The organism is Pseudoalteromonas sp. LC2018020214 (genome assembly GCF_016598755.1).
Lineage (GTDB): Bacteria > Pseudomonadota > Gammaproteobacteria > Enterobacterales > Alteromonadaceae > Pseudoalteromonas > Pseudoalteromonas distincta.
This window is the reverse complement of record NZ_CP066805.1, coordinates 461,371-519,041: the sequence shown is the minus strand read 5'-3', so window position 1 is coordinate 519,041 and position 57,671 is coordinate 461,371. Positions and strand designations below refer to the sequence as shown.

Annotated in this window: 45 protein-coding genes and 1 pseudogene (1 of these 46 running past the window's edge); 27 read left to right on the top strand and 19 right to left on the bottom strand. The window is 40.0% G+C overall.

Annotated features, from left to right (window positions below; genetic code table 11):
* Positions 1-291: 291 nt before the first annotated feature.
* Positions 292-1,164, top strand: coding sequence for a trypsin-like serine protease (locus tag JG479_RS18700; RefSeq protein WP_200220399.1), 873 nt, complete (start codon positions 292-294; stop codon positions 1,162-1,164).
* A gap of 170 nt (positions 1,165-1,334) precedes the next feature.
* Positions 1,335-1,610, top strand: a pseudogene (locus tag JG479_RS18695) (S41 family peptidase); the annotation flags it as partial.
* A gap of 51 nt (positions 1,611-1,661) precedes the next feature.
* Here the strand turns inward: JG479_RS18695 and JG479_RS18690 are convergent.
* The 10 genes from JG479_RS18690 to JG479_RS18645 all read right to left on the bottom strand — a co-directional run bounded on the left by JG479_RS18690 (position 1,662) and on the right by JG479_RS18645 (position 18,205).
* On the bottom strand, positions 1,662-4,595 hold the full coding sequence (locus JG479_RS18690) for a TonB-dependent receptor (protein WP_200220398.1): 2,934 nt from the start codon (positions 4,593-4,595) through the stop codon (positions 1,662-1,664).
* Positions 4,596-4,660: 65 nt separating this feature from the next.
* Positions 4,661-7,321, bottom strand: coding sequence for a glycoside hydrolase family 16 protein (locus JG479_RS18685; protein WP_200220397.1), 2,661 nt, complete (start codon positions 7,319-7,321; stop codon positions 4,661-4,663).
* A 261-nt stretch (positions 7,322-7,582) separates the two neighbouring features.
* Positions 7,583-8,374 (bottom strand): sterol desaturase family protein, encoded by a 792-nt coding sequence (locus JG479_RS18680; RefSeq protein ID WP_197120570.1) that lies wholly within the window; start codon positions 8,372-8,374, stop codon positions 7,583-7,585.
* Positions 8,367-9,047 carry a CDP-alcohol phosphatidyltransferase family protein gene (locus tag JG479_RS18675; RefSeq protein ID WP_197120571.1) on the bottom strand — a complete coding sequence of 227 codons (681 nt, stop codon included), beginning with the start codon at positions 9,045-9,047 and terminating at the stop codon, positions 8,367-8,369. Before JG479_RS18675 ends, JG479_RS18680 begins: the two co-directional genes overlap by 8 nt.
* Before the next feature lie 32 nt (positions 9,048-9,079).
* The gene (locus JG479_RS18670; RefSeq protein WP_200220396.1) at positions 9,080-9,718 is read right to left on the bottom strand and encodes an ATP-binding cassette domain-containing protein; all 639 of its coding nucleotides are present in this window, start codon (positions 9,716-9,718) and stop codon (positions 9,080-9,082) included.
* A gap of 55 nt (positions 9,719-9,773) precedes the next feature.
* Complete coding sequence (locus JG479_RS18665) at positions 9,774-11,528, bottom strand: ABC transporter permease (RefSeq protein WP_149603539.1); 1,755 nt, start codon at positions 11,526-11,528, stop codon at positions 9,774-9,776.
* Positions 11,525-12,859, bottom strand: coding sequence for an ABC transporter substrate-binding protein (locus tag JG479_RS18660; RefSeq protein ID WP_200220395.1), 1,335 nt, complete (start codon positions 12,857-12,859; stop codon positions 11,525-11,527). The genes JG479_RS18665 and JG479_RS18660 overlap by 4 nt, the downstream gene beginning before the upstream one ends.
* Positions 12,846-13,664 (bottom strand): DUF547 domain-containing protein, encoded by an 819-nt coding sequence (locus tag JG479_RS18655; protein WP_200220394.1) that lies wholly within the window; start codon positions 13,662-13,664, stop codon positions 12,846-12,848. The genes JG479_RS18660 and JG479_RS18655 overlap by 14 nt, the downstream gene beginning before the upstream one ends.
* Positions 13,665-13,666: 2 nt before the next feature.
* The gene (locus JG479_RS18650) at positions 13,667-15,820 is read right to left on the bottom strand and encodes an FAD-dependent oxidoreductase (RefSeq protein WP_039488400.1); all 2,154 of its coding nucleotides are present in this window, start codon (positions 15,818-15,820) and stop codon (positions 13,667-13,669) included.
* 24 nt (positions 15,821-15,844) lie between these two features.
* Complete coding sequence (locus JG479_RS18645) at positions 15,845-18,205, bottom strand: TonB-dependent receptor (RefSeq protein WP_200220393.1); 2,361 nt, start codon at positions 18,203-18,205, stop codon at positions 15,845-15,847.
* Positions 18,206-18,634: 429 nt separating this feature from the next.
* On the opposite strand from JG479_RS18645, the gene JG479_RS18640 reads away from it, so the two are divergent.
* Positions 18,635-19,048, top strand: a complete 414-nt coding sequence (locus JG479_RS18640) for a hypothetical protein (protein ID WP_002960120.1) — start codon at positions 18,635-18,637, stop codon at positions 19,046-19,048.
* 287 nt (positions 19,049-19,335) lie between these two features.
* Positions 19,336-21,852, top strand: a complete 2,517-nt coding sequence (locus JG479_RS18635; RefSeq protein WP_200220392.1) for a plasma-membrane proton-efflux P-type ATPase — start codon at positions 19,336-19,338, stop codon at positions 21,850-21,852.
* 99 nt (positions 21,853-21,951) lie between these two features.
* On the opposite strand, the gene JG479_RS18630 is transcribed toward JG479_RS18635, so the two are convergent.
* Complete coding sequence (locus JG479_RS18630; RefSeq protein ID WP_002960122.1) at positions 21,952-22,377, bottom strand: hemerythrin domain-containing protein; 426 nt, start codon at positions 22,375-22,377, stop codon at positions 21,952-21,954.
* 331 nt (positions 22,378-22,708) lie between these two features.
* Here JG479_RS18630 and JG479_RS18625 point away from each other — a divergent pair, with 331 nt between their 5' ends.
* Genes JG479_RS18625 through JG479_RS18615 form a run of 3 tightly spaced genes read left to right on the top strand, consistent with a single transcriptional unit; the run spans position 22,709 to position 23,525 of the window.
* Positions 22,709-22,963, top strand: a complete 255-nt coding sequence (locus JG479_RS18625; protein ID WP_200220391.1) for a hypothetical protein — start codon at positions 22,709-22,711, stop codon at positions 22,961-22,963.
* A 59-nt stretch (positions 22,964-23,022) separates the two neighbouring features.
* Positions 23,023-23,277: a hypothetical protein gene (locus JG479_RS18620; protein WP_200220390.1), complete on the top strand. Its 255-nt coding sequence runs from the start codon at positions 23,023-23,025 to the stop codon at positions 23,275-23,277.
* 29 nt (positions 23,278-23,306) lie between these two features.
* Positions 23,307-23,525 (top strand): DUF6500 family protein, encoded by a 219-nt coding sequence (locus JG479_RS18615; protein WP_200220389.1) that lies wholly within the window; start codon positions 23,307-23,309, stop codon positions 23,523-23,525.
* A gap of 36 nt (positions 23,526-23,561) precedes the next feature.
* On the opposite strand, the gene JG479_RS18610 is transcribed toward JG479_RS18615, so the two are convergent.
* Positions 23,562-25,481 (bottom strand): tetratricopeptide repeat-containing diguanylate cyclase, encoded by a 1,920-nt coding sequence (locus tag JG479_RS18610; RefSeq protein WP_200220388.1) that lies wholly within the window; start codon positions 25,479-25,481, stop codon positions 23,562-23,564.
* Between the two features lie 178 nt (positions 25,482-25,659).
* Positions 25,660-27,315, bottom strand: a complete 1,656-nt coding sequence (locus JG479_RS18605; RefSeq protein ID WP_200220387.1) for an RluA family pseudouridine synthase — start codon at positions 27,313-27,315, stop codon at positions 25,660-25,662.
* 316 nt (positions 27,316-27,631) lie between these two features.
* Here JG479_RS18605 and poxB point away from each other — a divergent pair, with 316 nt between their 5' ends.
* Complete coding sequence (gene poxB, locus JG479_RS18600; RefSeq protein WP_200220386.1) at positions 27,632-29,356, top strand: ubiquinone-dependent pyruvate dehydrogenase; 1,725 nt, start codon at positions 27,632-27,634, stop codon at positions 29,354-29,356.
* Between the two features lie 350 nt (positions 29,357-29,706).
* Positions 29,707-29,961 carry a hypothetical protein gene (locus JG479_RS18595; RefSeq protein ID WP_234047904.1) on the top strand — a complete coding sequence of 85 codons (255 nt, stop codon included), beginning with the start codon at positions 29,707-29,709 and terminating at the stop codon, positions 29,959-29,961.
* Between the two features lie 369 nt (positions 29,962-30,330).
* Here the strand turns inward: JG479_RS18595 and JG479_RS18590 are convergent, their stop codons facing one another.
* The 3 genes from JG479_RS18590 to JG479_RS18580 all read right to left on the bottom strand — a co-directional run bounded on the left by JG479_RS18590 (position 30,331) and on the right by JG479_RS18580 (position 33,895).
* Complete coding sequence (locus JG479_RS18590; protein ID WP_002960134.1) at positions 30,331-31,557, bottom strand: threonine/serine ThrE exporter family protein; 1,227 nt, start codon at positions 31,555-31,557, stop codon at positions 30,331-30,333.
* 116 nt (positions 31,558-31,673) lie between these two features.
* Positions 31,674-32,903, bottom strand: coding sequence for a glycosyltransferase (locus JG479_RS18585; RefSeq protein ID WP_200220385.1), 1,230 nt, complete (start codon positions 32,901-32,903; stop codon positions 31,674-31,676).
* Entirely contained in the window at positions 32,900-33,895 is a 996-nt protein-coding gene (locus JG479_RS18580) for a LacI family DNA-binding transcriptional regulator (protein ID WP_200220384.1), read from the bottom strand. The genes JG479_RS18585 and JG479_RS18580 overlap by 4 nt, the downstream gene beginning before the upstream one ends.
* Positions 33,896-34,061: 166 nt before the next feature.
* On the opposite strand from JG479_RS18580, the gene JG479_RS18575 reads away from it, so the two are divergent.
* From JG479_RS18575 to JG479_RS18515, 13 genes are all read left to right on the top strand, one after another.
* Positions 34,062-36,524, top strand: a complete 2,463-nt coding sequence (locus tag JG479_RS18575; protein WP_200220383.1) for a S9 family peptidase — start codon at positions 34,062-34,064, stop codon at positions 36,522-36,524.
* Positions 36,525-36,587: 63 nt separating this feature from the next.
* Positions 36,588-36,800, top strand: coding sequence for an alpha/beta hydrolase family protein (locus JG479_RS18570; RefSeq protein ID WP_039488411.1), 213 nt, complete (start codon positions 36,588-36,590; stop codon positions 36,798-36,800).
* A 71-nt stretch (positions 36,801-36,871) separates the two neighbouring features.
* A complete protein-coding gene (locus tag JG479_RS18565) occupies positions 36,872-37,489 on the top strand; it encodes a LysE family translocator (protein ID WP_149603552.1) in 618 nt (205 codons plus the stop codon).
* A gap of 305 nt (positions 37,490-37,794) precedes the next feature.
* The gene (locus JG479_RS18560) at positions 37,795-38,517 is read left to right on the top strand and encodes a hypothetical protein (RefSeq protein ID WP_002960140.1); all 723 of its coding nucleotides are present in this window, start codon (positions 37,795-37,797) and stop codon (positions 38,515-38,517) included.
* Positions 38,517-39,419: an LPP20 family lipoprotein gene (locus JG479_RS18555; RefSeq protein WP_200220382.1), complete on the top strand. Its 903-nt coding sequence runs from the start codon at positions 38,517-38,519 to the stop codon at positions 39,417-39,419. Before JG479_RS18560 ends, JG479_RS18555 begins: the two co-directional genes overlap by 1 nt.
* Positions 39,420-39,427: 8 nt before the next feature.
* Entirely contained in the window at positions 39,428-40,558 is a 1,131-nt protein-coding gene (locus JG479_RS18550; protein WP_200220381.1) for a hypothetical protein, read from the top strand.
* A complete protein-coding gene (locus tag JG479_RS18545; RefSeq protein WP_149603554.1) occupies positions 40,555-41,922 on the top strand; it encodes a hypothetical protein in 1,368 nt (455 codons plus the stop codon). Before JG479_RS18550 ends, JG479_RS18545 begins: the two co-directional genes overlap by 4 nt.
* Before the next feature lie 9 nt (positions 41,923-41,931).
* Positions 41,932-43,227 carry a hypothetical protein gene (locus tag JG479_RS18540; protein WP_039488415.1) on the top strand — a complete coding sequence of 432 codons (1,296 nt, stop codon included), beginning with the start codon at positions 41,932-41,934 and terminating at the stop codon, positions 43,225-43,227.
* On the top strand, positions 43,227-43,940 hold the full coding sequence (locus JG479_RS18535) for a hypothetical protein (RefSeq protein ID WP_149603555.1): 714 nt from the start codon (positions 43,227-43,229) through the stop codon (positions 43,938-43,940). Before JG479_RS18540 ends, JG479_RS18535 begins: the two co-directional genes overlap by 1 nt.
* 18 nt (positions 43,941-43,958) lie before the next feature.
* On the top strand, positions 43,959-45,176 hold the full coding sequence (locus JG479_RS18530; RefSeq protein ID WP_002960150.1) for a murein transglycosylase domain-containing protein: 1,218 nt from the start codon (positions 43,959-43,961) through the stop codon (positions 45,174-45,176).
* 1 nt (position 45,177) lies between these two features.
* A complete protein-coding gene (locus tag JG479_RS18525; RefSeq protein WP_149603556.1) occupies positions 45,178-45,747 on the top strand; it encodes a hypothetical protein in 570 nt (189 codons plus the stop codon).
* Positions 45,748-45,824: 77 nt separating this feature from the next.
* A complete protein-coding gene (locus JG479_RS18520) occupies positions 45,825-46,073 on the top strand; it encodes a DUF4282 domain-containing protein (RefSeq protein WP_002960155.1) in 249 nt (82 codons plus the stop codon).
* A 149-nt stretch (positions 46,074-46,222) separates the two neighbouring features.
* Positions 46,223-46,714: a DUF2798 domain-containing protein gene (locus JG479_RS18515; protein ID WP_039488417.1), complete on the top strand. Its 492-nt coding sequence runs from the start codon at positions 46,223-46,225 to the stop codon at positions 46,712-46,714.
* A 52-nt stretch (positions 46,715-46,766) separates the two neighbouring features.
* Here JG479_RS18515 and uvrA read toward each other — a convergent pair whose 3' ends face one another.
* Positions 46,767-49,325: an excinuclease ABC subunit UvrA gene (gene uvrA, locus JG479_RS18510; protein WP_200220380.1), complete on the bottom strand. Its 2,559-nt coding sequence runs from the start codon at positions 49,323-49,325 to the stop codon at positions 46,767-46,769.
* 280 nt (positions 49,326-49,605) lie between these two features.
* Between uvrA and JG479_RS18505 the strand changes: the two genes are divergently transcribed.
* The 5 genes from JG479_RS18505 (at position 49,606) to JG479_RS18485 (ending at position 53,645) form a co-directional block, all read left to right on the top strand.
* Positions 49,606-50,010, top strand: coding sequence for a hypothetical protein (locus JG479_RS18505; RefSeq protein WP_200220379.1), 405 nt, complete (start codon positions 49,606-49,608; stop codon positions 50,008-50,010).
* A gap of 55 nt (positions 50,011-50,065) precedes the next feature.
* Positions 50,066-50,611 carry a DUF7010 family protein gene (locus tag JG479_RS18500; RefSeq protein WP_200220378.1) on the top strand — a complete coding sequence of 182 codons (546 nt, stop codon included), beginning with the start codon at positions 50,066-50,068 and terminating at the stop codon, positions 50,609-50,611.
* A 404-nt stretch (positions 50,612-51,015) separates the two neighbouring features.
* A complete protein-coding gene (locus tag JG479_RS18495) occupies positions 51,016-51,870 on the top strand; it encodes a hypothetical protein (protein WP_200220377.1) in 855 nt (284 codons plus the stop codon).
* Positions 51,871-52,069: 199 nt separating this feature from the next.
* The gene (locus JG479_RS18490) at positions 52,070-52,891 is read left to right on the top strand and encodes a hypothetical protein (protein WP_234047903.1); all 822 of its coding nucleotides are present in this window, start codon (positions 52,070-52,072) and stop codon (positions 52,889-52,891) included.
* Positions 52,892-53,213: 322 nt separating this feature from the next.
* Positions 53,214-53,645: a universal stress protein gene (locus JG479_RS18485; RefSeq protein ID WP_200220376.1), complete on the top strand. Its 432-nt coding sequence runs from the start codon at positions 53,214-53,216 to the stop codon at positions 53,643-53,645.
* 340 nt (positions 53,646-53,985) lie between these two features.
* On the opposite strand, the gene JG479_RS18480 is transcribed toward JG479_RS18485, so the two are convergent.
* Together JG479_RS18480 and JG479_RS18475 are read right to left on the bottom strand one after the other, a co-directional pair.
* On the bottom strand, positions 53,986-55,569 hold the full coding sequence (locus JG479_RS18480) for a tetratricopeptide repeat-containing sulfotransferase family protein (RefSeq protein ID WP_200220375.1): 1,584 nt from the start codon (positions 55,567-55,569) through the stop codon (positions 53,986-53,988).
* An 85-nt stretch (positions 55,570-55,654) separates the two neighbouring features.
* Positions 55,655-57,671: the 3' portion of a TonB-dependent receptor gene (locus JG479_RS18475; protein ID WP_200220374.1), read on the bottom strand. 401 nt of this gene lie beyond the right edge of the window; only the last 2,017 of its 2,418 coding nucleotides appear in the window; the start codon falls outside the window, past its right edge; the stop codon is at positions 55,655-55,657.

Genomic DNA, 57,671 nt, shown 5'->3' with positions numbered 1-57,671 from the left:
GGTGCTTTTTGAAAAGTATGTAAAGATGATTATATGAGCAAGTTTTTATAGTTTATTCGCTTTGTTCAAGAGGAAGTTCTGCTTATCTGGAATATTATTGCTCTTCTCCAATTTGGTGTGTTTTTACAATTAACATATCAATTTTATTTGATGGCTAAGATAAATGTATCGCAATATTTGGATATTTGTCGGTTTAGTAAAACGACAAATGTCGTAGATAAAATTGTCAGGTACGAATGTTAAGCTCAAGGGGTTGACGTTTTTTCTGTCACTTATGATAAGGATGTTTAAATGAAAAAATTTATTATTTTTGTGTTGATGATTGCTTTTAATTCGCAGGCAGTTGTTAAGCGCCATGATATTAAGCCTGAGCTGTACGAACTAAAAAATGCTCCAGAATACTATGTAGATATGCCCTTTGAAGGGACAGCTGTTTTAATAGATAAAAATTGGTTGTTAGCTCCCGCACATGTAATTTACACATTTTATTATGATTATCTTGGAAAACCTATAGAAGTAGGTGGTATCGAAAATAAAATCGATAAAATAATTTTTCACCCAGAATATGTCCAAGACCAAACTGACTGGGGGGATAGTGATCCTCAACCATTGATGGATTTTTTAAATAGCCATAGCGATATAGCATTAATTAAACTTACCGATTCAGTAGATCATATTAATCCAATTAAACGTTTTTCTGGAAAAACAGAATTAGGCCTCGAAGTTACTGTATACGGTAAGGGAGCGGTAGGTAATGGTTTAACTGGAGAATTAAGAGAGACAAAAAACGCCGGTTTTTTAGAAAAAGTTTACAACTGGTTTCGACAAAAATTTACAGACTTGGCACCGACTCAAGAATTTAGGCAGCTTAATTATTACAACAATGTTATCACTAAAGTTGATGAACGCTGGATTAGATTTAAATTTGACGCAGACGAAACTGCTCTACCTTTGGAGGGGACTATTGGCTCTGGGGATAGTGGAGGTCCTGCAGTCATATTTACCGAAGATAAGCCAATCTTAGTAGGTTTAGCCAGCTGGGTGGAAATAGACTCTGCGTTAAATCAATTCATTGCCGGAAAATATGATTCAGTCGCAGTTTTTGTCAGAGTGTCATCCTTTAATGAATGGATCGATAAAGTAATAATAGAAAATGGCCATTAAGGTACAGAGTTGCAATAACATTGCACCGGCAAGAAGATTAAAAGGAAAAATATAAATGGCTAATTTTACGTCGTTCCATATTATAACCGATCTTGTATTGCTCTGCGCTTTACTACTATCACTAATTATAAATGCTGCACAAGAACCCATTCTACCTACTACCCTGAGCAGTGCCGCCGCAATGTGCGAGTGCTTGTTTAGATGCACTTGATAAGTTTAAGCTTTTTGAAAATACAACGTTATTTGGTGCACCAAGTAGTGCTGATTCTATGTATATGGAGGTACGTTTAGCTGATTTACCTTCAGGCTTAGGCAAAGTGATTGTACCTAACAAAGTATACGTAAACAGAGCGCGAGGGGCAGGGGATTTTTACAAGCCAGATATTGCGTATAACGGCATTGATTGGACAACCAATGTTTTGCTTGAGCAAATAAAAACGCTATAAAAAAAGCCGCTTGTTGTAACAAGCGGCTTAACCTTCTAACTAGGAAATAGTTTAGAACGTGTAACGTGCACCAATTGAGTAACGCGGACCGTATTGATTAGCAAATAAGAATTGCTCTTCGTAACGTCCGTAACCTTCTTCGGTGGCATTATTTAAGTTTATGCCATCAAAAAATACCGTTACGTTTTCGTTTACATCGTAGTTAACGCTCATATCCCATTGGCCATACGCTTTAGCATATTGCGGTGGCGCATCGGCTGAGCCTTGTGCTTGGCCAACACCAATTAGGTATGAGTCGCGCCATGCGTAAGTAATTTTAACTGATAGGCCGTCTTTTTCGTAAAAGCCTTGGAAGTTAGCTGAGTCACTTAAGCCTGTAAGCGGTGCTTGTTGATCAAGGCTTTCGCTATCAAATTCAACGTCGCCATCTACAAACGTTGCGTTAACACCAACACCAAAACCGGTTTCACCAATTAAGTGCTGAACAGCTATTTCAAAACCATCTACCGATTTACTGTCGGTGTTTTGTGGTTGGCTAATATTCCATGTAATTAGCGGATCGTCGCTGTTTGGTTCAATAACGCCATTTGCATTGCCGTAACCGCTGGCAATCATTTGTGCAAAAATAGCGTCGGTTGTTGCTTGCTCACCACGTGATTCAATATCGCTTACGGCTTGTAAGTAACGAGGGCCGTTTAAAATATCGTGCAAGCCATCAATAGTAGTTTGCGTAATAGTGGTTTGAATAAAGTTATCAACGTCTTTTTTAAAGTAACCAACAGATGCGTAGCTGCCTTCTGCGTAGTAATACTCAAGTGATAAATCAAGGTTTGTTGATTCAAACGGTAATAAGTTTGTATTACCTTGGCTACCTGTGCGAGAACCTGGTTTTGGGCTGCCTGTTAAGCTGCGGCCACCGGCTAAATTACCTAGTGGTGCACGCGACATTGTTTTACCCCAAGATACGCGGGCTACTACGTCTTCAGTTAAATCAACACTTACGTCGATTGAAGGCAGTAAAACATCGTAATCACCTTGTTGCTCTAAGAAGTTATCATCGCCGCCAGCAGCGTATTGCATGATCCACTCAGAAGCGCTGATCCAATTAACTTGATCTTCAACGCGTTGACGTACAGTACTGGTTACATCTGTTTGCTCATAGCGTAGGCCTGCATTTACTTTTACGTAGTAGTTACTTACGTCAAATTCCCAGCTTGATTGAACATAAAAGCTATCAGTGATTTCTTCTACGTAGCTCTCGCTATCTATTCCGTCTGCGTATGCATTAGCAGCATATGCATCGCCACCTGTTACATCTGCTGTTAAGTAAGCAATTTGGCGTGCAACAGCTTCGTCAAAATCGTAGGTATAGTAGTAACCAGGTTGTAAGTTGCTGCCGCCCCCTTCAAATTGATCTAAAAGGCTCGATGTATCGTGGCGAGTAAACATGCTATCTGGGAATATTTCTGTATACGATGGGTTAAAGCCTGGACCACCTACTAAACCACTCCATGCGGTGTAACCACCGGTGTTTTGTTCTGTACGTGATGCGCCAAATTTTACTTTAACTAAACCAATGTCATAACTTTCGTTATACCATGTTGTATGTAGCTGTAATTGTTCAATGTTTGATTCACCTGGCGAGTGGGTAAACTGACTAAAGTTTGAATCAATTTCGCCAGGCGTTAATTCACTTGTGCCATTTAACCAATTAACTTGTGCACTGGGTACTTCGCCCGTGCGGTAATCATAAATTTTATTAGCTAGCTGATCAGAACCTAAAATTACTTGGCCGGCACTTCCCAGCCCATTGTCGGCGCCGTTATCAGTTTCGTTTTTAGAGTCGTGGTAATCAAGCTCTACGTGCCACGTGTCGCTAATTTCCCAATCTAGGTTTAAACCAAGTGAGCGTGCTTTTACTTCTGAAGTGCCTTTATTAGCTGTGAATGACGCATCGTTACCGCTAATATCAGCATAAACAGCTGTACCATTTTCATCTAGCTCGTAGCCATTAATATTGCTACCAAAGTCGTTCCAAATACCCCAACCAATGCTTTGAGAGCCAGTTACAGCTTTACTTGCAGTGTAATCAAGTGTTGCTACAAAGCCATCTACCGGTGCGTATTGAAAAGTAACTTGTCCGTTTGTACGTTCACGTTCTACATCTTCAATAGAGTAATTCATGTCTTTAGGGAAGTAGTAGTTACCTGCAGGGTCTGTGCGGTTATCAACGACGTTGCTGCTATCTAATTCAGGTAAGTCTACGTTTGCCTGCCAGCCTTGAATATTGGCACTTTGTTTTTGAAAGTCACGCTCTTGGTGCGAAAATGAAAAACCAAAACCAAAAGTGTCATCTACAAAAGTATTGCTGTAAACAGTAGAAAACTCTGGTGTTACGTCATCGCCAGCTTCGTTTGACGAGTCGTGGTTTGCTTTAACGGTAGCTGAAAAGTTTTGACCCGGCTTTTGAAAAGGGCGCGCAGTAGAAATATTAACTGTTGCACCTAAACCGCCGCTAGGCACGTCTGCACGTGCTGTTTTAAATACTTCAAGGGCACTTACGCCCTCTGAGGCAACGTTTTCAAGATTATACGAACGTGTATAACCTGTGCCCGGCATTTGGCGGCCATTTAAGGTTATTAAATTAAACTCAGGGCCAAAACCACGTACTGTAATTTGGCTACCTTCACCGTTTGCGCGGCTCACCGATACGCCGGTAATACGTTGTAATGATTCTGCTAAGTTGGTATCTGGGAATTTACCCATTTCTTCAGATGAAATGGCATCTACAATACCAGAAGAGTCGCGTTTCATATCCATAGAACGAATAAGTGAACCACGAATACCTTTTACTTCAATAACTTCTACATCAGATGAAACGCTGGTTTGTGCTTCTGCCGCAATAGCTGTGTTTAATGTGCTCGCAGCAATGATGAGAGACACAGAAGCCGCAAGTTGGCTCTTTTTAAAATTGAATGTGTTCATAATAGCTCTGCTTTATAAAATGTTGTTGTGTAGCAATAGGCGCTAAGCGCCTATTGGTGTGTGTTTTATGGATTTGCAATAATCACGTTGTCTATACGGTAAAGCGCGCCATCGCCCATGTCCCAGCTAGGAAAAACCATAATTACGTTTAATGCGCTAATGTCTAAGCCTGCATCAAATAATTGCTGAAGAGGGAAGGTGTATGTTTGCCATTCGCCCGTTACAGGTACTTGGCCTTCAACACTGCTAGATAAAGCAAGCTCTACGGCACTCGATGTACCAATTGATTCAATTTTAAATAGCCATTGTGCGTCAATATCTGAAGGCGCTGATACAACTTTCATATCAAATTGAACTACACCATTTTCAAGTATTGCAGAGGCATCAAACGATACGTCTTCATCAGCAATAAAGCCCATTACTGTAGCAGTAGAACCAATGCTAAATTGCGCTACTGCGCCATGCGCGTCATCATCGGTTTCTGTTGTTGGTGTAGAGCCACCACAACAATCCCAAATACTCCACTGCTCGGCCGCTGCATCTTTAAATAAAGTAAGCTCACCCGTTGCAGCTGGCGCTGCATTTGGATTATAAATTTTAACGTTATCTACACGGTAAACAGAGCCTTCACCTGCACCCCACGCTGGGAAAATCATTAATACATCTATAGTACTTACATCTAAGCCAGCAGCTGCAAGATCAGACAATTTAAATGTATATGTTTGCCACTCGCCTGTAACTGGCGCTACGCCTTCAACACTTGCCGTTAATTCAAGCTCTACTGCAGAGTCTCCGCCATTTGACTCAACTTTAAACAACCACGGTGTAGCTGGATCGCTAGGAGTAGAGGTTACTTTTAAATCAAATTGAATAACGCCTTCATCTAAAATGCTGCTAGCGTCAAACGATTCGCCTGCGCCACCTGACGATGTGCGGCTATTAAAGCCCATCACAGTAGGCTCTGCACCAATGCTAAACTCTGCAGTTAGACCATGTTCTTCATCATCCATAGCTTCAACAGGGGTTGAGCCACCACAACAATCCCACATTGGCCATGCTAGATTTTGCTCATCAGTAAAAATAGTAAGTTCAGGTGATACGCCTAAGTTATCTTGAGTAATCTCAACATCGTCAATTAAATAAACAGCGCCTTCACCTGCGCCCCATGTTGGAAACACCATGATCACATCAATTGCACTGATATCTAAATCTGCAGCATCTAAATCTTTTAGTAAAAATGTATAAGTTTGCCATTGGCCAACAACAGGGCTTACGCCTTCAACACTGTCTGTAATCGGCATTTCTACTGCGCTAGAACCTTCATTACTTTCAAGTTTTACAAGCCAAGCTGCATCAGCTGTGCTTGGTGCATTTGTTACTTTCATTTTAAAGCGAACGTAACCTTCATCCAGCATTGGAGATGCATCAAACGGGCTGGCTTTTCCTGCTTCGTCAGTAATAAAAATTTCACGGCTAATAAAGCCCATTACAGTGGGTTCTGCACCTACTACAAATTCAACTACATCACCTTGGGTTTCATCTGCAACAATAGCGGGAGTAGAACCACCACAACAATCCCATGCAGGCCAATTTGGATTAAATGATTCACCAAAAATAGTCAGTGGTGTTGCAATGCCTGTCGAAGGTGGGCTAGGAATTGGTGCATCGCCTTCAAGCAAAGCATCGTCTAAGCTATTGTAACCTGGGCGAATAGTTTCACAGCCTTTACCTGTTTCAGGGTTTGATGCACATTGATAAACACGTACGTAATCAATAGCAAAGGTTTGGCCGTTTTCAAATGCGCCAGCGTCTACACCTAAATCATTTACGTTTTCAGGCCAGTCACCGCCTACTGCTAGGTTTAGCAATAAGTGAAAGTCTTTATCAAATGGTGCGCTATCCCAATGCGTTGTAAGTTCGCCAGAACCTTGTTCAAAGTATTCTGCAAACCAACCACGATGTTTTAGGCCTACAGCCTCACCACTTGCATTAGTACGAACTTCTGATTGACGCTGAGTTGCATAAAGGTAACCGTCTACGTACCAGCGAATTTCACCTTCTTGCCATTCAACAGCATACGTGTGGAAATCATCTGCCGGGTTAGTATCTTCAGGGAATTTGTATTCTTGCCCTGTGTAGCTGTTATCTGGCCACGCACGTCCGTAATGAAGTGTGCCGTGGATACTAGACTCTATACCGCCATCTTCATCTGGTGTTTTAAGGTTTACTGATTCTAAAACATCTATTTCGCCAGAACGAGGCCAAGTGCCGTAAACTTCATCAGTTGGCAGCATCCAAAATGCTGGCCAGCTACCTTGTCCTGATGGAAGTTTGGCGCGCACTTCAAAGCGACCATATGTAAAGTCGGCGTTGTAACGCGTATTTAAGCGCGCTGAAGTGTAAGGTTTTTCTGCACCCTCTTCAGCGGGTAGGGCAACAATGTTTAACACACCGTCTGCAATAAATGCATTTTGCTCACTGTCGGTGTAACACTGTTTCTCGTTGTTACCACCGCCATCGCAGTTTAATTCATAGTTCCATTTGTTTGTATCAATGGCTGAGCCTTCAAACTCGTCGCTCCAAACCATTTGCCAATCTGATACTGGCTCAGAGGCATCTACATTTTCAAAATTTGATTTAGTGGCAGAGTCACCACCACAGCCAGCTAACGTAACTAAAGAGATAGCGGCAAGTAAACGTGTAATGTGCGTTGTTTCAATGTTCATAACTGAACCCCGGTTTCAACAGATTATTGTCAGATTAATTGTTTTTTGAGCTTTGTTTTTCATGCTGTAAGCGCTTACATTTTAGATTGTGTTTTGTAAGCGCTTACAAATGATATTGTGGAGTACGCAAATGGTCAACATATTTGTTTATTTTATTTACAATTAGTTTACGGTAAGAGGCGTTTTAGTGTTACTTAATTCATAATAGGCTCTTTAATAAGAGCCTATTAAATATAGGACTAATCCGAGAATGTACGCGGTTTACTTATTTTTAAATGGCATGATCAATAAACCCCAAAGCGAGGCATTTTGCTTTTGGCTTGGGTATTCTTTTAAGCCAATATTTATATCTGCGTCGGCTTTTTTTGCTTTATCTTTGTAGCTACCAAATAATTTATCCCACCAAATTACACTAAAACCATAGTTTGAGTTGGTTTCACTAACCACTTGGCTATGGTGAATTCGATGCAATATTTGCGTCATTAATATTAAACGCAGTGGTTTTTCAATGGCATTAGGTAGGCGTATATTTGCATGATTAAATAATGCTAGACCATTAAGTGCTATTTCAAAAATAAGTACCGCAATGGCAGGTATGCCAAGAGCTGTTACTGCAATGAGTTTTATAAGTATGCTCAGTACAATTTCGATAGGGTGAAAGCGCAAGCCCGTACTTGTATCAACATGCGCATCGGCGTGGTGAACGCGGTGCAAGCGCCATAAAATAGGCACTTGATGAAATAATCTATGCTGCCAATAAATTAATATATCGAGTAAAAGTATGCTCAATATAATAATTAAACTGCTTGGTAGGGCTATTTGATTAAATAAGCCAATACCGTGCTCTTGATTGTAAAGTGCAACAGCAGTTAACCCAATAGGGACCACTAAGCGCGCAATAACTGATGAAGCAAACACTAATCCAAAATTAGCAAACCAACGTGTACTGCTTTTAATAGGTGCTTGGCGAGCAGGCTTTTGCCATTCAAGCAGCATCATTATAATTAAAATGCTAAAAAAGAAACCTAAACGCCACCATACTTCATTAGTCATCTATTACCTCAGAATTTGCACTGCTAGGCACGTTTTCAGCTGCTTTGTTAGCATCGGCTTCTTGTTGCTTAAGCGTGTGATAACCGCCATGTATACGGGTAAAAATAGTTATGCCACACGCAATAGCAAAAATACTCGCCATAACCGCAAAGTGCTGCGGCCAAATACAAAATGCAATAAATAGCGCTATTGTTTCAGTGCCTTCGGTTAAGCCGTTTAAGTAGTAAAAACTTTTGTATTTAAATTGCGGTTTTTCGAGTTTAAATTTTTCTGCGGCAATCGCAAAAGCTAAAAAGCTTGAGCCCGTGCCAATAAAAGTGGCAAGTAATAACGATCCCGCTATCGCGTTTTGCTCAGGGTTTGCCAAAATAAAGCCAAGCGGAATAGCCGCGTAAAATAAAAAGTCGAGTGTGATATCTAAAAAGCCACCCGCGCTTGAACTTTGGTTTGCATAGCGTGCTAATGCGCCATCAAGTCCATCTAAAATTCGATTTAAAGCAATGGCCACTAATGCGCCGTACCACATTTCAAACGCCAGTAATGGCACGGCTAATAAGCCAACTAAAAAGCCTACCACGGTGAGCTGATCGGCGGTTATGCCGCGTTTATGCATAAGCATAACCACAGGTGTTAAAAGTGGCTTAATTACAGGGGTGATAAATTTGTCTAGCATGTTTTTTGCCTTGTGCGTATTAAATCCACGGATTAAAGTGCGCTATTTAAAGTAATGAGTTGGCCATTTGCAGCGTCGGCGTCGCTATGGTCATGAGTTACCATAATTGCAGGTAGCTTATGATCGCGTATTTGGCTAAACACTAGTTCGCGTGTATCAACACGCAGTTGGGTGTCGAGTTTGCTAAAGGGTTCGTCGAGTAAAATGGCTTTAGGTTCGCTCAGCAGCATACGTAATAATGCAACACGGGCCTGCTGCCCGCCCGATAAGTTATCGGGGTGGCGATTGCCCATATCTTTAAGACCTACTTGCTCAAGTGCGTGTTCTATTTTTTCAAGGCGTTGTTTTTTATTACCTTTAGGCATTGCAAATGCAATGTTACCAGCAACAGTTAAATGCGAAAACAATAAAGCGTCTTGATAAAGCACTCCAATATGGCGCAAGTGTGGAGGGGTGTTATTGATATTTTGACCATTAAGCCACACCTCTCCATTGGCCTTAAAGCTACTTGGTAAAGTACCCGTAAGCCAATTTAATAAGCTTGATTTACCACTGCCTGATGGGCCCATAATAGTCAGAATTTCACCGCCATTAACTTGCTCGTTTAAGCTAAGTAACAGCTCATTTTGGCGATAAAGCTGACAATTTTTAATCTGTAACGATGACTGCATTAAAAAACCTTAACCCTGATAGTGTTAAACATGGGTGCCTTAAATATGTGTGCGTTTAAACACGTGCACTTTTGAAAAAATATTTAGGTAAACCCCATGCCAGTATAAATCCAATAAGCGGCAATGCCATTTGCATAATAGCGTACACGGCACTGGTGCGTCTGCTTGCGCCATTGGCAAGCGTAACGGCTTCGGTTGTTATTGTGGCTATGCGCCCGCCGCCAGCTAAAAGCGTGGGGAGGTATTGTCCAAAACTAATAGCTAAGCCCAGTGCGGCTGCAATTAAAATAGGGGCAAACAACTGAGGTAGTTTTACTTTAAAAAACACCTTGCATGGCGCTGCGCCTAGGCTTGCTGCAACATGAGCAAAACGAGGATCTAAGCGCCTATAACTGCTCGCAAGTGACAAAAACACATAAGGCAACACAAACAGTAAATGCGTAAGTACCACATTAAAAAATGCGGCTTGGTTATTTACCAATTGTTGTATCCATACTAGCCCAAACAAAAAGGCAATACTGGGTACTAATAACGGTAAGTAAATAATTAAACTGGTAAAACGAGAAATCGGTTTGTCACTCAATTGCTCTGATTCTAAACACAGTAAAGTAAGAATAATGGCAAATAATGTGGTTACTAAACCGATCGCTAGGGTATTAAAAAGCGGGCTGCTCATTTGCATTAGCGCACTTTTAAAATGCAGTAGTGTAAATTGCTCAGGCATTGCATCTGGAAAGCGCCAAAAGCCTGCAACCGACCACATAACTAAACCAATAAGCGACAACAGTATAAAGCTAATTACTAATGTGGTGAGTACGACCGTTATTTTTTGCCAATAAAATCCGCCGTATTCGCGCACCCCATTAGTGAGGGAGTCGCTAAATAGCACTTTTACGGCCTTTTCTGCGCCAAGCCAAAGGGCTAATAACCCACCTGTAACAGCCAGCTGTAATAAAGCACCTGCAGAGGCTTTAATGCGCAGGTTTAAATCAACATCGTTAAACCAATGCATTATTGCAACGGCTAACGTGGGTGGTGTATTTGGGCCTAAAATGAGTGGCATTTCTACACTGGCACTTGCATAGGCAAGCACCGCTAAAAGGGGCAAACGCAGCAGCGGATAAAGGCTTGGCAGTATTACTTTAAAAAAGGCGGTCATTGGGCAATAACCCAAGTTAAGCGCAACCTTATGTTGTTGGCGTAATTTTTTGCCAAGCTCAGGTTGAGCAAGTACGCCCAGTGCCATTAATAATAAAAAGGGAAGCTCTTTTAGTGTTAAGCCTAAAATAATACTAATACCAAACGAATCATGCGGAAACATGCCGTTTGGCGCAAGTTCCCAGCCGCTTAACCAAGGCGACGCTAAGCGTGAAATCATACCTGAAGGGGCAATTAAAAACCCTACTGCAATAGCCGCGGCGGCATGAGGTATCACTAATATAGGGCTCAATAAACGCTGAATTCGGTTAAGCCACGGGCTATTAAAAAACGCAGCTAAAATCATTAAGGTAATAATAAATGCAAGCAGAGTACTTATTAAGCCCGTTGCAACGCTTAAGGTAACCATTTGAGTAAGGCCAGGTGTTTGCCAAAGGGCATTAAAACCTTGCAAGCTAAACGTTGTTTGCTCAAGTACGGGCGCATAACCAAAGGCAGGCAGCAATACGCTAATTAAGCCACCAAGTACGGGTAGTATAAGTAAAGCGAGTAAAAATCGCGGGCTAAATTTTACAATGCGCGTAAACATATCGGTGCTGCACTGCGTTGTTGCTTTGGTATTAATCGGTACACTTTTTGAAATAACGCTCATTGGCTTACTCCATAACGGGTTTGCCAACCTTGCATAATGGCGTTTACCCAGCTTGGATGAGGTTCGCTCAATGTGCGTTTAATACTGTTTAAAGGCAGCGCACTTGGATGTGGTTTAGCTGTTTTAAATAAGGCTTGCTGATCAGGCGTTAACGTTGATTGAATAAGTACGCTTTTATCGCCCCATATATGCGCTTTTTGTTTTTGAGCTTGCGCCTCAGGGCTGAGTAAAAAATTAGCCACTAATTGCGCACTTTGCTGGTGGCTTGCATTGTAAGGGATTGCCACAAAATGGGTATTACTTAAACTGCCATCACTCATTGCGTAACTGCGAATGCTGTTTGGTAAATCATAGCGTTTTACAGCTGCGGGTACTTCAGGTGCAGAAAAAGTAAAGGCTAAACTCAACTCTGTATCGTCCACAAGGCGGCGCATTTGAGCACCACTTTGCATAAAATGAGTGCCAGCACGCCAAAGAGTTGGGTGTAGTTTATCTAAAAAGTCCCACAGTGGATTTAACACTTGCGCCGTATTTTTAGTTGTCGCTGGTTGGTTTAGCTGTGCTTTAATGTTTTCGCTGCTGTGCTTATGCAGCACAACTAAGGCGTATTTTAAAAAGCTTATACCTAAAAAGTCAGGCGGCTTTGGGTAACTAAAGCGACCAGGGTTTTGTGCGCTCCAGTTTAATAATTCGTTTAATGTCGTCGGCAATTTATTGTTTGCCTTACCATTTATTGCAATGCTGTCGTAATAAAACGTAAGTGACGCTTGCCCCCATGGCGCCTCCATCCCATTGGTAGGTAAACCAAAATCAAATGTTACAGCAGGGTTATTAGCCGGATCGGTTAATGCAAAGTAGGGGAGTTTATTTGCCCATTGCTTTAAAAGCAGAGAGTGCTCACTCATGGTGGCAAAGTTAGCCCCGTTGATCCACATTAAATCTACGCTGCCTTGGTTGTTATTGTTTGCTGATTTTTCGGCAAGTACACGGCTTACTGCTTCGCTGGTGTCACTTAATTTTACATGTACCAGGTTAATGTTGTACTTAGTTTTAACTTGCTGCGCTGCCCATTGAATATAAGCATTTATTTGCGCGTCGCCGCCCCATGCATAAAAGTATACATCTTGATTGCGACCAAGTGTTTGAACTTGTTGCCAGCGAGATTGCTGTTGTGTGTTTATTACTAAATTACTTTTACTATTTGAGTTAATAACGGTATTAGCAAACGCAGTGCTCGAAAAAGCAGCTAAATTTGCGATTGCACAAACGCAAAACGCGACACAGCAAAAGCTGTATCGCGCCAGTGTTTGCCAAAACTTAATGGCGAACATTTAAATCCCAGTTATAGTCTAAAAATTTAACTTTCATGTCATCATTTTTAAGTGCTTTTTGCTGAGCGGGTATCAGTTTAAGTGCATCGCTATATTGCAGGAAAAATTGCTGTAGCGTGTTTGCACCTCTAAAACCTTTTTCAAAGTCATCGCCGTACCATTTAAATATTGAAGACACGCTTAGCGTATTTTCTTGAGCCATATTGCGTGTCATATCTGATAAAAAGCGCACTGTTTGCTCTTGCAGTTGGCTCTCTAAATCAGTGGCTGTATAGGCTTCTTCTCGAAGCGCTGGGCAACCAATACTCGCGCAATTTACTGCAAAGTGAATGCGTGGGTCGTTGTATTTACCGCTGCCACGTATTAAACCATGCTCTATATCATCAAGGCTGCGAGTTTTGCCAAGTAATGACACAAACTCTTTACTCCATGGTGAGCTAAAAAAGCTCCCTAAGTCTTTAATTGACTTAATATCAGGGTACTTAGTCAATATAAGTTCAACAGTCCACGCATTATAAGCATTGATTAAAAAAGCGAGTTGCTTAGGCTTTTCCCACGCGTCAAATTCGCTTTGCGTTACAGCCGTTAACGATTCTAAATACGTTTTTAGCTGTGCATGCTCACGTTTTATAGCAGCGTAATCAACCTCAGTACTGTGATTATGATTAATAGCGACAACATGCTTATTTAATAATGCATTCCAGCTATCGTGCATGTTTTGGGCTTGGGCCGAAAATGACGTTGCAAATGATGTTACAACTAAAGCCGAACCAAGTAGCAATGCTTTTAGAGGTGTTTTAAACATAATTAACCTCGACGCCAAGTGTGGTATTTTTCAAGCAAGTTAAGCACTTTTTCAGGTGCATGAGCGCGTTTCCACTCACCTGCTGCGTATTTGTTACCTTCAGCCCAAGTAGGGTAGCTGTGTATAGTACCGAGTATTTTGTTAAGACCTAAGCCGTGTTTCATTGCCAGTACAAACTCAGCAATTAAATCGCCAGCGTGTTCAGATACTACAGTAACACCCAATATTTTGTCTTTGCCTTTGGGTGTAATCACTTTAATAAAGCCTTTTGTAGCGCTGTCGGTAATTGCACGGTCTAGCTCTTCAAATTCAAAGCGAGTAATTTCGTAATCTATGCCTTTGTCTTTTGCGTCTTGCTCGTTTAAGCCAACACGTGCTACTTCTGGGTCAATAAACGTAGTCCACGGAATAACACGGTAATCTACTTTAAACTTTTTAAGGTGACCAAATAAGCCATTTACCGCTGCGTACCAACCCTGATGGGCTGCCACATGTGTAAACTGGTATGGACCTACAATATCGCCTGCTGCAAAAATATTAGGGTAGAGTGTTTCTAGGTATTCGTTAGTTACTACCGTGCGGTTTGTTTCAATGCCTAGCTCTTCAAGACCGTAACCTTTAAGGCGTGCACTTCTACCAACGGCACATAATAGCTCGTCGTATTCAATATCTATTTCTTTGTCGTTATGTTTAACAACAATATATTTTTTACCATCGCGAGCTTCACAGCGAAGTGCTTGGTGCGATGTTAAAATATTAACGCCACTTTCGGTTAACGCTTCGTGAGCAAAAGTAGACACTTCAAGATCTTCTTTGATCATGATGCGCTCCGCCATTTCAATTTGCGTAACGCTTGAACCTAAACGTGCAAAGCTTTGTGCTAATTCGCTACCAATTGGACCACCACCAAGTACTACAAGTTTTTTAGGTGCCTCATCTAGCTCTGCAAATTTATTCCACAACGTATCGCTTGTTACATAGCCTGTTTCTTCAATACCAGGTAGTGGCGGTACAAATGGGCGTGCGCCAGTGGCAATAACAATAGTGCGTGCCGTGAGTGTTTGCGTGCCACCGTCGTTAAGTTTAATTTCTACAGTCCACGGGTCGATTAATTTACCGTAGCCTTTTACAACATCTACGCCTAAGTCTGTGTAGCGCTCAACACTGTCGTGTGGTGCTACATCTGCAATTACTTTGTGTACACGTGCCATTACTTTTTTGAACGAAAACTGCGGTGTCGCATTTTCTAGGCCGTAGTTTTCACCATGGCGAATTTGTTCTGCAATTTTAGCGCTTTTAATGACTGCTTTACTTGGAACACAACCATAGTTTAAACAGTCTCCGCCCATTTCGCCCGCTTCAATAAGGGTTACTTTTGCTTTAACAGCAGCGGCTATATAACTTGTTACCAAACCACCTGCGCCTGCGCCAATAACAATCATGTTACGGTCGAATTTTTTAGGCTTAGTGTAGTTTTTGTATACGCGACGTTTTTTAAACACGTTTAAGATTCCTTTTGCAATGAATGGGAATATACCCAATAAAGCGAATGATAAGATTAAGTTGAATGATAAAATTCCAGATAAGCTCTCTATTTGCGCCAGTTGTGTACCTGCGTTAACAAATACAAATGTACCGGCGAGCATACCTGCTTGGCTTACCCAGTAGTAAGTCCATGACTTTATTGAAGTAACACCCATTAGTAAGTTAATTAAAAAGAACGGAAACACCGGCACTAAACGAAGGGTAAATAAGTAAAATCCACCTTCTTTTTCAACGCCTGCATCAATGGCGGCTAAGCGCTCAGGAAAACGTTGCTTAATAGTGTCACGTAGTAAGTAACGCGATACTAAAAAGGCAAGTGTTGCGCCAATAGTTGAGGCAAAAGATGCAACCAATAAGCCTTCAACTAAGCCAAACAATGCACCTGCGGCAAGTGTTAAAATAGCGGCGCCTGGTAAAGAGAGAGCAGTTACTACTACGTATAGTAAAAAGAACCCACCAATAACTAGTAATGGTGACTGCTCTTTGTATTGGTTAAACTGATCCATCGATCCTTTTAAGCCATCAAGCGTAAGTAGTTGGTGTAAGTCAAAATGAAAGAACAGACCGACGGCGGCCGCTGCAATCAATAATAGAAATATTTTTTTAATCATGTTCTCTCTCTTTCAAACTTGTCTTTAAAAATTATGGGTAAGCGTAAGCTTGGCGTTAATTGGCAACTCAGGAAAAGCTAAAGTTGCACCAAAGTAACCGCCTTCAAATACTGGGCGCCAGTTTTTTTGATTCGTCACGTTGTTTACATCTAATCGTAACTTGGTACTAGGCGTAAAAGCATAGCTAGTATTTACGTTTAGTGTGTATTGATCACGAATTTTTACTGTCGCCAAAAAGTCTAATGGGTAACTCTTTGTATATAGACCTGAAAAACCCGTTTGCCATTTCGAATTAATTGAATAATTTCCGTTAAAGCTAAAAGATTGCTCAGGGATGCCCTGTACACGGGTGTTTGAAGGTGCAAAAGCGGTAAAGCTAGGTGCGCCAACACTGGTACCTGCAATAATATCTGGACGTGAGTTGTCAAATGCATCAGCGACTTGAGCTGAATCTTGGCTACTTGCAGAATTATCGTAGCGAGCGTCAATATAGCTGTAGCCAGCACTTAGCCAATAAGGGTAAGCATCATAAAATACTTGGCTTTCAAAGCCGGTAGTACGAATGCCGGTATTACTACCATCGCGATTACGCAAACTACGACGTTGGCTGAATACTGCTCCATCGGCGTACCAATCGCTGTCGGTTGGTGCGTATTTCAAACCAAATTCAACTAAGGTATTTTCGGTTGAAAAGTTTTGTGCGCTAATCGTGTTGTCGCCACCAAGAGACGTGCCGCCAGCCATACTATTTGATGTGGCTTCGTTGTAACTTGCTGCACCATAAGTGGTGTAATCACCATTTAATCGGTAGTTAAAGCTTACTTGCCCCGAATGTAGCTTATCGTTAATGCTATCGCGAGCTGCAATTTCACCCTCTGGTGCTATTGGGTCGTGCGCGTCTACGTCATAAAAATCTATGCGGTAACCAACACTTGTATGAAACTTATCTGTCCAATCAGAATCTTGCTGAATAGCAAAACCCGTTTGCCATGAGCGCGAATCGGTAGTGTCTGATAAGTTAAAGTCGCCGCTGCCATCGTTATTAATATCGTATTGACCACCAGGGGATACAAATACACCTGGGCTAATTTCAATTAAACGCGCTTGTTGTGCATCAGTTAAAGGAATGCGGCGATTTGAAATTGGGCCTGTTAAATCAATAGGTAAGTCGGCTTCTGTTGTAAATTGGCTGTAGCCTAGCACGCGGTTGTAACGCACATCAAAAGCAAAAATTGTTTGCTGTTCGTTGCTCCATTGGTAAGTCAGTTCGGTACGGTTTTGCGCGGTATCGGCACCATCTATAATTTCAACAAAGCTATTTTGTGCAATTTCTTCGCGTTGTAAGTGCTGAAAATACGTAATGTTTTTTATTGATGCATTGTTTGAAAGTTCACGCTTATAAATACTGTGTAGTAAATAAGTAGTGGCTTCGTTTTGATTGTCAGGGTCGGTAAGTACTGTACTACGGTCTATTTTTACTTGCCCAGTAGGTGAGATTATTGAACCTGCTGCCGGTACTGTACTGCCATTGGCTTGCACGCCTTGGCCGGTAATATAAAGGCCATCATCAATTAAGGCTTGAGTAGGGCGGTTAATACCTGCGTTATCGGTAAATTCAACTTGGTATAACTCAAAGTTAATATCCCAGCTGCTCTTGTCATCAGGTAACACCCTAAGTGCTGCAAATAGGCTGTCGCTTTTCGTGCCCGAAAAGTCGTAGTAACTGCCGTTATCAATGTGTTCAGCGCTTACTCTAAAACCTACTTTGTCTTTTACTATAGGTGCACTGTAATCAACTAAAACACTGTACTGATCCCATCGTCCTGCAGATACCGTTGCTTTGCCTTTACTGTCGTCAGTTGATGCTTTTTTAGAATGTAAGTTTACAAAACCACCGTTGCGTTGGCTTGAACCAAATAATACCGGTGGCGCGCCTTTTACTACATCTATTTGTTCTACAGAGTTGAACGATAACGGCACACCAAAGCCATTATTACCTGCTTGGCGGCGTGTACCATCTTGGAAAAGCTCACCTAGTTGCCCACGAATAGTAGGTAAACTAGGTGCGCCAAAACCACTGGCTGAATAGGTATTAGGGCTGACAGCAAGTACATCTTGTAAAGTCGTAATATTGAGTTGTTCTATTAACTCGCTTGAAATTGGTGTTACTGAACGGGCTATATCTTGTAGAGCTAAGTTGTCGCCAAAAGGGCCGTCTACAGTGGCATTTTTAACCGAAAGACCTTGAGATTTAATAACTTGGCCTGCCACCTCAATACGCTCAATTGCGCCTTCTTTTGCTGTTTTTGATTCTTCGGCTGCAAAAGCATTAAGTGGTGTATTTAATATGGTGGCTAGGGAAAGTGCTAAATATGCGTGTTTCAAACGTTTTCTCTCTACGGTTAAAATGTTGTTGGCGATAAAGACCGAAAGGATTAAAAATAACTTTCAGTAAAATTTTGATTCTTTTTGTTTTTTAGAACATAACAAAACAGATGCATTATAAAGTTGGTAATTAAGTACTATTGTTTTATTAGTCGATAAAATGTTAATAGAGTAACTGTATTTAATTAAGTATAAATAATTGCTTTTAATAAGATTTATTAATTATAGACTACTTTCAACCTACTAACATTTTAAACTTGTTAACTTTTATGCAGCATTTTTTAAATTACTTAAATAAGCTTCTCTTTTAGTACTGCATGGCTTAACTAATGAATTTAATCAAAAATTTTTGAAATTTTTTGAAATAAAAAGCAACTTATACGGTCTAGGTTACTTCTACGTTTATTAATATTCATTTAAGGAAATTTTATGACAGGTTCAATGAATTCTGATGTGCAAAACCGTTTGCAGTGGTCACTTTTATCTTTGCGTTTAGGCGTGTTTATTGTAATGGTTATGTGGACATTCGATAAGTTTGTTAATCCTGGGCATAGCGCACGTATTTTTGAACATTTTTACGGTATTAGTGGCTCTACAGACATAGTGGCTTACATTATTGGTGCGGTGCAGTTAGTGCTTGTTTTAGCATTTTTAGCAGGTATTAAAAAGCGTATAACGTACGGTATCATTTTTGTAATGCATGGTTTATCTACGCTTTCTTCGTACAACCAGTACATAGATGGCTTTAATAACTTATTATTCTTTACTGCATGGCCAATGTGGGCTGCGTGTTTTGCACTTTACTTATTACGCGATCAAGACGTGAAATTTACTGTAAAGTAATAAAACAATAGCCATACCCTTAAGGTTATAGCTAAAAATACATTGGGCTGAGTTATTTACTATTTCAGTCCAATGTATAGCCTTTGAGCACTTATTTTAATAATCCAACCTCTTTGTCATCTTCTAAAAATAATCCTTTTTATATTATTTCATCCTAAATATTGCGTTAGATCAAAGTTAATATATTTGTAAGAACAATATCGACAGCTTTAGTTTATGTTAGCTATACGGTTAGTAGGTTTTAATTACCTCAAGTTATTCAACTCAATGTTGTATAGAAGGCTCGTATGGAAAAGGTTAAAATTTCGTCAGTGCATCAGTCATCAAATCGTTCAGCAAACAAGTTTTCACATGGTCAAAGTTGCGATGAATTGAGCAAGCTCGATTTAGCACAATTACAAGCAAAGCTAAAAACATCATCCGACGGGTTAAGCCAAACTGATGCCACACAAAGATTGGCACAATATGGACCTAACGAACTAGTTGAAGAAAAAACAAACCTACTAATCAAATTTTTATCTTACTTTTGGGGACCAATACCTTGGATGATCGAGGCTGCTATTATTCTATCGGCGCTTGCTAAGCACTGGGCTGATTTTTTTATTATTCTTGTATTATTGTTGTCTAACGTATTGGTTGGCTTTTGGGAAGAGCACCAAGCGGGTAATGCAATTGCTGCATTAAAAGCAAAATTAGCTAACAAAGCACGCGTTCGCCGCGATACTCAGTGGCAAAATTTAAATGCCAGCGAACTTGTCCCAGGTGATGTTATTAGAATGCGGATGGGGGATATAGTACCTGCAGATGCGCGTTTTCTAAATGGTGATCCCGTAGAAGTCGATCAATCATCTCTTACGGGTGAGTCGTTGCCAGTTGTAAAATCGGCGGGTGAAACTGTTTATTCGGGCTCTATTATTCGCCAAGGGGAAATAGAAGCAATAGTTTACGCAACCGGCGCTAATACCTTTTTTGGTAAAACAGCACAGTTAGTTCAAGGGGAGCGAACCACAAGTCATTTTCAGCGAGCAGTGCTTAAAATTGGTAATTATTTAATAATGCTTGCTGCGGCTTTAGTACTGCTTATAGTTATTGTTGCTTTGTTTCGCGATGATCCAATGATCACCACATTGCAGTTTGCACTCGTATTAACCGTTGCGGCAATACCAGTCGCTATGCCAACAGTGCTATCAGTTACTATGGCTGTAGGCGCTCGTTTATTGGCTAAAAAGCAAGTGGTTGTAACACGTTTAGCCGCAATTGAAGAGCTAGCGGGTGTTGATATTCTTTGTTCTGATAAAACCGGCACATTGACACAAAACCTATTAACATTAGGTGACCCGTTTTATATCGAAAACTCAATAAATAAAGGCTCTGCTGAGCAAGTTATATTGTACGCGGCATTAGCATCTCGCTCAGAAAATAACGATCCGATTGACTTAGCAGTATTACAAAGTGTAAAAGCTGAGCAGCATCTAGATTCTTATCATATAGAGCATTTTCAGCCATTTGATCCTGTGAGCAAACGTACTGAAGCAATTGTTAAAAATGCTGATGGCAAAACGTTTAAAGTGACCAAAGGTGCACCGCAGGTTATTTTAGCTTTGTCGGTTAATATTGAAGCAGTTAAAACTGCAGTTGAGGCATCGATAGATGAATTTGCAGCGCGTGGGTTTCGCTCTTTAGCGGTTGCTAAAACAGACGAGCAAGGTAAATGGCAATTTATAGGCGTATTGCCGCTTTTTGATCCACCGCGTGAAGAAGCAATACAAACCATTGCCGATGCAAAAGAAATGGGTATGAGTGTTAAAATGGTCACGGGCGATCAAGTGGCCATTGCGCGTGAAACTGCAAGTAAACTGGGTTTAGGGACAAACATTCTTGATGCTAGTGGATTTGGTGCAACTGAGCATCACCAAACAACGCAGTTAGATGACTCTATTGAGAGTGCTGACGGATTCGCACAAGTATTTCCTGAGCATAAATACCATATTATTGATGTGCTTCAGCATAGAGGGCACATTGTTGGTATGACAGGAGATGGCGTAAATGATGCGCCAGCACTTAAAAAAGCTGACTGTGGTATTGCTGTATCGGGCGCTACAGATGCAGCGCGTTCAGCAGCATCAATCGTGTTAATGACCGATGGCTTGTCGGTTATAATTGATGCAGTTAAAGAAAGCCGAAAAATATTTCAACGCATGAACAGTTACGCTATTTACAGGGTTGCTGAAACTCTGCGCGTATTACTTTTTATGACAATGGCGATATTAATTTTTAACTTTTATCCGTTAACAGCAGTCATGATTGTAATGCTTGCTTTACTTAACGATGCCGCCATTTTGTCAATTGCATACGACAATGTACATTATCAAAATAAGCCCGAAACATGGAATATGCGGCTCGTTTTAGGTATTGCATCTGTGCTGGGAATTCTAGGGCCAATTGCAGCCTTTGGTTTATTTTACTTAGGAGATAAAGTATTTGAACTCGACCGTCCTCATCTTCAAACATTAATGTACTTATTACTTTCTGTAGCAGGGCATTTGACTATATTTTTAGCGCGTACCCGAGGTCCATTTTGGTCTATTAAACCGTCTGCTATATTAATGGTCGCCGTATTTGGCACGCAAGTTATAGCAACACTTATTGCTGTTTATGGTGTGTTTATGACCCCACTAGGATGGGGCTGGGCACTTGCTGTGTGGGCATATGCTTTGGTGTGGTTTTTTATTAACGATGGTTTAAAGCTAGTGGCGTATCGAATTTTTGATCCGACAGAAGCACCATTGCTAGAGAAGAGTTAGCATATAGGTTTAAAAATAAAAAAATTGGTTATAAGCCATAAGGCTTATAACCAATAAGTACACAGGGAGTGTGTGGAAGTCGGTTTGCATGTTATGCAACTAATGCATTGCGTCGTTGTATTGCTCAGCAAGGCTCTCTTTTTGCCCTTCGGTAAGTGCTTTACCCGCTAATTGAAACACTTCGTGTTCTTCTTCACTTAAATGATGATGTACTAAATGGTGTAGCTTTTTAGCTGCAACTAACCATGCAGACGAGCTCATTTCGGTATCTTCAAGTTGTTCAATTAATTCATCAATTTCGTGATGTTCAGCTACGCTGTGGCGCGCTTTTTCATGAGTTAAGTCATCAAACATAAGTGGGTTATAAAAGTAACGTTCTTCAAATTTTGCGTGATCTTCTAATTCTGTTTTTAGCTCATCCATTAGCTTGTGGCGCTGCTCTGTGTCGCCGTGTGTTTGAATAAGCGCATCTACCAATTTTCGTTGTTTATCATGGTCGTGACGTAGTGCTTCAAAAATATTCATAACTAGTCCTTTTACAATTTATTTGCTTATATCATTAACTAGCAAACTAAATGCCAAATATTAAGTTATTGTATTTTAAAAAATTTAATTTAATTTTTTATTCTTTGGCTGCGATCACTGTAAATTTTACAGTGATATGAATGCAATAATTTCAGGCTTTTGCGTAGTTCAATTATAAAAGTGAGTATAAATTCCTACAGAACCTTACAAATATTTACTAGTTGTTTATTTTATTGCAGTGATAAAGTGCCAGTGTTATTTGGGTACAACCTATATATTACTCTCACACATAAATGCAGGTAGCACGTTAACTTAATAGGATAGTTTAAGGATGAACATAAAAAGCCCCATCGCCGCATTATTACTGTGCGCTTTACTGAGTGCATGTAGTACAGCCCCGCGTTCGGACCCTAACTTATGCATTGAAGAGGCTGAAATGGTTGATCGAAATGGCGCTCAAACAAGCTCACAGGTTTACAATCAATGCATTAGCGCACAAATTAAAAAGGATGAAAAAAATGACACTTTTTTTGATGCCATCGGTACGTTCTTTTTTGAATTTTTTGTAATGGTGGTAGAAAAGTAAATAGGCTAACTTGCAGCAGTACTTTAAAGTAAATAAGTTGCGTAAAAATAGGATTATTTATGAAGCAATTATTGATAGCAATTTCACTTTTTTTATTACTAAGCGCTTGTGCGGCAAAGCCTTACGCAGGCTCGGCAAAATGTATGGAACAAGCAGATATTGCATACGAAACCGATACACGTAAAAATGAGACATTAGATAATAAATGCAAAGCTGCAAAAGTAAATACGCCTAATAAAGAGCTTGAGAATCATGGCTTGGTTGATAGAAGCCTTTTACAGCTAATCGTTAGCTTTTTAAATGGCGTATTTTAATAGTAAAAATATAATTAAATAAGGTATGTATGAAGGAAGAACTAAGAGCAAAAATAATTACCGTGTGCGATAAAAAAATAGCAGCTAAAGGCGAAAATGTAGGGCTTTCTTTTTATGCATTTTTTGCTAATAAAAACGACGACCCAGAGCTACTTATGGAAGCTGCTACTTGGTGGATACACACCCATAAATTAGATCATTTTGTAAAAGCACATAAAATTAAACAGATGGTTTTAGATGGACTTTAGTCAATTAACTGAGCAAGTACTTTTAGCTGTGTTTATTTAATCAACAACGACTTGGTTTCTTCCGTTTTCTTTTGCTTTATAAAGTAATTTATCTGCATGCTTAATAAGAACATCTAGTGTGCTTTTTAAGGGGCTACTTACAGAGGCTCCCACACTAAAAGTGATTTTTGTATCACTAGGAAGGTCTTTTATATTACTACAATGCTCGGTAAACCTTGTGGCGAGCTGGTCAAAGATATCTCGAATAGCTAGTTCGTCAACCGAATTTAGTGCAAACAACCATTCTTCGCCGCCGTAGCGGCCAAACTGATGATCACCACTTAGTGTTTCTTTTGCAGCCTTTGCAAAGGAAATAAGAACTAAATCTCCAACATCGTGACCAAATTGGTCGTTAACTTTTTTAAAGTAGTCTAAGTCAACAATTGCTATCGTCATTTTACCTTCATCAAGCTTTGCTTCTGCGGCGCGCATTATTCCTCTGCGATTAGGGCTATTTGTTAGATAATCTGTTAATGAAATATCGTGATATTTTTGACGTTGTCGAGCTTGCCGATAAAATAAAAATAATGAAGCAATCACTAAAATAAACGCAATAGCAGCGCTGAGTCGCCAAATTATTTTTTGTTGATATTCTTCTTTAGCTTGTAGTTCACTAATATCTTTTGCGTACTCTAGTTGCTGTATTTTTTCTTCTTTTTCTTTTACTTCAAACTGTACCTGTAGTGTTTTTATATTACTTTCACTGGTAGCTTCGTAGTGTTTTTTTGTATAAAGGAGCTTTTGTTCAATTGCTTCAAAAGCCTCGTTAGTGTAGTTAAGGCGTCGCTTTAGCTCATAGCGTTTACTTAAAAAATCGGCTTTATAAATACTGCGGCTGAATTTATCTAATTTTAAAAATACCTCATCGTTTGCTTCATTTGCTTGATCAAGTAAATCTAGTTTTATATATATGTCAGCTAACAAAATGAGCGATGCGAGTTGCATGTCGTGTACACCTGCAGAACGAGCAAGTTCAATGTTTTCTTTAGTTAAAGTTAAAGCTTTATCGTAATTTTCATGTAAGTACTCAATGCTAGCAATTGAGTATTGGGCAAAGGTTAAGCCTTTTTGCATATTAGCTTTTTTAAAATAGAGCAATGCTTTGTCTAGGTATATTAAGGCATCTTTAGGTTTTTTTATCTCGAGCAATATATTGCCTAAACTCCAATATGCTTTTGCAGTAAAAAGCCCGTCTTGTGTTTGCTCATATGCCGCAACCGCTTTTTTTGCATAATATATGGCTTTGTCTTTTTCGTTTAGATAATTATATGCATCGGCTATTTTTCTAAAAAAGTATCCCTGAGATGCTGAGTCGTCATCTTTTAATGCTAACTCTAGCCCCTCTAGTGCAACATTTAGGGTCTTTTTCAATGCGTCTGTATCGGTGTAATAGTAAGCAAGTGCTCGTAAAATAATAATTTTTTCTTTAGATGAATGCTGTTGCAAGCTATCTTCTAATTTTGTGGCTAGCATGTGTGCTGGAGCTGGGTTTGCATCCCTCGCTAGAGACTTGAGTTGTGATTCGAGAAATAATAAATATACACTTTTTTGGTTTGGTAACTCTTTGGTCTTTAAGTAATAGGATAAGTGAGTGTTTAACGCTGCGTATTTTTCTTGTCTAAAAAGTAACTCCGCATACAAAGCGGCCGCTTCTAAATGAAGTTTTTCCCAATTTTGATCTTTGCTTATTTTAAACGCTTGAGTGAGTTTGTCTCCATTTTGAAGATAGTCTAATTCATTTAGTTTTATGTTATTGATGAGAGTTTGAGTCGTGTCAAAGTCTAGCGCATGTGAAGTTGCATTTAATGAATCGCCGTTAGCTGAGGCAAGTTTACTAAAAAGTAAAAATAAAAGGAGAACAATATACTTTGCCCATAAAGCATTACCTAAAATCTTTATTTGTGTATTGTTAGCCATGTTAATCCTTTGCTGATTTATTTTTATTATTGAAATACTTATTCACAGTGCTTAATAAACTTGGGTTTGAACAGCTTTTTTATACTTCTTATTGAAAAAATAAGACCACAAACGATATCAATTTAATTAATAAAAACAAACACATTGTATAATATAGTCGCTGTAGTTATGTGTTTTATTAAAAATCAGCAGCTACTTCAAATTCTAATCGTTTAAGCGTAATAGGGTGAGTAAATGCTAAGTATTCTGCATGTAAATGTAATCGTTCGGCTTTTTGCCCGTAATGTGTGTCGCCTATAATTGGCATGTTTAAACCTAAGCTGTGCGCACAATGCACTCTTAATTGATGAGTTCGCCCTGTTTTAGGGTATAACTGTAATCGGGTAATATTGTTGTTACGCTCTAAAACCTGCCAGGTAGTAAGTGATGGCTTACCGTGTGTGTAACACACCATTTGGCGCGGTTTATCATCAAAGTCGAGCACTAGGGGTAAATCAATCACTCCGCTATCCTCAGCTACGTTACCATTAACTAATGCTATATAACGTTTATCTATGGTGCGTTCAATAAACTGCTTTTGCAGTGCTTTGTGCACACGTTTATTAAGTGCAATCATCAATAACCCAGAAGTCGACATATCTAATCTGTGTACAATTAGTGGCCCTGATGCCTCTGGAAACTGCGTTTTTATGCGCATATAAACTGAGTCATCAATATTAACGCCAGGTACCGATAAAAACTCAGCGGGCTTATTTACCACAAGTAAGTCGTCATCTTTATAAACAATACTTAAATCTTTACCCTGAGCTGGGTTGGTAAGTAGCGGGTTATCTTCAACATCTAAACCCTTTAGCATATGCCCAAGTATTGGTTGGCATTTACTGTAACAAGAAGGGTAGTAGTTTTTATGCTGCCTAATTGCTGATTTAGGTGCTGCTCCCCACCAAAACTCTGCCATAGCAAGTGGCTTTAAGTCATGTTTATAGGCGTATTGTAATAATTTAGGCGCTGCACAATCGCCAGCACCCGAAGGAGGAGTGTGCTCAGGTAATGCTGCAAAAATAGCATTTAAATCTGTAGTTTCACCATTTGCATTTAAAAATTGGTACTGTGCAAATAGCTTTTTTTGTAAGCTTTTAGAAAGCGTTTTACGGCGTTTTTTTAAATGAGTAATTTCATCAGAAATATTGATGTGTGTTTGCTGCAGTGACTCGATTATATTTTGCCAATAGGCTTTAAGTGCCAGCAGTTGCTTTTTTTCTACGATGCTTTGCCCTGCAAGCTTATTTTTTAACTGCTCAAAATCACTTTCGCTAAGCTCTAATTCACCTTCGGTACGTTGTGTTTTTCGTTGTTGGCGACCGGTTTGCATTACTGCCTGTTGAGCTAATAGCGCTTGCTGGTAGCTCTGTGTTGCATCATCAAGTTTGCTATTAACTTCATGCAGTTGTTCGCTATTTTCTAATTGCTCAATTTGAGCATTAATATCGTTAATTATTTTACTTTGAGCCAAATAGCTATCGTCTTGCAGCTGCATGCTAGAAACAGGCGGCACAAAGCTAATATTGCCTTTATCACCTTCAATTTGCCCCGAATAAGCGCTTAAAAAGCCTAATTGTTGCTTAGCATTTTGCACCACTAAAACCCCAAACATTTTACCTGCATTTTCTGCTTTTAAATGCGCTAACGTTTCAAGTTGTTGCTGTAATTGTTTAGTGGCTGCTACAGCTAATGGTTGCGGCTCGTAATAAAAAGGGAAAGTAAACTTTTCAGGAAGCGCGAGGGCATCAATATTTTGAGAAAATAATGTAAAGCAAGAAGCAGAATTTGACATAGAAGTAAGAGAAAAGCATTCAGTAAAATAATTGAGCGCATAATAACATATTCATAGTTAAGCCACTAAAAATCTCGCATCCGCATATTCATAAACACTTTAAAGCGGACATTCATGTTTTATGTATCAGTATGGGGGCGCAGCAAACCTAAGCGTTTGCTAGTAAAGTCTCAGTAGTAATATATCTATCATTATCAAAATATTTAAGCTTATCGATTCTCAATAATTGAGCGCATTTCGAAACGATGACTTACCTGATAGATCAGAGACGAAAAATCAATTTACAGAATAACTGAATATTTAGGAGTTCTATATTATGAGTCAAAATATCGCAAGTTTTATTACTAAAACCCTTGAACAAGCTGGCGTAAAACGTATTTGGGGAGTAACTGGCGATTCACTTAACGGCATTAGTGAAAGTCTGCGAAAAATGGGAACAATTGAATGGTTAGGTACGCGACATGAAGAAGCTGCCGCATTTGCGGCTGGTGGCGAAGCCCATTTATCAGGCGAGCTTGCCGTGTGTGCGGGTTCTTGCGGGCCAGGTAATCTTCATTTAATTAATGGCTTATTTGATTGTCAGCGCAATAATGTACCAGTATTAGCAATTGCCGCACATATTCCTTCATCTGAAATTGGCAGTAGTTATTTTCAAGAAACCCATCCGCAAGAATTATTTAAAGAATGCAGTGTGTATTGTGAAATGGTGTCGAGCCCTGAGCAAATGCCGTACCTGCTTGAAACCGCAATGCGACAAGCAATATTAAACAAAGGCGTGAGTGTACTTGTGCTACCTGGCGACATTGCATTAAAAGATATGCCTAAAGCTATTAAGCCAAAATGGAACGTGCCAAAGCCAGCAACACATACTCCCGCTTTATCTGATATTGAAGCAATGGCGACTCATCTTAATAAAAGTAAAAAAGTAACCTTATTGTGTGGTGCTGGTTGTAAGGATGCCCACGACGAAATTGTTGCGCTAGCCGAAAAATTACAAGCACCGATAGTGCATGCCATGCGCGGTAAAGAATTTATTGAATACGACAATCCTTACGATGTTGGTATGACTGGGTTTATTGGCTTTGCGTCGGGCTATCATGCAATGCAAGAAGCCGATACGTTATTAATGATTGGTACTAGTTTTCCTTATCGTGCTTTTTACCCCGAAAATACCACCGTATTGCAAATTGATAATCAGGCTGCGTCACTCGGGCGACACGTGCAAATTGACTGTGGCGTGTTAGGGGATACTAAAAATTCAGTGACCACACTGCTTGATTATATTAAAGGTGAACGGAGCAGTTCGCACTTACAAAAATGTGTTAAAAATTACAAAGAGTCTCGACAAGATCTTGATGAACTTGCCAGTGGCAAAACCTCGCAAAATTTAATTCACCCGCAATACCTAACACGTTTACTCAACGAGCAAGCGGCTGACGATGCTGTTTTTACTTGTGATGTAGGTACGCCAACAGTGTGGGCTGCGCGTTATTTATCAATGAATGGTAAGCGGCGCTTAATTGGATCGTTTAATCATGGCTCTATGGCAAATGCGATGTCGCAGGCAATGGGAGTTCAATCTGTTGACAGAGACCGCCAAGTCATTGCAATGTGTGGTGATGGTGGCTTTTCGATGTTAATGGGGGACTTAATCTCGCTTAAGCACCTTAATTTACCAATAAAGATTGTTGTTTATAATAATCGCTCACTCAGTTTTGTGGCTATGGAAATGAAAGCCAGTGGATTTTTATCAAGCGATACTGATTTAGAAAACCCAAGTTTTGCTAACATTGCACAGGCCTGTGGCTTAAAAGGGATTCATGTGGACGACCCTGAAAAATTACCATCGGCAATGAACGAGATGATGAACCACTCAGGACCTGTTGTTTTAGAAGTCGATACTGCAAAACAAGAGCTTTCAATGCCACCGCAAATCAAATTAGAGCAAGCAAAAGGCTTTAGTGTTTACATGATGAAGGCGCTGATAAACGGCAAAGGAAACGAAATTATAGAGCTTGCCAAAACTAACTGGTCACGCTAGTTAAGTTACTTCCCTATTGAGTACTTTTGCTCAATAGGGAAGTATAAAGCAATGTCCTCTATTATTTGCTTATTGCAAATGTATACCTTTCACGTAATGTAAAAAACGTCTGACATACTTTCTTAAATATTAATAAATCATAGTGCCTTCTTGTAACTTGTTGAACTAAAAGTAAAATAACATGAAGTTTCTATAGAGTAGGTAATAGTAATAACCTATAAGGTCAATTACGTGTTTATAAAAGTAGGTATAGAGTGTTGATTAAAATTGAAGACTTTTCTTTAGCATAGCGCTGGATTAGCGCATCCCATGGTAATTTTTCTAAAGATAAACTAAATAAACTCAATCCATTGAGCGAAGATCAAGCAAGAGCATTAATTGCTACTACACCTATTAACTTTCCGGTTGGAGCAAAAAGGTTTGACTCCACAGAAGGGAGTGAGTTAACACGCCAATGGTTAAAGGGCTTAGTAAATGATTCGCAAACAGTAACAATTTGCTGGGATCAAGAAACAGGATTAACCCTACCTTGGATAGTTTTTTGTGATCACTGGGATGATTTTTGCTATCCATTAAGTGATGACATAAATCTGTATTTAACTTGAACTCTGGTTAAGAGATTTACTAAAATATTGAATCATAGTGATATTTAAATTTATTTTCTCTAGCCAGAGATTTTTAGTGAAAACAAGGCGAATTTACGCGTCAATAGCTGGCCTATTGCAAGTAAATTCAACGCAGTTAGCGCTGAAAATAGCTGCTTGAGATAGATTTATTATCCAGAGTTTAGGTTATATAGAAAGCGCTGAACTGTTTTTACGTTGGAATCACTATGAGGTTTTTGAGTTTGACTCAAGAGCAATGTAATGAGCTAAAACACTTAGCATTGGCCTCAATTGCTACTTGGTAGTTGTTTTTAGTTTAACGTTTTACTCGCTTTACTCAATTAAAGTAAAGCGAGCGCTCAGTATCACTTACAAACTCTTTTTAGGCGGAAGAGCCACGTTTGCAAATATTAGCCCTGCAACAAGCGACATAAATATTAAAAACGTTTGCTGGCCTATATGCTCTGCGTATATAAAGTCTTGGCCTTCAATGAGTGAGTTTAAGCCAATATAGGTTTTGCTACCTGGTACTAATACAATTAAGCCTTGCATGGCCACAATAGAGGCCGGCGCATTAGCAACGCGGTTAAACAAGTTACTAAAAATACCCACCGATAAAGCACCCACAAACGTACCTAACGTGTAATCAAGGTACATAGCCGAGCCAATACTGGTGCCATAGGCTATAAACCCTGATGCAATAGACCAAACAGCGTGCTTAAGTTTGGTTCTAAAAATAACGATTAAGCTGCTACAAAGTAAAAATATAGCCAGCCATGCTGTCCACTTTGGTAATGGTTCAGGTTGTACAAAGTCAGCTTGCCCAAAGAGTGCAAAGCCAATGCCTATGCCAATAAAACCGCCAAAATAGAGTTTAAATAACAGCATAAACGAGTCCATGACTCTTGCTGTACCCGACACTAAATGCCGCGCTGCAAGCTCTGCTAAGCCAAGCGCAAGTGCTAAACCGGGTATAAATACAATGATGGCTGAAAGTACCACCAAGCGTATGTTTATTTCAGGTGTTATATACACGCTTACTGCACATGCAAGTATTGCCGATATTATGGCTACCAATGGCTCAAGCATATGAGCTACTCGTTTTGAGCGCCCAGACCAAAGCACAAACAAATAAACAACTAAAGTAAGAAGCGATGACCAAATAACATCAGTCCAGCTAGTACCCATTAACATTGCAAACGCACCACCAGAAGTTGCAAACGCAACGCCCGTAACAAGTTTATTGTATGGGTTTGGCATGTCGTAGATAGCATCTAGCTGGGCGTCAACTTCTTGTAAAGTTAGCTTGTCGTCAAGCATTTGGTTTACAAGGTCGTCGGTGTCGGCAAGTGAGCCTAAATCGTGATCGCCAGGGTCTACACGAGCAACATGGGTGTACTCGTCTTCGTGGCCATCGGTCCAAATAACAAACGTTACAGAGGTTGGCGACATAACAAACGACGATTTAAGTCCTAAATAGGTAGCCACTTCCATTAGGTGTGCTTCTAGGCGGTAAGCAGGCGTACCATACTTGTGAAGCATTTTACCCAATTTAACGATAAATTTGCGTTTTTCTGTAAAGGTTGCAGTTTTCAAATCTTTTTGGACCAAATATTGCGATAACTAAGCTAAAAATATAGACAATACAGCTAAAACTGCCCACGTTTGATGGGCGCGATTTTAAACACTAATTGGTGTGTGTCTAGTCATTTTTAATCTAATTTTTTATTTTTTTCAGCTATCCATTGCGACATGTATTGAGTGCTGCGCATTGTATGATGTTTGAGCATTTGGCCTGTAAAGTTTTTTTCGCGATGAGCGTTTAAATCGCTACTTATTGAATCAATTTTTTTAATTAACACCGTGCTCAATTGTGCTTTATCGTAAAGCGTATTAAGGAGCGTGTTGCCATCTTGCTGCGCTTGTTCAAAGTCACTTTGATTGGTGTACATTTCAACAGCAGCATTGGCAAAATCGTCGGCGGTGTTGCCTATTTTACCAGGCCATGGTAAATCGTTATGCATGCCCTCTGCGCCAATATTAGTGGTAACGCTGGGTGTTTGCATAATCATGGCTTCAAGCAATTTACCTTTAATGCCTGCACCAAAACGCAGTGGTGCTAAACATACGCGTGCGCTTTGCATTACATCAAACGCATTATCGGCCCAGCCTTTTATTAAAAACCCTGTTTTAGGGTTATTTAGTGCCGTGGCTTTTGGTGGTGGGTAAGAGCCATAAATATGTAGTTCTGCTTTTGGGAGTTGCTTGCGAATAAGTGGCCATATTTTTTGTAAGTAAAGTACAGCATCCCAGTTTGGTGCGTGTCTAAAGTTACCTATGGTCATAAAGTGCTGGCGCTGCTCAAACGTTTTTGTACTTGTAGGTAATGAGCTTAAATCGACCATAAATGGTAAGTGGTGTAATAAGCTTGGCTCTATTTTAAATACGCTGTTTAGTAGGCTCATTTCATAACTTGAAATAATTAAGCTTAGGTCGCAGCGTAAAATAGCGGCAATTTCTCGTTTTGCTATGTCTGAGTGTAAATCGCTGGTTGTAAACTCACGCTCACCTTTGTGCGCTTCGTGGCGAGCGTTACGCAGACATTGTAAATCTTCGGTATCGAGAATTTTAATGGCATTTGGGCAATGCTTATCGACGCGCCAGCCAAATTGTTCTTCCATCATAAAACGGTCAAACATGACTATATCTGGGTTATAGGCTTTAACGTATTCGTCAAAGCTATCGCAGTTTAGTGCGATGCTTTGGCTGGTTATACCAAAGTCGTCAAGATTTACCATGTGATCGGTGCGCTGCGCGGGCGTTGCAAATTCAACGTCCCAGTTTTGCGCTCTAAATGCATTTAATAACGACATCATGTGCGTTCCCGCAGCAGACGAATTTGGCTCTGGCCATACGTAGCCAATTACCAGCACTTTTTTCATTGGCTAGAATCTCTAATTTGTAAGTTTACATTTACCAGTGTTTTTACTGGCGGGGCTGTATTTTGTAGTAGCTCTTGCAGTATTAAAAGGCACCGCTTAGCTATATCAGTTGTATTAATAGCCACGGTGGTTAAGTGATTATTTATAACCGCGCTATTAGGAATGTGGTGGCAACTCACTACTTTAATACAGTGATGAGTTAATGAGTTAATGGCGGCAATAACACCTTGAGCAATAATATCGTTTGCACACACCACTGCGTTTAATGTGGGGTTGTGTTTATATACTTCTATAAATGCATTTTTAGCGCTAAGGGCTGTGTTTACTGCACAGTCAATGGGTGTTAATGGTGTAATGCTGTGCTGCGCGCATGCGGTATTAAAGCCACTTTGCAGTGCTTGTGAATCACTAAAAGTAAGTTCACTGCCTATAAATGCTATGTTTGTCACGCCTTGTGCGAGTAAATGCATACTGGCTACGTGGCTGGCTTTTTTATAGTCGGGTAATACACACGGAGCTGCGCTAAAGGGCACTTCGCTCATTAAGGTAATTACTTTGTGTTGCGCGCTGAGCGCATCAAGCCATTTGGGGCAAGTATTAGCAACGGGGCAAATAATAAATGCAGCCGCGTTGTATTCTTTTAAGTTTTTAACTGCGTTTGCTTGTAGCTCAAGACTATTATTACTGCTTACAATCATGGCTTGTAAGCCATCGTCGTTTAACAAAAGTTGTAGGCTGGTAGCAAGGTGTGACATAGTTGGGTTTGTTAAATCATTTATTACTATGGCCACTAAGTTAGAGCGTTTTGAGCGCATAGCAGCGGCATCACGATTATAAACGTACCCTAGATCATCTATCGCTTTTAGTATTTTTTGTTTACTTTTATTGCCCACTTTATCGCTTTGGGTAAGTACCAACGATACGGTTGATTTTGATACACCAGCACGCTCTGCAACATCAAAAATGGTGACTGATTTGGCTTTGTTATGCATTGTATTTTAAGTACCGCAGTGGTGAATAAATAGCGCTGTAGTTTAGCTTAATCAGCACTATTAAGTCATCTTTTAGAGGTGTTTAACTTACCTTAATACTTTATGAACAAAGCAAAACGTGTTTATATACGCCTATAAGAGTAAAAAATGACAAAAGGATAAAAACATGAGCGCTTTTAGGCTGTTAGTTGCCTTTATTTGTTGTGCGGCATTGGTGCCAACAAGTTACGCCGAGCAGGGCTATCAAACCCCATCACCCGAACTTGCAGCATTGGTTGACGCTAAGTTAGCACCCACTAGTTACTTATCGAGCGATGGCCAGTGGCTAGCGCTTTTTGAACGCAAACGTGTAGTAACCCTTGATGAGCTTGCAAAAGAAGAGCTTAAGCTTGCTGGTATTAAGCTAAACCCCGCTAATTTTTCGCGCTCTCGTGTGAGTGCCAAATTTAGTGCCGTGGAGCTAAAGCATGTTCAAAGCGGGTCGGTTATTAGCATTAACAACTTACCTAATGGCATTATCCGCTCACCTAAATGGTCATCTAATAGTAAATATTTAGCCTTTGTTGTTGAGCAACCAACCCAAGCCAACTTATGGCTTTACAGCGTTGAAACCAAACAAGCAAAAGAGTTAACTAGCGCTGCATTAAATTCGGTACTAACTGCATCGCCATATAAATGGCTGCCAGATAGCAGCGCCATTGTTGCAAATCTTGCTGTTAATTTTGGTAAACCAAGGCTTGAAAATAACAGCCAAAATGTAGTGCCTGTTATTCAACAAAGTACTGGCGAAAAAGCACCAGCACGTACTTACCAAAATTTATTAACCAGCCCGTTTGATGAATCACAGTTTAAATTTTACGGCCAAGGGCAATTGGCTTACATAACGCTTGATGGTAATACTCAAGCAATAGGCAGCCCTTCTTTATTTAAATCGTTTTCGGTATCACCTGATTCTACCAATATTTTAGTTGCCGGTATTAATGAGCCGTTTTCGTATCAAGTGCCTTACAGCCGCTTTGCAAGCACGTGGCAAATATGGGGCATGCGCGGCTATGCATTAGCAGAGCTGGCAAAACAGCCACTTGCCGATAATATTCCACAAGGCTACGACAGTGTACGCACTGGCCGCCGTGATTTTGAATGGCGAGCCGATCAAGGCGCTGAAGTTATTTGGGCCGAGGCGCAAGATGGCGGCGACATGAAAACCGACGTTGAGCATCATGATTATGTTTACAGCTTACGTGCACCATTTAAACGCGAGCCTAAATTGTTTGCCAAAGTAGAGCGCCGTTATGCGGGAATGGAGTGGGGCAACGAAAACGTAGCAATGCTGACAGACTGGCGCTTTAGCGATCGCCAAGTACGCACCTTTGTTGTACAACCACGAAATGCCGACAGAAACCGCGTGCTATTTTCAGAGCGTAGTTACAACGATGCGTACAAAGACCCAGGTAATGCAATTTACGAGCGCAACGATTTAGGCGCAAACGTAATTAAAATTGTAGGCGGGCGTTATATTTACCTGCGCGGTAATGGTGCTTCAGAGCAAGGTAATGTGCCGTTTTTAGATAGGTACGATGTTAAAACAAATAGCAGCAAGCGTTTATGGCAATCAGAAGAGCCATACTATGAGCGTGTACGCGCTCTACTTGACGACGAAGGTGAGCGATTTATTACTATTCGCGAATCTAAAACTGAGCAACCTAACTTTTTTATACGTGATTTAGATAACGACACGTTAACGCAACTAACGACATTTGAGCATCCGTACCCTGCATTTAAAGGCGTAACTAAAGAGCAATTACGTTATAAACGCGACGACGGTGTTGAGCTTTCGGGCACGCTTTATTTACCACCAGGGTACGATAAAACACAAGGCCCGTTACCGGTACTTATGTGGGCTTACCCACTTGAATACAAAGATAAAGCGGTTGCATCGCAAGTTCGCGAATCGCCTTATGCGTTTACCTACATTGGTTATTGGGGCCCAATGCCTTACCTTGCTAAAGGGATTGCCGTGTTTGACGACCCTAAAATGCCAATAGTGGGTATTGATGGCAGCGAGCCAAACGATAACTTTAGAAAGCAGTTAGTATCAAGTGCGCAAGCAGCTGTTGATGTATTAGTTAAAAAAGGAATTGCCGATAAAAACAAAATTGCCATAGCAGGGCACTCATACGGTGCATTTATGGTTGCTAACTTATTGGCTCATAGCGATTTATTTAAAACAGGTATTGCCCGCAGTGGTGCGTATAACCGCACATTAACGCCGTTTGGTTTTCAAGGAGAAGAGCGTGATTTTTGGCAAGCACAAAGTGTGTACGCTAATATGTCGCCGTTTTTTCACGCTGAAAAAATTAACGAGCCAATGCTAATGATCCACGGTCAAGAAGATCCTAATTCAGGAACCTTCCCAATGCAAAGTGAGCGCATGTACGCAGCCCTAAAAGGTTTAGGTAAAGATGCCCGCTTAGTAATGCTCCCTTACGAAGCACATGGTTACCGTGCGCGTAAAAGCTTATTACATGTGTTGTGGGAACAAGAACAGTGGTTAGATAAGTATTTGTTAAATGATACAGCAAAGCCAGTAGAGGTTATTACTGAACCCGTGGTAAGTGCTGAGCAATAGATGCTTTTTACATATGCGGTGGGGTGCAAGAAGACCCCCCCTCAATCTCACGGAACCTTCCCAATGCAAAGTGAGCGCATGTACGCAGCCCTAAAAGGTTTAGGTAAAGATGCTCGCTTAGTAATGCTCCCTTATGAAGCACATGGTTACCGTGCGCGTAAAAGCTTATTACATGTGTTGTGGGAACAAGAACAGTGGTTAGATAAGTATTTGTTAAATGATACAGCAGAGCCGGTAGAGGTTATTACTGAACCCGTGGTAAGTGCTGGGCAATAGTAATAAAAATGAGTAAGTAACAGCGCGGCTACTTATAGCCGCGTTTTTGCTTTTAATATGAGAGTAAATTAATGATTGATGTAGCAGCACTTGCGGTTTTTATTCCTACGTTCTTTTTTGTGTCTATCACCCCAGGTATGTGTATGACCCTTGCCATGACACTCGGTATGAGCATTGGCGTGCGCCGCACATTATGGATGATGATAGGCGAGCTGTTAGGTGTCGCAAGTGTTGCTATAGCTGCGGTATTAGGCGTTGCAAGCGTAATGCTAAATTATCCTGATGCGTTCGCTATTTTAAAGTGGGTAGGCGGTGCGTACTTAATTTATATTGGCGTTAACATGTGGCGAGCCAAAGGAAAAATGTCGGTCGATACCTCAAAACCAAGTGACGTAAGTAGGAAGTCGTTATTTACGCAAGGTTTTGTAACCGCAATAGCAAATCCTAAAGGGTGGGCGTTTATGATTTCATTACTGCCACCCTTTATAAGTGTTGAGCATGCTGTAGCCCCTCAGCTTTTAGTATTGCTTGGTGTAATAATGACCACCGAGTTTTTAAGTATGTTAGCTTACGCAACAGGCGGTAAAAGCTTACGTTTATTTTTAAGCCGTGGTGATAATATAAAATGGATGAACCGTATTGCTGGTAGCTTAATGGTTGCTGTAGGTGTGTGGTTAGCGTTGGACTAATTATTCAAAATTAACGATAAACGTGATTGAACAATATCTATACAGCTTGCAAGGGTTTTTTATATAAAACTAAATAAATAGAGCTATCACACAAAAATGAGACAAAAGTATTAACTTAAGCTGAACACCTTGTCGTGGTTACATTTGTTTGTTTTTTTGTTGATAGTAATATAAATTTATTAATTTTCTGTGTTGCATTTTTTTACAAATTCGGTAATTCTATTCTCATATTCAAGGAAGAATGAATCAAGTCAACAGCTTAGCTTTGTGCTTTCTTGCCTTTTTAATGTATAGGGAATTACCTCATGAAAAAAGCTATTCTATCCGCACTTATTTTTGTACCTCTTTTTGCTGGTTGTGTTTCAACAACCGATACTAGTACTTCTGCTAATTTAGACCGCAATACTGCAGTTGCAGAGTTAACTACTCGAATGGATACACTCGGTTATTTTCACCCGGTGGCTGTACAGGTAGGTATTGACGAATTTTTAAATATGTCAGCTATTATCCTTGAGCGTCAACGAAAAGTTATGGGTGAATACCGCACTCAAACTGATAACTACCGTGATGTACAAGCCTTTTTATATGCCCATCAAAAGTCGACACCAGAGCAGCTTCAAGCTGCAATCGAAGAGTTTGACGCAGGAGCAAAGAATAAAGATGAAGAAATTGGTCATAAAATAGCAGCTTATAACTTAGCGAACGAAGGTATTTATCAGCAAAATGTTGAACTTGCGACTGATTTAACGGTAGAGATTGCTAAATCTGCTTATATTTTAAGCCAACACAGTACTGTCATAGCGAAAGTAACAGCTTTAAAAATGGGTGGAAATCTTGTCAGTTCATGGCTTTCAAGCGATGAAGAGAATGCTGAGCAAGAAGAAGATCCCAAAGATATAGGCACCGCTCTTATTAAAGCAAAAGATCAACTTGCGTTAGCGCTTGAAGCAAACGAAATTATAGAACTTGAGCAAGCAACAATTACTGCAATAAATGAGTTACAACTTGAGCAAGAAGCGAAAGGCTAATGAAAACAAGCATTTTTGCTTTTTTTATAGCATGTGCTTTTAGCTGCTCAGCTCAAAACTGGCCAGATTGGGTAACTCAACCGCAAAAAAGTGATGAATATATTACTGCGGTTGGGGTTGGTGAGAGTCGCTTAGCTGCAAAGCAAGCGGCTATAGCCGATATTACTACTCAACTAAGCGTTGATGTAAGTACGCAGCAATTACAAAAGCTCATAAAGCAGGACAACCAAGCAAGCAATTATTTTGAACAAGCAACAACCTTAACTAGTTTACCGTTTACATTAACTGGACTAGAGGAGCTAAATACGCTTGAGCAAAATAACTTATTTGCTTTAAAAATGGGAGTTAAAAAATCGACTTTAGTAAAAAACCTAAAATCTGATTTATTAAAACTTTCTCGTATCTCTGCGCCAAAAAATGACAACGAACAGCGTTTCATTTGGGCACTTAAAAATAGTGGAGGTCTTGATGTTGCGGCAAAAAAGCTAGCAGTATTAGAGCTCCTTTCTGGGCCTAAGCTATTAATTCAATCGACTTTAAATAATTTATTGAATGAGCAAGCAAAAGCATTAAATGCTGTTTCTTGTGATGTGATCGGTGCTAATAATATTAGCGAAATTAAATCAGCACTAAATAATGCACTCCCACATAGCGGCGATACACGTTTATGGATGCGTCCCCAAATACGTTGGCAGTACGCCAAATCTAATAATAATTATTCAGCCAAAGTTAATTTAACTCTAGCGCTTACGCGAAGTTCAAGTCCTTTCAAAGTATTACTACAACAGGATCTTTTTGCGCAAGAAAGTGCTACGACACAAGAAAATGCAAAACAAAAAGCGATTAACAATTTAGTACAACAACTTAAAGCGCCTGCTAGTCAGTGGCTGTTCGATATTTAGGAATGGTAATGAAATTAATAAAAAACTTTACTCTATCAGCATTTACACTCGCCTTATTAGCAGGGTGTAACTCTTCACCTAAACAAGGAAGTGCTACACAATCAGGGTTGGTTAGTAACAACGCCTCAAATACCGTAATAGCCAAAAGTGCTTATATATTTAATGACGCGGATATAGCTATGCCTGCATATTTTGACACCCAAGGTCTAGAGCGTTGCACGTTTGATGCAAATACAGAAACAGATAGTTGTCCGCTTAAAAAACCAATCGTACGCATGTACTTTGATTTAGCTGGTGTAAATGGCAGTGGTATTGGTGTTGATGCTATGCGCGAGTTTGACAACCAAAACTTATTGCTAATGCTCGAAAATCAATTTGCAGGAATTAATCGCTTCAGGATAGTAACGCGTGATGATGATGCTATTTCAAAGGAACAACAATTAATTTTACAACAACAAGGAGTGGTTGCCGCTGCCAAGCGTGCAGAAGTTAAAGCGTTAATCCCCGATTTTGTAGTAAAAATAGACTCACTCAGAACATTAAAAACCGAAGGTTCAATTACCGATTGGGCCGACTATACATTAGAGTTGACAATAGGCGTTATAAATCCGCAAACACGTGAAAAACTATCGCACCCTAATTTAGGCAAAATTCGTGTTAAATCTGAAGATGTACGTGATCGCTCGGAGTTAAAATTTACGACTGTAAGCGGGCGCTACGTCGCAGGTTTTCACTTTGATCAAAGTGCTCATGTAAATGCAGTACTCAGTGATATGGGATCGCGTGGTATTGATATCTTGCTTACCCGTATGTTGAGTGAAATGCCTGCCACAGCGCAAGTTTTAGGTATTAAAGGGAACAAAATTAGTTTAGATAGAGGTCAAAATGCAGGCGTACTTCCTAACGAAACAATGATAGTTTTTAGCTATGAAGCAGGATTTGTTGAACCGATTGGCGTTGCGAATGTTAACCCTTCGCGTAGTAGTGCAAATGGTGAAATTATTCGTTGGAAAGACTCCGATGCAGCAGATGATGTTAAAAACAAAGCTGAAAATGGTATTTATCGACCGTCAAATGGTACAAAAATATTTGCTGTATCGGTCGGTACTCCCGCTGACTTTTTGGAGAGCCGTACATGATCAAAAAGCTTGGTTTATTAGCATTATGTTCCTTGAGTGCGCAAGCTCAAGTGAATGTATTGTCTGATGGTACACTGCAAACACAGTCATGTGCATATGGACGAGGTAGCACGGCTATCTCGGGTGCAAAAGCCCAAGCTAGTGCTGAGCTTATAAGTTTTATTAAAGGTAATAAAAGCTTAACAACCCAGAGTGCACAGCAACATTTAGCAACCAGTTTAGATGATGATGCCGCCAGCTTATATGAGCAACAACGCACTATGATGATGGAAGGTTTGAGTGCTGGTGCCGTTCCTTTAAATTACTCAACGCCTACACTCAGTGGTAACGACACATGCATGACTGTAAGCCTTAACCCGCAAGAGTTAGGAGAGCCGCAAGAGCAAAGCTGGCAACAAACCACTCAAAATATTAGTGTGACAGTAATAGGCCAAGGCTGGAAAAAAGAAGGTAAAACAGCACTGACGATTGCAGAGCAAGATGCTTTGCAACGTGCTGTATCGCAAGTTGTAGGTGTGTGGCTTACTCAGCAGCATACGCAATCATCAAGTACAAGTATGAATATTGTTGACGGTAACGAATCAACAAACATGCAAGAGTTAATAGGGCAACAGCTTTCGAGTCATAGTGAAGGGCTTGTGAAAGAGTGGCAAACCCTGCAAACCAGAGAACTGCAAAATGGTGGTGTGGAAGTCACCGTTATGGCTGTTGTAGAAAAAACACCACTTATTCAAAAAGCATCTAAATTACTAAGCATGATTGGATCACCTAGAGTGCAAGTTATTGCGCCTGAACCATTAAAAACCGAACTAAAAGTTTGGTTAAACGAGCAAGGAATTGAAGTTGGTAACGCGGCTAGTTTAGTTATTTATGCAAAATCTGAAGTGATTAAGCGCGCTAACAACAGACAACTTTATTTAAGTGCTGACGTTAGAGATTTAGCTGGAAACATTTATGGTCAGTGGAAAAACGATCCTTCATTTATGTCGTTGCCTAATGCTCCTTACGTAGAAAAAGATTTAATGGCAGTACATTTGGCGAGCGAGTCACAATCAAAAGCGCTTCATAAAGCCCTTAATAATGCATTTACTCAAGTAGTTGCAAGAGGGGGCTTGGTTCGTGAAGTCATGTTGCCAAGCAATAAGCTAACGCAACCAGAAAAATTGCATGATGTGTTAAGTACGTTAGGTGGCGTAAGCGATATATCTATACATAAACAGCAAAAATATACCGTAGCAAGCCTGAGATTTAAAGGTAGCACCGGGGAGCTTGCTCATGCGCTTGATCAGGCGTTAATGACAATAACAGCAAAAAGCCTTTCAAAAATTACAGTCGAAGACGACTTTACACTCAGGTACAAATAAGGATAGATGATGAAATTAAAAATATTAACATTAGCAATGGTTTTAGCTATGCCTGCAATCGCAGAGGAAGAATTTAGCCTAACAGATATGATACCTGCTCGCCCAGGCGCGCAAGTAGTGGGTGCTGAACAAGCCCAAGTTTCTGGCGATGTAGTGGTTGCAAAAGATACAAGCGTTGCAGTTGCTGTTGCTCATCAGGCACTGATGGATGACAACGAAGACGGTATTAAAATGATTCAGGTTGGTAGTGGCACCGGTATTTTATCTATTGGTAGTGCCAGTTATAACACCTACGAAAATATGAATGCGACTTTGCTGTCTAAACGCGGTGCTTATAATCAAGCTTATTTAATTGCGAAAAAACAATTAATAGAAAATATGAAAGGTGTTGAACATCAATGTAGCAATGTAGTGTCTGCAAGAATGGATGTTATTGATACGGGCGTTGAAGGTACGGCAAACGAACAAACTAATATGATGGAGGCGTGTAAAGAGTCTGTATCGGGTTCGTTAGCGGGTTTTGTTACTTATGACGTGTACGACAATATTGGTGAGAAAGGTGTACGCGTAAGTTTAATATCGACTCCTAAAACACGTTCACAAATTAAAGGCAATCGTGGTGCCGTAGCGGTAACTACTGAACCGAATGTAATTTTCCAACAAGTAATCAGTGATGTTAAAAGTGGTGTTTTACCACCTGTTGGGGCCAAAGTACTTACTAACGCTGATACTGGCGAAGTTATCGTTTTAGGTTATGGCTCTGCAATTGCACGTCAAAATAGAAACAGCAATGTTGCTCGTAAGCTTAAAGGCGTTGCTAAATCGCAATCGCAAACACGTGCGCGTTCTGCGTTGCTTGCCACTATTCAAGGTGAAAAAGTGTATTGGCAAGGTAGCTTTAACGAAAAGCAAATGGAAGGTACCAAACAGTTTGAGTACGATGACCCATACTTAAATGATCCGCAACAAGTAGAAATTCTTGAAGAAGATCGCAGTACGTTTTTAAATCAATTAAAAACATCTGACGAGTATTCAACCGTTGCAAAAGGTAAATTACCACCTGGTGTAAGTGTTAAAAGTTTTGCAAGTGATGATGGATTTTGGCAGTACAGCGTAGCTGTTTATGCGCCAAGCTTAGAGGCAACGGCACGCAAAGCAGCTAAAGAGATGGAAGGTAATAATGGCCAAACTGTTAACGGTGTAAGTCACTACGGCCACAAAATAAAAGCACACGGTGGGTTAAACGAAAAAGCGGCTAACCCTCAAGGTGCATCAGGTAAAGTAGCGAGCGAAAAGGAACTTTAATGCTAGCACCTATTTTAGCGCTTTCGTTGGTGGCTTCGGCCACTTTCGACTCAGAGCAAACCATTGAACAACAAACTGCTTTTTTTAAAAGTCAGGCTAATGGTCAATACGCCCGAGTAATGGCGTTAAAATCGAGTGCAAAAAATGCGCTTGAGCAGGCATGTCGAAATGCATTGACCTTGCCTGAGCGTCGTATTATTAGAAATACTTTAGCTAAAAAGCTCAATATTACTTTGCCAGAGTCGGTAAGCTTTATTGACGCTGAAATTACGGACTATGAGCAAGAAAAACAGCAAGAATGGTTAACTTGTACTGGTGTTGTAACACCTGCTGCGCAAGATATTAACGAAGCTGGACTTGCCATTAGAGCGGCTTGGCAAGTTGGTAGCCAAAAAGATAAAGCAAACTTGCGCGCTTTATTGCAAGTTGCATTGAATCACCCTACAACGATGTCTGATGCAGTAGCATTAGCAGCTGATCAATCGCCAGAGGAGCAACGTTTAAGCTATCTCGATAAATATTTAAAAGCGAGTGAGCTAAAACTCGACGAAGCGAGAGCCTCAGTTGCACAAACCTGGTTTGTTAATAAGCGCTATAAGCAAGTAATTTCGTTAACCCGGCGATGTGAAAGCATAGACTGTAAGCGTTTAAACTTAGCTGCTCAAACTGAGTTTGATAATCTATCTGCTGATGATTTAAGTAGTTATTTTTAATTTTATAGGGATATAAAAATGCACTCAAAAGTTAAAATACTACTAAAAATTAGCGCTTTAGCTTGTTTAACTATGAGCTTAAATAGCTTAGCTCAAACAAGTGAAGAAGCCGAATTTGAGGCTTTTTTAAAAAAGCGTCAAAGTGAGTTTAGTCAGTACGAACAACAGCAAAGGCAAGAATTTGAAGCGTTTGTAAGTGCTTGGCATAATGCGCAAAATGCATATTTAAAACAAGTAACCCAAAAGTGGCAAGATCCAAATCTGCCAAGCTCAACAGTGTGGGTTAAATACAGTGATGATCTAAATAAACGCACGAGTGTAAATTTCGAAAGTGGTGAAGTCGTTGTTGAGTTATTAAACAGCCAAAACGACGAGCAAGCAGTTGAATATGCAAAGCAGCAATTAAATGAGCTTTCACAAGTAACGGTTAATAAAACACTTTCAAATGATCCCGTTTATATTGCGGCAAATAACACAATAAACAGCAAAAACTTTACCTCAACGGGTAAGCCTTTAAATAAAAAAGTTGAGCAAAGTAAGTCACCAAAAACGACTCAAGCTAAAAAAATAGTCGAGCAAACGGTGCTCTCTACAGAGATTGTAAAAGAGGTGCTCACTGCAAAGGCACCTGTAATAACTAAACAAAAAGACAGGGTAAAAATTAGCTATAAATTGCCCGATAATACACTTTCGAATCAAGCAAAACGTTATCTACCAGAAGTCCAACAGCAAGCCAAGCGTTATAACTTAGATCCCGCACTGTTATTGGCAATTATACATACCGAATCGAGTTTTAATCCGCTTGCACGCTCGCCAATTCCTGCTTTTGGTTTAATGCAAATAGTGCCTACTTCAGCGGGTAAAGATGTGAGCAATTTTTTGCAAGGTAAACCGCTATTACTTAGCCCTGAGTACTTATTTCAGGCTGATAATAACGTAGAGGCAGGCAGCACTTATGTGCATATTTTAAGTAATCGTTACTTTAAAAATGTACGTAATGTGCAATCAAGAATTTACATGAGTATTGCAGCTTATAATACTGGCCCAGGTAACGTAGCCAAAACGCTGAGTGGCTCTAAATCACTGAACCAAGCAAGTATTGCAGCTAATGCAATGTCAGCTGAGAAGGTTTACACCCTAATGGTTAACAATTTACCTGCGCAAGAAACCCGTAACTATTTACAAAAAGTGGTAAAACGCACCGCTTATTATCAAAAGCAATTGAAAGGAATTTAAAATGAAAAAGTTATTACCTCTAATAGCCGCTTTAGCATTAGGTGCGTGTTCAAGCACTGAAAAAACACAGTCTGAGCCGTTAGCAAAAAATGATTCAGTACCAAGTTGGGTGTTATTACCTGTGTCTGATAAAGGTTTAGCATCGTCGTCATGCGTACCTTGGTCAGGCAGTATGTCAACCGACAGAGCACAAGCAATTGCAGCTGCTCGCGCCGATTTATCTCAGCAAATACAGGTTAAAGCAAGCGTTATGGACAAGCTATACCAACGTAAAGCACAAAGTAATGATGAGCTAAACGTTGGTGGAACTTTTGAGCAAGTAAGTAAGCAAGTTGCACAGCAAAGCCTTGTGGGTGCTGTGCCACAAGAAGTTGCATTTGCTAAATTAGACGGGGTAAAGCAACTTTGTACATTCGTTGTAATGAGCAATACACAAGAAACATTTAATAACCTAGTAGCTCAATCTGGTAAGCGTCTAGATCCTAGTTCACGCGAAGCGCTTTACGAAGAGTTTAAAGCCCAAAAAGCGATGAAAGATCTTGAAAAAGAGCTAGATAGTTTTAATAAATAATAAAAAATTCTATATTACTAGTTTAGTTTCTAACTCCGCTAAACTAGTATTCTTAAACGGAGTTATAAAGGACTAAAATGAAAGATATATTCTTTTTTGATTCAATGTTAACCCCAAAAATAATTACATTCGTTTACTGGTTAATTTTAATAGGTACTTTGATCTCAGGTGTAACAACAATGTTTGCTAAGTATGGTGGTGGTTTCATTAGTGGTTTGGCCATAATTGTTGGTGGGGCAATTGGTGCGCGCATCTGGTGTGAGCTATTAATTGTATTATTTAAAATTCATGAGAATCTTCAAAAAATAGCTAATAAATCAGAATAAATTTAAATACTCATAAAGTAGTGGTTGCATCGAGTGCTACCACTACTTTTAATCTTAGGCGGTCCAACCAACTTAAAGTAGTTGATATTATCAATTAATTTGCTATAGTTGACTTTGTCATCTATTTAACGCTTAAGGCATGCCCAAAAATGAGTACACCTGTATCAGCAAATCCAGTAATGGTTGAGCCTAAAAAAACACCTGTAATTTATAAAATACTGGTTATGGTAAGTATTATTACCTTAATTGGCGGTACTCTAACTGGCATTATGACTTATGTGAATGTGGGTGTTACAGAGCATTTTTATGTAGATTGGTTTACCTCATTTATAAGTGCAGTATTGGTTATGGCGCCTGTTGGTTTTGTAATGATGACCTTAATGCATAAGCTAGTTGCCCAGTTATTACCTAATAGCAGTGAGCTAAAACGTAATTTATTGATTAGTGTTTTTATGGCGCTGATCATGGAGTCGGTGATGGCGTTTGTTACCGCTACTAATAATATTGGCTATGCAGATATGCGTGTATTTGTAACTGGATGGGCTGAAGGGTTATTAGCCGCATTACCAATAGGTTTAACTATAATGCTGATAATGTCGGTTACGGTAAAACCTAAAATAGAACGCTTTTTAAAAAGCTAATAACAAAAAAGAGCCATTGGCTCTTTTTTGTTATTAAGTGTTTACCTGCTCTTTAAATTGCGCCATTCAAAAAAGGTGCTGTTCGGCTTATTTTAGATTGAGCTACCTCTGTAGGTTTACCTTGCGCTACAATTAAGCCGCCTTCTTCGCCAGCACCAGGGCCTACATCTATAACCCAGTCACTATTGCGGGCTACTTGCATATCGTGTTCAACCATAATGACGGTATTGCCAGCATCAACTAATTTATTTAACTGCGCCATTAACATTGATACATCCGATGGATGCAGGCCTGTCGTTGGCTCATCAAGAATATAAAGCGTGTTACCGCGCTGCGCACGTTGCAGCTCAGTTGCTAATTTAATACGCTGCGCTTCACCGCCCGAAAGCTCAGTGGCAGGTTGCCCTAAACGTAAATACCCAAGACCTACTTGCATAAGTGCATCGAGTGCTCGCAGTATTGCAGGTTCATTTTCAAAAAAGGTATGCGCCGCTTCAACCGTTAAATTGAGAATATCGCTTATGTTTTTATCACGATATGTAACCTCAAGTGTTTGCTCGTTATAACGTTTGCCATGACACACTTGGCAAGGTGAGTAAACGCTAGGTAAAAATAGTAGCTCTATACTTACAAAGCCAACGCCCTCACAGTTTTTACAGCGACCTTTAGCAACATTAAACGAAAAGCGACCGGCATCGTAACGGCGCTCTTTCGCTTTTTGAGTTGAAGCAAATAGTTTACGCACATGATCAAATAAACCCGTATAGGTAGCTAAGTTTGAACGAGGGGTTCGGCCAATCGCTTTTTGATTTACGGTAATCAGGCGGCTTATATTATTTATACCTTCAATGATTTTTCCGCTTGTGTGTGTTTGCAGCTCTTGTTCGAGTAAGTCGGCTTCGTCGGTTGGCGCTTGTGTTACTACTTTTTGCCCAAGTGCTTCGTAAACAAGTTCTACTAACGCTTGGCTTACTAAACTTGATTTACCAGAGCCCGAAACCCCAGTAACTGTTGTCATAACACCTAATGGAAATTCTGCATTGAGTTTTTTAAGGTTGTTACGCTCAATATCAGCTAATTTTAACCACGCTTTTGGCTGCCTTTGCTCCTTTTTTTGCGCGCTGTTTTGAGTAGACTCTTGACTGGCGTTTTTAGCAAAAAGGTGACGACCGGTGTGCGAATTTTTTATTTTTCTTAACCCTTCAACAGGGCCGCTGTAAATAATGTCGCCACCATGCACACCTGCATCAGGGCCTACATCAACAATCCAATCGGCATGTTTAACAACGCTAACGTCGTGTTCAACAACAAATACAGAATTGCCAGCCGCTATTAGCTCATCAAGCGCTTTTAAAAGTGCTTGAGTATCGGCAGGGTGTAAACCCGCTGAAGGTTCATCGAGCACGTAAACTACCCCAAATAATTTAGAGCGAATTTGTGTAGCAAGTCGCAATCGTTGTAGCTCTCCGGGTGAGAGCGTTGGCGTTGTACGCTCAAGCGACAAGTACCCTAAACCAAGCATGGTTAGTGCCTCAATACGAGTGAGAATATCGCTAGCAATGCGCTGCGTAACAATGGCTTGCTCTGGATTTTTTGTATTTTTATTTACTTTGGTGTTGCCGGCATTACTTAGTTTTTTAGCAAGTTCGTTTAATGTAAGTTGAGATAGTTCGCCAATATCGAGCCCTGCAAATTTAACACTTAACGATGCTTGTTTTAATTTTTTACCTTGGCAAGTAGGGCACTGCGATATTTGCATAAACTGCGATACGCGCTTTTTAGTACGCGGGCTTTGGGTAGTAGCAAAAGACTGTAAAACAAAGCGTTTAGCGCTTGAAAAAGTTCCCATGTAGCTTGGATCTTCGTTATTTTTTATCGCATTTTGTGTTTGCTCATAGGTGTAATCTGGGTATACCGGCACAGTAGGAGTTTCGTCGGTAAATAAAATCCAATCCCGTGCTTTTTTAGAAAGTTTGTTCCAAGGTGTGTCTATGTCATAACCAAGGGAAGTAAGAATACGGCTTAGGTTTTTACCTTGCCATGCTGGTGGCCACGCTTCAATGGCGCGCTGGCGAATAGTTTTTGTATCGTCTGGCACAAGTAGCTTTTCGGTTACTTCAAACACTCGGCCTATTCCTGAGCATTCTGGGCACGCACCTTGTGGCGTATTCGGCGAAAACGCATCGGCGTAAAGTATGCCTTGCCCTTTGGGATAATCGCCAGCACGAGAGTAAAGCATGCGTAGCGCGTTAGAAATAGTTGTTATGCTGCCAACGGATGAGCGAACCGACGGTGCGCCGCGTTGCTGCTGCAAAGCAACAGCAGGCGGTAGTCCTTCAATAGAATCAACATCGGGCTCATCAACTTGATCTATCAACCTTCGGGCGTAAGGCGAAACCGAATCAAGATAACGGTGCTGCGACTCAGCAAACAGCGTTCCAAACGCAAGCGACGATTTTCCAGAGCCCGATATTCCTGTAAAAACAACCAATGCGTTACGAGGTAAATCAACGTCTACATTTTTTAAGTTGTGAACGCGCGCCCCTCTTACTTGAATGCTATTACTGTGGTCAGATAAATCCATTGTTGAGTTTTTATGTGTGCTTGCCATACGTTTATACTCCTGTTTAATCGCGCTTTTTACTTTAAGTTAGCTTTGAATTATTTACTCTTATCACTCGTTATTACCCTAAAGTAGCGCAAGCACACTGAATGAGCGCTTAGTCTGCAGCGGCGCAGCCAAAGCGCTGGGTAAAATTGCGATGATTGTTTGTTTACATAATAGGTATGGAATGCGAATATAATTTAAACAATTATTGTTATGTAATTTGTTATGTAATTTGTTATGTAATTTACTAGGTATTTTACTAGGTAATAAAAAGGAACTAACAGTGAATAAAGCCTTAGTGATCATTTTATTGGTGTTTTCGTGGGCAACCCAAGCCGACTCTATCAACGCGCTAAATGTTGACCGTGCAGTACCAAATAGCATGCACTTATCGTTTGCAAACGATAGCAACATAACCCCTAAAAAAGGGGATTTTAAAATCGTTAATTATGTATTAATGAGCAATGAAGAGGGCGAACGCTGGGCTGTTATAACGCTAACTAACTTATCGTCGGGCAATCGAGAATTAGGCGAGGAGCACTTACTTGCACTTTTTGCTGATGGCAGCCGATTCATGCCAATGGAATTTAAACTCGGTTTTAAAGGCAACGAAACACAATCGGTTACTGTATCGTTTGCCGATTATAAATTCCCTATTTTAAGTGTGTATTCGAGTAACGATTTGTAACTAATAACGATGCGATAATATTAAATTAGGGATATTTCTAAAATTAAGAATTTTTATGAAGTTTGAAGATGCGCAACAAAATATGAACCTCGCATACTTCGGTGGTGGAACCGGTGTATTAGTGTCTGGCTTGGTTTGGTGTATAGCTGGTTTTGTTGCATTACTGCATTCAAATCAATCGAGTATGCTTACTTTATTTTTTGGTGGTATGTTTATACATCCTTTAGCCATGCTACTTTCAAAAGCTCTTAAACGCTCTGGCAATCATGACGCTAAAAACCCATTAGGTAAATTGGCCTTAGAAAGCACTATTATTTTATTTGTTGGTTTGTTTTTAGCGCTTTATGTAGCAAAACTTCAAGCTGAATGGTTTTATTCAATAATGCTGATGATAATTGGTGTTCGCTATTTAGTTTTCAACACTTTATATGGCATGAAAGTGTACTGGATTTTAGGTGCTTCGCTTATGTTTTCTGGCATGTTGTGTATTGTCTTAAATGCCAATTTTGTAATCGGCGCCTTTATTGGCGGGATAACCGAAATAGTATTTGCGCTAGTAATATTTGCCCAATCGAAAGGTATGGTTTTAAAAACAGAATAATAAGCTCTTATAATCGCAAAAATAGTGTGCAGTTGGAGTTACCCTTCAGCTTGGTATATAGCAAAGGTTTTTAAAGTATTGAGTATCTGCAAATTGCATGTATTCATTAGTCGGCCTAGAGCGATAACCGGTCATTGAGATTGGCTAAATATAAGAGTTAATTAATTAGTAAAATTGTTTCGTTTGCGCATATATTAATAAAAATGAGCGACGCGCGTATATTATTGCATTTAAGTTTACTTAAAAGTTTTAGAGAACTTAGTGATAGTAATAATTTAGGTTATTACTATCACTATATAATGTAGAAAAATGAGCGTGGCATCGGCAGGAATATGTGCGATGAGCGCACTATTAAATGTTACATTTCTTGAGAGGGACTAGTGGTCAATTTGAAGGATTTTCTAATGCATGTTGATGCGTCGCATTTACACGACAAGATTGGTAGGTTTCGTGATTTAGACTTCAAACGAATGTCATATCAGGAAGTCCAAAAAGCTATAGCTGATGTGATTACTTTTAGCACTCCGTATGGCAACATTTCAATATTGATGCCTATGAACGCTAGTTACCCTGCTGGTACAAGGTTTTACCGGGTTCGGGCATTACCTGAGGATGATCGAAAGATTCCTCTTCAAACTATGTCTAAGGTGTCTGATTGTTGGGAGCCTCCTGAACATATTGTGAAGGCAGGAAGGCTAAATCGAGACAATGAAGCTTTGTTGTATACAGCGCCTATCTCACCTTTTGTTGCAGTAGAGGAAATGAAAATTCCAGATGGTAAGTTGTTTTCACTTATTGTGTACGAAGCGCTAGAGCAAATTAATGTAACCATGATAGGGGCACAGCCAAATACTGAAGGGCTAAATGCAGAGGAAGTGTTCAAATCCAAGATGATTCAGAACTTTTTGAGACATGAGTTCATTAGGGATGTTGGTGTGGGTACAGAATACCTTTACAGAATCTCTGAATCGATAACTAAGGATTACTTTGATTTACCTCCTGATTTTCAAGATGCTTGGTGTTACCCGTCGGTTGCAAAAAAAGGCCATTTCAATGTGTGCTTTCGTAAAGATAAAAGATCCAAACTTAAATTGATTGGTTCCCAAATTGCTAGTGTTGCTCGAGAAAAAGATGACTATCTGTTTCACGCAAAGCTGGTAACTAAAGTCGGAGCTGATGGTGAAAGTCTTACTTACCATCAAATAGGTTCTGACGAGCAACGGGAGTTTTTTCCCGAAATTATGTTGGCAGAAATGTAACAAGCGCATGTTGGCTGATTGGTTTTCCGCTGCGCTACAAGCCAACCGTAAATGTGGGCATTACCACCGTCCGCTGTTGGCACTCAACCGCACTTCGGCTAAGAGCGAACTACTGACATTGAGCTAATCTTCATTGTTAGAAAGCATTATGCTGTAGAATTATAATGACTTTTTATTTTATAGGGATCTGAAATAACAAATGATTAGAACTTTTTTGTTGTGTTGCACTTTTATAATTGCGACGTCTGCTTATGGAAATATGCCATCCTATTTCAACGAAGATATTGATAGCGAGTACAGAGAGCTGCTTAAACATGCAGACAAGATGCTTCCTGAAACAAATAAACAGCTAGCATATCTTCCTTCATTCTTTCCATTTAGCCTGTTGGATGTTCGCCCAACAAATTTCGTCAATAATAATGACAAGCAAGCTTTTGCAAATTTTAATTTTGGGGTATTAGGAAGTAGGTTCCTGAATATTAATAAGAAGCAACTTTCTAATTTGCCAAGTATCTCAATATGCAAAGAGCAAAAATGTAAAAAAGAACGAATTAAGCTGATAAAGCAGTTTTTAGTGGATTCAAAGAGTGAAGTTGAAATGTTGAGACAAAATACAAATATTTATATTGTCCAGCAAACGGCACCACATGTTTTTCGCATAAATAACACGTTTTATAGTCCAACGCAGCTTATTACCTACTACCCATCCAAACAAGCAGGATTCATCCCGTCAGGTGACTATAAGCTATCCAAGCCTGAAGAAGCTCCCAAAATGTTGGCATTATCTGAAGTTACTAAGGCTCTGAGAGAGGTAATGGCTAAGTATAATGTTGCTGCAATCACGAGAGTAAACGAAGAGAGTCTCAACATAATCTTTGGAGGTATAAGCGATAACCATTGGGGAATCGTAATTAACCATAAATCAACTATTCCAACTTCTGGTGATTATAGCCATATAGGTTTGGAATTCGATATTGTTCAAAAAGTTTCAGATAGCAGTTTTTACTATCAGACTAACTAATGGCTGTTATTGGCACTTTTGTGGAGTTCAACTGTGAGCGAAAACTGACTGTCAGCCCCAACTATTCCAAATATTGATTATCTTATAAAAGAAACAACAACGACAACCAGAGTAATAAACCCCGCAATCACAGCCTAATCAATAAGCATAAGTTGATGAGGTATTGTTACTTTTAGTGCCTTATTGTTATTTATTGATCGTAATCAATAGATAACCCTTTAATACTCACTACACTTAACTTGTTGAGATGGAGCCGAGTCTATTCTTATGGAGTTGGTAATATCATTGAAAAATATGATTTTAGATTGTGAAGGAGAATAATATGCGCATAGGTAATATTTTATGGCCTACGGATTTTTCTGATACTGCATCACATGCTTTGCAATATGCCATTGAAATGGCGAATTTATATCAAGTAGGCATTCGTATTTTACACATTGTTGATCAGCCTTCAGATAATGAGAATTATATGATCCTTGCGATAACTCCCCAAGAGTTAGCTAAAAATATGGAAGACGCTGCGGCGAGTAAAATGCATGAGTTATTAGGTCAGTTGAATACTGATTTAAAGATTGAAACGGTTATTCGACATGGTGATGCCATTAATGAGATTTTAGATGAGACTAATAGCGGTGATATAGGCATGGTGGTAATTGCCAGTCATGGAAGAACCGGACTTTCTCATTTTTTGAATGTTAACGTTGCAGAAACGATCGCCAATAAAGCTGATTGCCCAGTGTTAATAGTCAAATAAAATTGGCGCGTATCTCTTGTCCCGCTGCGGTTTTAGACGGGACAAAGTGGCCAGCAGGTTGGGTAAAAATGTGAGTTGTGTAAACGTCAATACACGGTTTAACTGCCCGAAAGTGAACTTTCATACTGGGGCAGTACCTGTATGTATAACCTGGTCTTTTCCTCATGAATTGACTGAATAATGAAGGTCCGCTTATGGCCACCCTCCAACCACTCAACAACATAAAATGTTGATAATAATTGGCAAGGTATTTTACTGTGTCGGATGACGCTTCGCTTATCCGACCTACACTTACACAAAACCGCTTATTTGGCGTCTCCCACTGGTGAAAATAAAGCGTTTATTCAACCCTAATACCTTGCTTTAAAAGGTACTCCACTGCTTTATCTGTATGTGGCTTAAACGCCTTCCAGCGGCCGATTGCTTTATTGTTAAGTGGTTGGCGAACTTGTACTTTACTGGCGGTAGAGACCGGTGCGGTGTTTAAGTGAAAATCTATACACTGGGGTTGCCACTCTAGGTTACAAAAGCTGACTAACTCTTTAATTTGTTGCTCGGGCTGTGCGACTAACTCTTCGTATTTTACTAATTTTATATTGCTGTGCAGGGCGCTAAAGTGCTGCATTAGTTTGTAAAAACGGCTGTAAAATTTAGCGGTGTCGAGTAGGTCGAGCGAGTAAGCATAGTAGGGATTATTAATGGTAAATAATTGGCGATAGTTGCCAATACAGGTGTCCATTGGATCGCGCAGCATACAAATGATTTTAGCGTTTGGCAGTGCTTTGGTTATTAAATCGATATAAAAAAAGTTAAACGGGAGCTTATCAATAAAGTGTTTATGGCTGCCTGTTATTACGCGTGTTGCGTTTAAATAGGTTGACCCAAGCTGATTAAAATCAAGCTCGTAGGCTTTACTGAGCGTTTGAGTGTCGAGCACGTGAGGTGTTTGTATTTGGCTCAGCTTTTTAACACTTAGGCCAAAGTCTTGTAATTCACCGGCTGATTGCACGTCGCTGTGGCTCGATAAAATACGCTCAACTAATGTGGTGCCAGAGCGGGGCATGCCTAATACAAAAATAGGTTCGGCCGTCGGGTTACCTTGCGTTAGCGCTTGTGTGTGCTGCTCACTTAAGAGTTTAATATGTTCAAATAATTCAGTTGAGCTTTTATGATCAAACGGTTGTACAGCACGTTTTGCTAATTTACCTTGCTCTAACGCGTTAAAAGCCTCTGAAAATTCACCAAGATCTTGATACTCTTTTGCTAAAGCATGGCCAATATGCAGTTTTGCATCGGGGTGTGTTACTTGCTCAAATACGTTTTTTAAGCGCTCAATATGGTTGTTTTGCTTACTTACTTTAGTTAAATCACTTAATGCAAAATGACTTTGATGGTGCAGCGGGTTAAGCGCTATGGCATTTTCAAAAGCGTGTTGGGCTTTATCAAATAGTCCTAAAAACTTAGCGCTTACACCGTAGTTATAATAAAACGGTGGTTGAGCTTTGTTAGCTGCTGTAGCCAGTGTAATAGCGCGCTCAAAGTAGTTAAGTGCTTGCTCGTGAATACCTGCTTGAGTAAGTGCAACGCCAAGTGTGTCGGCATCAAGGGCTTTAGTTATTTGTTTTAATGGCACAGATAGTGCGGTGTTTTTTGCTTTTTGTAATTCGCCAGTAAGTGCGTAACATTTAGCAAGTTGCGCGGTGTATTCAATACTTTGGCCAAGGGTAAGGGCTTTTTCGATGAGCTTTATTGCTTTGTGTATTTGCCCAACAGTTAAATTAACCATTGCCAGCAAAAAATACCCATCAGCAAAGTCTGGTTTGAGTGTAACTAACTCCACTAGGGCTTTGTGTGCTTGCTCTATTTTACCTTGGTTTAGGGAGTGTATTGCGCTTTGATGAAGTTGCTTTAAATTTGGCTGCATGGTTTTTGGTAATTATTTTGTGAAAGAAAATAAAAAGGCTCAAATAAATTTGAGCCTTAAAACATTGTTTAAAAATTACTATAAATTATATTTCAAATTTGTAGTTAAATTTAACACCTACCGTAAGCGGGCGATTAATGTAATGGCCGTAGTTACGTTGTATGTCGGCGCCATTAGCGGATGTTATATCTGCATCTGAACGACGAACGGATGTAACCGCGTATTTGTTGAATAGGTTATCAACATATAGGGTAGTTGACCATGCATCAGCTGTTAATTTAGCTGATATATTACTTAAGCTGTAACCGGGTAGTGTTTCTCCGTTATCACGAAGACCTACTCTTGAAAGCACGTCGCTTTGCGCAGTTAAACCGTAGTTAATATCAAGCGTTTTGTCGTTAAACACGTCTGTTTGATAGTTTACACCCATCGAAAATTGATTTTCAGGTGAGCCTGGTAAACGGTCGCCGTCTTCTGCGCCATCGGTACCATCGGCATTAAACAAAAATGGTGCATCTGATGTTAGCTCTGCTTTTGTGTAGGCATAAGTTGCGTAAACTGAAAACGAGTCAGATAAAATGGCACGGGTTGAAATTTCAATCCCTTTTGCATTTGCGCTGCCTGCGTTTGAGAGGTACGTTAATTGACCTATATCTGTAGCGCCAGTGATTTGCGCATCATCCCAATCTACGTTAAATAACGCGGCGTTAAAGTGTAGCTGGCTTCTAAACCATGTACTTTTAAAGCCTAGCTCGTAGTTTGTTGTGGTGTCGGCTTCATATAATAATTCGTCAGGTTTACCACAACCTGTTTGTTGATCCTCAACAATTGGATCAGGACAAGACACTAAACCGTTTGAACCACCAATTCTAAAGCCTTCACTTACTGTTACATAACCCATTACTGAGTCAGTAAACTGGTATTTAGCATTAAATTTAAATAAGTTACCGTTATCGCCAGCGTCATCTTTTTCGTATGCAACGGTGATTTTGTCAGGATCTACTCCACCATACAATGTATTGGCTAGCGGGAAGTCAAAAGCTGCTTGCGACTCTACATCGTATTCGTAAAAACGGGCACCAATGGTAATATCTAATTTGTCGGTTACTTGATAACCAACTTCACCAAATAGTGCAGACTCAGTGACGGTACTTTTTGTAAGCTCTAAGTATTCTAATGAGTCAGGTCTTAGCTGCTCGCCACCAAAGTTATCAATAGCGAATTGGTCAAACCCAGGGGTAAACTCTCGGCTTGACGCTTCGGTTTCTGTTTTGTTGTAAAAGCCACCCACAATCCAGTTAAAGTCGCTGTCGCCTTGCGACACTAAGCGAATTTCTTGAGTGAAGGTGTCTTCTTCGTCTATTTCACGGGTAAACGTTGAAAACGAAGGGAATTCTTCATAGCCGTAATCAAGACGAATAAGTAAGTCTGTTTGATCGCGTTGACCGTCGGCATCAAAGCTCGAAATACCAGTAGCCGATACTAGCTCTGCAAAACCTAAATCGGCTTTTAGCTCAAGGCTTAGTAATTGGTCTTTTTTCTCGCGCGGCTCTTCAAAGCGATAAGCCGATTCGTATTTACCTATTACGTCGCTTAAACCGTTGTTTGGATTAAGGCTGTTGTAATGAACAATCGAGCGGCCTTCGCTGTCTTGGTTTTGATAAAAGTAGTTAAGCGTACCTTCAAACGATTCATTTGGTTTAAAGCGAACAGAAATACGACCTGTAGTGGTGGTTTCGCCGTTGGCGTCTTTTACATTTTTAAGGTTGTTATTAACTGCTGAGCTATCGCTCCAATCTGGATCAGGTAGTGATACGCCTGGCTCGCGTACTACGTAGCCGTAATCGATAAAACCCGGATCTTCATATACGTTTAAGCTGGCGCGTACTGCTAATTTATCTTCAATAATAGGAAGGTTAAATATAAAGCCGCCTTCGCCACCTAAAGAGTCACTTTCTTTTGTTTGAAACAGGTCGCCGTAAACTTCAAGCGATGTAAAATCAAGCTCAGGCTGTTTAAGCATGTAGCGAATTGCACCGCCTAATGTGCCTGCACCATAAAGGGTGCCTTGTGGCCCAATTAATACTTCAACACGCTCAATA

What these genes read in the sequence shown, in the direction of transcription:
- JG479_RS18700 (WP_200220399.1), top strand. Translation starts at nt 292, where the DNA reads ATGAAAAAATTTATTATTTTTGTGTTGATGATTGCTTTTAATTCGCAG.
- JG479_RS18690 (WP_200220398.1), bottom strand. Translation starts at nt 4,595, where the DNA reads ATGAACACATTCAATTTTAAAAAGAGCCAACTTGCGGCTTCTGTGTCT.
- JG479_RS18685 (WP_200220397.1), bottom strand. Translation starts at nt 7,321, where the DNA reads ATGAACATTGAAACAACGCACATTACACGTTTACTTGCCGCTATCTCT.
- JG479_RS18680 (WP_197120570.1), bottom strand. Translation starts at nt 8,374, where the DNA reads ATGACTAATGAAGTATGGTGGCGTTTAGGTTTCTTTTTTAGCATTTTA.
- JG479_RS18675 (WP_197120571.1), bottom strand. Translation starts at nt 9,047, where the DNA reads ATGCTAGACAAATTTATCACCCCTGTAATTAAGCCACTTTTAACACCT.
- JG479_RS18670 (WP_200220396.1), bottom strand. Translation starts at nt 9,718, where the DNA reads ATGCAGTCATCGTTACAGATTAAAAATTGTCAGCTTTATCGCCAAAAT.
- JG479_RS18665 (WP_149603539.1), bottom strand. Translation starts at nt 11,528, where the DNA reads ATGAGCGTTATTTCAAAAAGTGTACCGATTAATACCAAAGCAACAACG.
- JG479_RS18660 (WP_200220395.1), bottom strand. Translation starts at nt 12,859, where the DNA reads ATGTTCGCCATTAAGTTTTGGCAAACACTGGCGCGATACAGCTTTTGC.
- JG479_RS18655 (WP_200220394.1), bottom strand. Translation starts at nt 13,664, where the DNA reads ATGTTTAAAACACCTCTAAAAGCATTGCTACTTGGTTCGGCTTTAGTT.
- JG479_RS18650 (WP_039488400.1), bottom strand. Translation starts at nt 15,820, where the DNA reads ATGATTAAAAAAATATTTCTATTATTGATTGCAGCGGCCGCCGTCGGT.
- JG479_RS18640 (WP_002960120.1), top strand. Translation starts at nt 18,635, where the DNA reads ATGACAGGTTCAATGAATTCTGATGTGCAAAACCGTTTGCAGTGGTCA.
- JG479_RS18635 (WP_200220392.1), top strand. Translation starts at nt 19,336, where the DNA reads ATGGAAAAGGTTAAAATTTCGTCAGTGCATCAGTCATCAAATCGTTCA.
- JG479_RS18630 (WP_002960122.1), bottom strand. Translation starts at nt 22,377, where the DNA reads ATGAATATTTTTGAAGCACTACGTCACGACCATGATAAACAACGAAAA.
- JG479_RS18625 (WP_200220391.1), top strand. Translation starts at nt 22,709, where the DNA reads ATGAACATAAAAAGCCCCATCGCCGCATTATTACTGTGCGCTTTACTG.
- JG479_RS18620 (WP_200220390.1), top strand. Translation starts at nt 23,023, where the DNA reads ATGAAGCAATTATTGATAGCAATTTCACTTTTTTTATTACTAAGCGCT.
- JG479_RS18615 (WP_200220389.1), top strand. Translation starts at nt 23,307, where the DNA reads ATGAAGGAAGAACTAAGAGCAAAAATAATTACCGTGTGCGATAAAAAA.
- JG479_RS18610 (WP_200220388.1), bottom strand. Translation starts at nt 25,481, where the DNA reads ATGGCTAACAATACACAAATAAAGATTTTAGGTAATGCTTTATGGGCA.
- JG479_RS18605 (WP_200220387.1), bottom strand. Translation starts at nt 27,315, where the DNA reads ATGTCAAATTCTGCTTCTTGCTTTACATTATTTTCTCAAAATATTGAT.
- poxB (WP_200220386.1), top strand. Translation starts at nt 27,632, where the DNA reads ATGAGTCAAAATATCGCAAGTTTTATTACTAAAACCCTTGAACAAGCT.
- JG479_RS18585 (WP_200220385.1), bottom strand. Translation starts at nt 32,903, where the DNA reads ATGAAAAAAGTGCTGGTAATTGGCTACGTATGGCCAGAGCCAAATTCG.
- JG479_RS18580 (WP_200220384.1), bottom strand. Translation starts at nt 33,895, where the DNA reads ATGCATAACAAAGCCAAATCAGTCACCATTTTTGATGTTGCAGAGCGT.
- JG479_RS18575 (WP_200220383.1), top strand. Translation starts at nt 34,062, where the DNA reads ATGAGCGCTTTTAGGCTGTTAGTTGCCTTTATTTGTTGTGCGGCATTG.
- JG479_RS18570 (WP_039488411.1), top strand. Translation starts at nt 36,588, where the DNA reads ATGCAAAGTGAGCGCATGTACGCAGCCCTAAAAGGTTTAGGTAAAGAT.
- JG479_RS18565 (WP_149603552.1), top strand. Translation starts at nt 36,872, where the DNA reads ATGATTGATGTAGCAGCACTTGCGGTTTTTATTCCTACGTTCTTTTTT.
- JG479_RS18560 (WP_002960140.1), top strand. Translation starts at nt 37,795, where the DNA reads ATGAAAAAAGCTATTCTATCCGCACTTATTTTTGTACCTCTTTTTGCT.
- JG479_RS18555 (WP_200220382.1), top strand. Translation starts at nt 38,517, where the DNA reads ATGAAAACAAGCATTTTTGCTTTTTTTATAGCATGTGCTTTTAGCTGC.
- JG479_RS18550 (WP_200220381.1), top strand. Translation starts at nt 39,428, where the DNA reads ATGAAATTAATAAAAAACTTTACTCTATCAGCATTTACACTCGCCTTA.
- JG479_RS18545 (WP_149603554.1), top strand. Translation starts at nt 40,555, where the DNA reads ATGATCAAAAAGCTTGGTTTATTAGCATTATGTTCCTTGAGTGCGCAA.
- JG479_RS18540 (WP_039488415.1), top strand. Translation starts at nt 41,932, where the DNA reads ATGAAATTAAAAATATTAACATTAGCAATGGTTTTAGCTATGCCTGCA.
- JG479_RS18535 (WP_149603555.1), top strand. Translation starts at nt 43,227, where the DNA reads ATGCTAGCACCTATTTTAGCGCTTTCGTTGGTGGCTTCGGCCACTTTC.
- JG479_RS18530 (WP_002960150.1), top strand. Translation starts at nt 43,959, where the DNA reads ATGCACTCAAAAGTTAAAATACTACTAAAAATTAGCGCTTTAGCTTGT.
- JG479_RS18525 (WP_149603556.1), top strand. Translation starts at nt 45,178, where the DNA reads ATGAAAAAGTTATTACCTCTAATAGCCGCTTTAGCATTAGGTGCGTGT.
- JG479_RS18520 (WP_002960155.1), top strand. Translation starts at nt 45,825, where the DNA reads ATGAAAGATATATTCTTTTTTGATTCAATGTTAACCCCAAAAATAATT.
- JG479_RS18515 (WP_039488417.1), top strand. Translation starts at nt 46,223, where the DNA reads ATGAGTACACCTGTATCAGCAAATCCAGTAATGGTTGAGCCTAAAAAA.
- uvrA (WP_200220380.1), bottom strand. Translation starts at nt 49,325, where the DNA reads ATGGCAAGCACACATAAAAACTCAACAATGGATTTATCTGACCACAGT.
- JG479_RS18500 (WP_200220378.1), top strand. Translation starts at nt 50,066, where the DNA reads ATGAAGTTTGAAGATGCGCAACAAAATATGAACCTCGCATACTTCGGT.
- JG479_RS18495 (WP_200220377.1), top strand. Translation starts at nt 51,016, where the DNA reads ATGCATGTTGATGCGTCGCATTTACACGACAAGATTGGTAGGTTTCGT.
- JG479_RS18490 (WP_234047903.1), top strand. Translation starts at nt 52,070, where the DNA reads ATGATTAGAACTTTTTTGTTGTGTTGCACTTTTATAATTGCGACGTCT.
- JG479_RS18485 (WP_200220376.1), top strand. Translation starts at nt 53,214, where the DNA reads ATGCGCATAGGTAATATTTTATGGCCTACGGATTTTTCTGATACTGCA.
- JG479_RS18480 (WP_200220375.1), bottom strand. Translation starts at nt 55,569, where the DNA reads ATGCAGCCAAATTTAAAGCAACTTCATCAAAGCGCAATACACTCCCTA.